57 protein-coding genes (2 of these 57 only partly in view) are annotated in these 57671 nt (G+C 66.4%); 38 read left to right on the top strand and 19 right to left on the bottom strand.

Features of this window, described 5'->3' with window-relative positions; all coding sequences use genetic code 11:
* From AC4ELS_RS22130 to AC4ELS_RS22140, 3 genes are all read left to right on the top strand, one after another.
* Positions 1–218, top strand: the end of a protein-coding gene (locus AC4ELS_RS22130; RefSeq protein WP_448445873.1) for a GAF domain-containing protein. 1048 nt of this gene lie to the left of the window's left edge; 218 of the gene's 1266 nt are visible here — the last part of the coding sequence; its start codon lies off the left edge, out of view; it ends in the stop codon at positions 216–218.
* A gap of 133 nt (positions 219–351) precedes the next feature.
* Positions 352–1875 carry an aldehyde dehydrogenase gene (gene adh, locus AC4ELS_RS22135; protein ID WP_448445871.1) on the top strand — a complete coding sequence of 508 codons (1524 nt, stop codon included), beginning with the start codon at positions 352–354 and terminating at the stop codon, positions 1873–1875.
* Between the two features lie 87 nt (positions 1876–1962).
* Entirely contained in the window at positions 1963–2361 is a 399-nt protein-coding gene (locus AC4ELS_RS22140) for a GlcG/HbpS family heme-binding protein (protein WP_448445869.1), read from the top strand.
* Positions 2362–2414: 53 nt separating this feature from the next.
* On the opposite strand, the gene AC4ELS_RS22145 is transcribed toward AC4ELS_RS22140, so the two are convergent.
* Positions 2415–3125 carry a (2Fe-2S)-binding protein gene (locus AC4ELS_RS22145; RefSeq protein WP_448445867.1) on the bottom strand — a complete coding sequence of 237 codons (711 nt, stop codon included), beginning with the start codon at positions 3123–3125 and terminating at the stop codon, positions 2415–2417.
* Positions 3126–3250: 125 nt separating this feature from the next.
* On the opposite strand from AC4ELS_RS22145, the gene AC4ELS_RS22150 reads away from it, so the two are divergent.
* The 16 genes from AC4ELS_RS22150 (at position 3251) to AC4ELS_RS22225 (ending at position 19801) form a co-directional block, all read left to right on the top strand.
* Positions 3251–3679, top strand: coding sequence for a diol dehydratase small subunit (locus tag AC4ELS_RS22150; RefSeq protein ID WP_064888016.1), 429 nt, complete (start codon positions 3251–3253; stop codon positions 3677–3679).
* Positions 3680–3689: 10 nt separating this feature from the next.
* Positions 3690–5408 carry a propanediol/glycerol family dehydratase large subunit gene (locus tag AC4ELS_RS22155; protein ID WP_448445865.1) on the top strand — a complete coding sequence of 573 codons (1719 nt, stop codon included), beginning with the start codon at positions 3690–3692 and terminating at the stop codon, positions 5406–5408.
* A 1-nt stretch (position 5409) separates the two neighbouring features.
* Positions 5410–6006, top strand: a complete 597-nt coding sequence (locus AC4ELS_RS22160; RefSeq protein WP_448445863.1) for a propanediol/glycerol family dehydratase medium subunit — start codon at positions 5410–5412, stop codon at positions 6004–6006.
* On the top strand, positions 6006–7865 hold the full coding sequence (locus tag AC4ELS_RS22165) for a diol dehydratase reactivase subunit alpha (protein WP_448445861.1): 1860 nt from the start codon (positions 6006–6008) through the stop codon (positions 7863–7865). Before AC4ELS_RS22160 ends, AC4ELS_RS22165 begins: the two co-directional genes overlap by 1 nt.
* Positions 7866–7893: 28 nt before the next feature.
* On the top strand, positions 7894–8214 hold the full coding sequence (locus AC4ELS_RS22170; protein WP_498885415.1) for a glycerol dehydratase reactivase beta/small subunit family protein: 321 nt from the start codon (positions 7894–7896) through the stop codon (positions 8212–8214).
* 221 nt (positions 8215–8435) lie between these two features.
* On the top strand, positions 8436–9851 hold the full coding sequence (gene eat, locus AC4ELS_RS22175; RefSeq protein ID WP_064888085.1) for an ethanolamine permease: 1416 nt from the start codon (positions 8436–8438) through the stop codon (positions 9849–9851).
* Entirely contained in the window at positions 9848–11263 is a 1416-nt protein-coding gene (locus AC4ELS_RS22180) for an ethanolamine ammonia-lyase subunit EutB (RefSeq protein ID WP_499049323.1), read from the top strand. Before eat ends, AC4ELS_RS22180 begins: the two co-directional genes overlap by 4 nt.
* On the top strand, positions 11260–12033 hold the full coding sequence (gene eutC, locus AC4ELS_RS22185; protein WP_498885414.1) for an ethanolamine ammonia-lyase subunit EutC: 774 nt from the start codon (positions 11260–11262) through the stop codon (positions 12031–12033). The genes AC4ELS_RS22180 and eutC overlap by 4 nt, the downstream gene beginning before the upstream one ends.
* A gap of 13 nt (positions 12034–12046) precedes the next feature.
* Positions 12047–13333, top strand: coding sequence for an HAD family hydrolase (locus AC4ELS_RS22190; RefSeq protein ID WP_499049325.1), 1287 nt, complete (start codon positions 12047–12049; stop codon positions 13331–13333).
* Between the two features lie 242 nt (positions 13334–13575).
* On the top strand, positions 13576–14019 hold the full coding sequence (gene rplM, locus AC4ELS_RS22195) for a 50S ribosomal protein L13 (protein WP_055109823.1): 444 nt from the start codon (positions 13576–13578) through the stop codon (positions 14017–14019).
* Positions 14020–14051: 32 nt separating this feature from the next.
* Positions 14052–14489 (top strand): 30S ribosomal protein S9, encoded by a 438-nt coding sequence (gene rpsI, locus AC4ELS_RS22200; protein ID WP_498886184.1) that lies wholly within the window; start codon positions 14052–14054, stop codon positions 14487–14489.
* Between the two features lie 343 nt (positions 14490–14832).
* A complete protein-coding gene (locus AC4ELS_RS22205; RefSeq protein ID WP_131811732.1) occupies positions 14833–15261 on the top strand; it encodes a hypothetical protein in 429 nt (142 codons plus the stop codon).
* A 156-nt stretch (positions 15262–15417) separates the two neighbouring features.
* On the top strand, positions 15418–16758 hold the full coding sequence (gene glmM, locus AC4ELS_RS22210; protein WP_064888036.1) for a phosphoglucosamine mutase: 1341 nt from the start codon (positions 15418–15420) through the stop codon (positions 16756–16758).
* A gap of 68 nt (positions 16759–16826) precedes the next feature.
* Entirely contained in the window at positions 16827–17132 is a 306-nt protein-coding gene (locus tag AC4ELS_RS22215; protein WP_064888038.1) for a type VII secretion target, read from the top strand.
* 3 nt (positions 17133–17135) lie between these two features.
* On the top strand, positions 17136–18539 hold the full coding sequence (locus AC4ELS_RS22220; RefSeq protein WP_448445846.1) for a hypothetical protein: 1404 nt from the start codon (positions 17136–17138) through the stop codon (positions 18537–18539).
* A gap of 122 nt (positions 18540–18661) precedes the next feature.
* Positions 18662–19801, top strand: a complete 1140-nt coding sequence (locus AC4ELS_RS22225; protein ID WP_448445843.1) for a 3-ketosteroid-9-alpha-monooxygenase, oxygenase component — start codon at positions 18662–18664, stop codon at positions 19799–19801.
* A gap of 81 nt (positions 19802–19882) precedes the next feature.
* On the opposite strand, the gene AC4ELS_RS22230 is transcribed toward AC4ELS_RS22225, so the two are convergent.
* The gene (locus AC4ELS_RS22230; protein WP_448445841.1) at positions 19883–20923 is read right to left on the bottom strand and encodes an LLM class F420-dependent oxidoreductase; all 1041 of its coding nucleotides are present in this window, start codon (positions 20921–20923) and stop codon (positions 19883–19885) included.
* Positions 20924–21076: 153 nt separating this feature from the next.
* Between AC4ELS_RS22230 and AC4ELS_RS22235 the strand changes: the two genes are divergently transcribed.
* Positions 21077–21796 carry a DUF3298 domain-containing protein gene (locus AC4ELS_RS22235; RefSeq protein WP_448445839.1) on the top strand — a complete coding sequence of 240 codons (720 nt, stop codon included), beginning with the start codon at positions 21077–21079 and terminating at the stop codon, positions 21794–21796.
* Here the strand turns inward: AC4ELS_RS22235 and AC4ELS_RS22240 are convergent.
* Genes AC4ELS_RS22240 through AC4ELS_RS22295 form a run of 12 tightly spaced genes read right to left on the bottom strand, consistent with a single transcriptional unit; the run spans position 21786 to position 34620 of the window.
* Positions 21786–23243 carry a carotenoid oxygenase family protein gene (locus tag AC4ELS_RS22240; RefSeq protein ID WP_448445837.1) on the bottom strand — a complete coding sequence of 486 codons (1458 nt, stop codon included), beginning with the start codon at positions 23241–23243 and terminating at the stop codon, positions 21786–21788. The genes AC4ELS_RS22235 and AC4ELS_RS22240 overlap by 11 nt on opposite strands.
* A gap of 22 nt (positions 23244–23265) precedes the next feature.
* Positions 23266–23970: a hypothetical protein gene (locus AC4ELS_RS22245; protein WP_448445835.1), complete on the bottom strand. Its 705-nt coding sequence runs from the start codon at positions 23968–23970 to the stop codon at positions 23266–23268.
* A complete protein-coding gene (locus AC4ELS_RS22250; RefSeq protein WP_491837937.1) occupies positions 23967–24557 on the bottom strand; it encodes an Rv1363c family protein in 591 nt (196 codons plus the stop codon). The genes AC4ELS_RS22245 and AC4ELS_RS22250 overlap by 4 nt, the downstream gene beginning before the upstream one ends.
* Before the next feature lie 14 nt (positions 24558–24571).
* The gene (locus AC4ELS_RS22255) at positions 24572–25861 is read right to left on the bottom strand and encodes an MlaD family protein (protein ID WP_448445831.1); all 1290 of its coding nucleotides are present in this window, start codon (positions 25859–25861) and stop codon (positions 24572–24574) included.
* Complete coding sequence (locus AC4ELS_RS22260; protein ID WP_448445829.1) at positions 25858–26982, bottom strand: MlaD family protein; 1125 nt, start codon at positions 26980–26982, stop codon at positions 25858–25860. Before AC4ELS_RS22260 ends, AC4ELS_RS22255 begins: the two co-directional genes overlap by 4 nt.
* A complete protein-coding gene (locus tag AC4ELS_RS22265) occupies positions 26979–28085 on the bottom strand; it encodes an MlaD family protein (protein WP_448445827.1) in 1107 nt (368 codons plus the stop codon). Before AC4ELS_RS22265 ends, AC4ELS_RS22260 begins: the two co-directional genes overlap by 4 nt.
* Positions 28086–28098: 13 nt before the next feature.
* Positions 28099–29220 (bottom strand): MCE family protein, encoded by a 1122-nt coding sequence (locus tag AC4ELS_RS22270; RefSeq protein ID WP_448445825.1) that lies wholly within the window; start codon positions 29218–29220, stop codon positions 28099–28101.
* A gap of 8 nt (positions 29221–29228) precedes the next feature.
* Complete coding sequence (locus AC4ELS_RS22275; RefSeq protein WP_448445823.1) at positions 29229–30287, bottom strand: MlaD family protein; 1059 nt, start codon at positions 30285–30287, stop codon at positions 29229–29231.
* Positions 30284–31630, bottom strand: a complete 1347-nt coding sequence (locus tag AC4ELS_RS22280) for an MlaD family protein (RefSeq protein ID WP_448445821.1) — start codon at positions 31628–31630, stop codon at positions 30284–30286. The genes AC4ELS_RS22275 and AC4ELS_RS22280 overlap by 4 nt, the downstream gene beginning before the upstream one ends.
* Entirely contained in the window at positions 31630–32484 is an 855-nt protein-coding gene (locus tag AC4ELS_RS22285; protein WP_448445819.1) for an ABC transporter permease, read from the bottom strand. Before AC4ELS_RS22285 ends, AC4ELS_RS22280 begins: the two co-directional genes overlap by 1 nt.
* A gap of 1 nt (position 32485) precedes the next feature.
* Complete coding sequence (locus AC4ELS_RS22290) at positions 32486–33355, bottom strand: MlaE family ABC transporter permease (RefSeq protein ID WP_448446053.1); 870 nt, start codon at positions 33353–33355, stop codon at positions 32486–32488.
* On the bottom strand, positions 33352–34620 hold the full coding sequence (locus AC4ELS_RS22295; protein ID WP_499049328.1) for a cytochrome P450: 1269 nt from the start codon (positions 34618–34620) through the stop codon (positions 33352–33354). The genes AC4ELS_RS22290 and AC4ELS_RS22295 overlap by 4 nt, the downstream gene beginning before the upstream one ends.
* A gap of 135 nt (positions 34621–34755) precedes the next feature.
* Here AC4ELS_RS22295 and AC4ELS_RS22300 point away from each other — a divergent pair, with 135 nt between their 5' ends.
* From AC4ELS_RS22300 to AC4ELS_RS22370, 15 genes are all read left to right on the top strand, one after another.
* Complete coding sequence (locus AC4ELS_RS22300) at positions 34756–35559, top strand: SDR family NAD(P)-dependent oxidoreductase (RefSeq protein WP_499049330.1); 804 nt, start codon at positions 34756–34758, stop codon at positions 35557–35559.
* On the top strand, positions 35556–36965 hold the full coding sequence (locus AC4ELS_RS22305; protein ID WP_499049331.1) for an aromatic ring-hydroxylating oxygenase subunit alpha: 1410 nt from the start codon (positions 35556–35558) through the stop codon (positions 36963–36965). Before AC4ELS_RS22300 ends, AC4ELS_RS22305 begins: the two co-directional genes overlap by 4 nt.
* Positions 36955–37647, top strand: a complete 693-nt coding sequence (locus AC4ELS_RS22310) for a TetR/AcrR family transcriptional regulator (RefSeq protein ID WP_498885391.1) — start codon at positions 36955–36957, stop codon at positions 37645–37647. The genes AC4ELS_RS22305 and AC4ELS_RS22310 overlap by 11 nt, the downstream gene beginning before the upstream one ends.
* A 3-nt stretch (positions 37648–37650) precedes the next feature.
* Complete coding sequence (locus AC4ELS_RS22315) at positions 37651–39024, top strand: aldehyde dehydrogenase family protein (RefSeq protein ID WP_498885389.1); 1374 nt, start codon at positions 37651–37653, stop codon at positions 39022–39024.
* A gap of 34 nt (positions 39025–39058) precedes the next feature.
* The gene (locus tag AC4ELS_RS22320; RefSeq protein WP_448445806.1) at positions 39059–40513 is read left to right on the top strand and encodes a carotenoid oxygenase family protein; all 1455 of its coding nucleotides are present in this window, start codon (positions 39059–39061) and stop codon (positions 40511–40513) included.
* Positions 40514–40659: 146 nt separating this feature from the next.
* Positions 40660–41625, top strand: a complete 966-nt coding sequence (locus AC4ELS_RS22325; protein WP_498885387.1) for a thiamine pyrophosphate-dependent dehydrogenase E1 component subunit alpha — start codon at positions 40660–40662, stop codon at positions 41623–41625.
* A gap of 3 nt (positions 41626–41628) precedes the next feature.
* On the top strand, positions 41629–42675 hold the full coding sequence (locus AC4ELS_RS22330; RefSeq protein WP_448445802.1) for an alpha-ketoacid dehydrogenase subunit beta: 1047 nt from the start codon (positions 41629–41631) through the stop codon (positions 42673–42675).
* Positions 42676–42680: 5 nt separating this feature from the next.
* On the top strand, positions 42681–44201 hold the full coding sequence (locus AC4ELS_RS22335; protein WP_499049333.1) for an AMP-binding protein: 1521 nt from the start codon (positions 42681–42683) through the stop codon (positions 44199–44201).
* Positions 44201–45259 carry an acyl-CoA dehydrogenase family protein gene (locus tag AC4ELS_RS22340; protein WP_499049335.1) on the top strand — a complete coding sequence of 353 codons (1059 nt, stop codon included), beginning with the start codon at positions 44201–44203 and terminating at the stop codon, positions 45257–45259. Before AC4ELS_RS22335 ends, AC4ELS_RS22340 begins: the two co-directional genes overlap by 1 nt.
* 1 nt (position 45260) lies before the next feature.
* The gene (locus AC4ELS_RS22345) at positions 45261–46460 is read left to right on the top strand and encodes an acyl-CoA dehydrogenase family protein (protein WP_498885381.1); all 1200 of its coding nucleotides are present in this window, start codon (positions 45261–45263) and stop codon (positions 46458–46460) included.
* A gap of 1 nt (position 46461) precedes the next feature.
* Positions 46462–46818 carry a 2Fe-2S iron-sulfur cluster-binding protein gene (locus AC4ELS_RS22350; RefSeq protein WP_499049337.1) on the top strand — a complete coding sequence of 119 codons (357 nt, stop codon included), beginning with the start codon at positions 46462–46464 and terminating at the stop codon, positions 46816–46818.
* Entirely contained in the window at positions 46811–47242 is a 432-nt protein-coding gene (locus tag AC4ELS_RS22355; RefSeq protein ID WP_463793150.1) for a Zn-ribbon domain-containing OB-fold protein, read from the top strand. The genes AC4ELS_RS22350 and AC4ELS_RS22355 overlap by 8 nt, the downstream gene beginning before the upstream one ends.
* Positions 47239–48384: a thiolase family protein gene (locus tag AC4ELS_RS22360; RefSeq protein WP_448445789.1), complete on the top strand. Its 1146-nt coding sequence runs from the start codon at positions 47239–47241 to the stop codon at positions 48382–48384. Before AC4ELS_RS22355 ends, AC4ELS_RS22360 begins: the two co-directional genes overlap by 4 nt.
* A gap of 10 nt (positions 48385–48394) precedes the next feature.
* Positions 48395–48595, top strand: a complete 201-nt coding sequence (locus tag AC4ELS_RS22365) for a ferredoxin (protein ID WP_448445787.1) — start codon at positions 48395–48397, stop codon at positions 48593–48595.
* A gap of 14 nt (positions 48596–48609) precedes the next feature.
* Positions 48610–48840: a biotin/lipoyl-containing protein gene (locus AC4ELS_RS22370; RefSeq protein ID WP_448445785.1), complete on the top strand. Its 231-nt coding sequence runs from the start codon at positions 48610–48612 to the stop codon at positions 48838–48840.
* Positions 48841–48856: 16 nt separating this feature from the next.
* Here AC4ELS_RS22370 and AC4ELS_RS22375 read toward each other — a convergent pair whose 3' ends face one another.
* A complete protein-coding gene (locus AC4ELS_RS22375) occupies positions 48857–49468 on the bottom strand; it encodes a hypothetical protein (protein WP_448445783.1) in 612 nt (203 codons plus the stop codon).
* Positions 49468–50349: a LysR family transcriptional regulator gene (locus AC4ELS_RS22380; RefSeq protein WP_498885372.1), complete on the bottom strand. Its 882-nt coding sequence runs from the start codon at positions 50347–50349 to the stop codon at positions 49468–49470. Before AC4ELS_RS22380 ends, AC4ELS_RS22375 begins: the two co-directional genes overlap by 1 nt.
* Positions 50350–50420: 71 nt before the next feature.
* Here AC4ELS_RS22380 and AC4ELS_RS22385 point away from each other — a divergent pair, with 71 nt between their 5' ends.
* The gene (locus AC4ELS_RS22385) at positions 50421–51137 is read left to right on the top strand and encodes an SDR family oxidoreductase (RefSeq protein WP_498885370.1); all 717 of its coding nucleotides are present in this window, start codon (positions 50421–50423) and stop codon (positions 51135–51137) included.
* Positions 51138–51144: 7 nt separating this feature from the next.
* Here the strand turns inward: AC4ELS_RS22385 and AC4ELS_RS22390 are convergent, their stop codons facing one another.
* Positions 51145–51996 (bottom strand): dienelactone hydrolase family protein, encoded by an 852-nt coding sequence (locus tag AC4ELS_RS22390; RefSeq protein ID WP_064960060.1) that lies wholly within the window; start codon positions 51994–51996, stop codon positions 51145–51147.
* 141 nt (positions 51997–52137) lie between these two features.
* Here AC4ELS_RS22390 and glmS point away from each other — a divergent pair, with 141 nt between their 5' ends.
* Both glmS and AC4ELS_RS22400 read left to right on the top strand, forming a co-directional pair.
* Positions 52138–54015 (top strand): glutamine--fructose-6-phosphate transaminase (isomerizing), encoded by a 1878-nt coding sequence (glmS, locus tag AC4ELS_RS22395; protein WP_448445777.1) that lies wholly within the window; start codon positions 52138–52140, stop codon positions 54013–54015.
* 30 nt (positions 54016–54045) lie between these two features.
* Positions 54046–54966 (top strand): alpha/beta fold hydrolase, encoded by a 921-nt coding sequence (locus AC4ELS_RS22400; protein ID WP_499049340.1) that lies wholly within the window; start codon positions 54046–54048, stop codon positions 54964–54966.
* Between the two features lie 14 nt (positions 54967–54980).
* On the opposite strand, the gene AC4ELS_RS22405 is transcribed toward AC4ELS_RS22400, so the two are convergent.
* On the bottom strand, positions 54981–55739 hold the full coding sequence (locus tag AC4ELS_RS22405) for a DeoR/GlpR family DNA-binding transcription regulator (RefSeq protein ID WP_498885365.1): 759 nt from the start codon (positions 55737–55739) through the stop codon (positions 54981–54983).
* 35 nt (positions 55740–55774) lie between these two features.
* Positions 55775–57671: the 3' portion of a PTS mannitol transporter subunit IICBA gene (locus AC4ELS_RS22410; RefSeq protein ID WP_499049342.1), read on the bottom strand. 68 nt of this gene lie beyond the right edge of the window; only the last 1897 of its 1965 coding nucleotides appear in the window; its start codon lies beyond the right edge, outside the window — the gene reads right to left on this strand; it ends in the stop codon at positions 55775–55777.

A 57671-nucleotide genomic window follows, 5' to 3' on the forward strand; every position in this document is an offset into this window, starting at 1 on the left:
CGGCGATCGCGCGGCTGCGCACCGAGCTGAGCGCCGGCCTGCGCGAAGCGGTGCTGACCGGGAGCGATCTGGGCCTGCTGCGGCGGTGGTTGGCACTGCCCGACGGCCGTGACGATCGACAGGGCTGGCGGGTGTTGCACGACCATGCCGACGCCGACCCCTTGGCCAGGGCGCAGGCCCGCGGTCACCTGGCCGGTATCGACTCCGACCTGGGCTAGTTTGGTCGGCTCGCCGACGTGCTAACCCCCGGCCCTCGAACGCCCTGCAACGTGTGCAACTGTGCTGCAACCTACTGCTGACTACCTTTAGTGACTACCGACACATTTCGGTGTCCGAATGCAGGAGATTGCCATGACTGTTTATGCACGTCCGGGTGCCGACGGCGCCGTGATGTCGTTCGAATCCCGCTACGACAACTTCATCGGCGGACAGTGGGTCGCGCCGGCCGAGGGCCGCTACTTCGAGAATCCGACACCGGTCACGGGCCAGGTGTTCTGCGAGGTGGCCCGCTCCACCGAGGCCGACGTCGAGAAGGCCCTCGATGCCGCGCACGCGGCCGCGCCGGCGTGGGGCAAGACCTCGCCCGCCGAGCGCGCCGTGATCCTCAACAAGATCGCCGACCGCATCGAGGAGAACCTCGAGGCCGTCGCGCTGGCCGAGTCGTGGGACAACGGCAAGCCCATCCGCGAGACGCTGAATGCCGACATCCCGCTGGCGATCGACCATTTCCGGTACTTCGCCGGTGCGCTTCGCGCCCAGGAGGGCTCGCTCTCCCAGATCGACGAGGACACCGTCGCCTACCACTTCCACGAGCCGCTCGGCGTGGTCGGCCAGATCATCCCGTGGAACTTCCCGATCCTGATGGCGGTGTGGAAGCTGGCCCCGGCACTGGCCGCGGGCAACGCTGTGGTGCTCAAACCTGCTGAGCAGACCCCGGTTTCGGTGCTGTTCCTGATGTCGCTGATCGGTGACCTGCTGCCTGCCGGTGTGATCAACGTGGTCAACGGGTTCGGTGTGGAGGCCGGCAAGCCGCTGGCCTCGAGCAACCGGATCGCCAAGATCGCGTTCACCGGCGAGACCACCACCGGCCGGCTGATCATGCAGTACGCCAGCCAGAACCTGATCCCCGTGACGCTCGAGCTGGGTGGCAAGAGCCCGAACATCTTCTTCTCCGATGTACTGGCCGCCGCCGACGACTTCCAGGACAAGGCCCTGGAAGGGTTCACCATGTTCGCGCTGAACCAGGGCGAGGTGTGCACCTGCCCGTCGCGGTCGCTGATCCAGACCGACATCTACGACGAGTTCCTCGAATTGGCTGCCATCCGCACCAAGGCGGTACGCCAGGGCGACCCGCTGGACACCGAGACCATGATCGGTGCGCAGGCCTCCAACGATCAGCTGGAGAAGATCCTGTCCTACATCGAGATCGGGAAATCCGAAGGGGCCCAACTGATCACCGGTGGTGAGCGGGCCGATCTGGGTGGCGACCTCAACGGCGGGTTCTACGTGGCGCCCACGATCTTCACCGGCAACAACAAGATGCGGCTGTTCCAGGAGGAGATCTTCGGTCCGGTCGTGGCGGTCACGTCGTTCACCGATTACGACGACGCGATCTCGATCGCCAACGACACCCTCTACGGTCTGGGCGCGGGCGTGTGGAGCCGTAACGGCAACACCGCCTACCGCGCCGGCCGGGACATCAAGGCCGGCCGGGTGTGGACCAACTGCTACCACGCCTATCCCGCCCACGCGGCGTTCGGCGGCTACAAGCAGTCCGGCATCGGCAGGGAGAACCACAAGATGATGCTCGACCACTACCAGCAGACCAAGAACCTGTTGGTGAGTTACGGCACCAAGGCCCAGGGCTTCTTCTGATCCACCGCCGAACGTGAGCTTGTGTGCGAAGAAACCCGCAAATCTCGCACACAAGCTCACGTTCGCGGTCTACCTGATGGGACACACATGACATCGCTGCCGCTGCCGACCGCACAGAAGGTGATCGACGCCGCCGTCGTGAAGGCGGAAGAGATCGGCCAGCCGATGAACATCGCCGTGGTCGACGACGGAGGTCATCTGGTGGCTTTCGTGCGGATGGACGGTGCGATCAAGGCCAGCATCGACATCTCGATCCGCAAGGCCCGCACCGCGGTCATGATGAACCTGCCCACCAGCGCGCTGATGGACATCTGTCAGCCCGGCGGTGAGTTGTACGGCCTGGAGCAGACCGCCGGCGGGCTGGTCGTGTTCGGCGGCGGGGTTCTGCTGGAAGCCGACGGACTGGTGACCGGCGCGGTCGGTGTCAGTGCGGGCAGTGTCGAGCAGGATGTGGCGGTGGCGACCGCTGCGGCAGCGGCAATGTAGCCACCGCCGCGGCAGCGGCAATGTTGCCGGAGCAGGGGCAGCGCCCTAGGAATCTAGCCCGGCCCGCCGGTCAGAACACAGTCACCGCAGTAGCCGCCCCCGGGCACCTGGTAGAACAGGCAGCAGTTACGCCGCCGGAATTGTTCTCCCACAACGTCTGCGGTACCGCGAAGCGGTTCGATCGCGATCAGTTCGGCGACCAGCTCACGGCCGCGGCGCTCCGCGTCGGGGCGGGACATGGCCAGTACGGTGACCGCGCCGTTGGCCGCCGATGCGATGTTGCCCCACATCACCTGTGGCGAAAGAGATTCCGCCGGCCCCATGGTGTCGTTCAGCAGGCGCAACACGGTTTCGATCAGCGATTCGGTGATGGTGACGGCGACCCGCCGCAGGTCGGTTTCGGTCACCCATTCGACACCGGCTTTTCCGAGGGCTGGTCGGTGGGATGAATCCTGTTGCCAGAACAGCGAATCCATCGTGAGTAGTGGGACGCTGCCAAAGCACACCGCGGCGCCGATCGCGGGGGACAACAGGCGTGCGGCGATCGACAGGTGCACCGAGGAGGCCGCGGCCTTCACCGGCACGTCGGCTTCGTCGATCCCGAAGCCGGCGGCCGTCGCCGCCCGGGTGCGCATCGTGTACTTGTGCAGGACGGCCGGATCGCCACACAGGGACGCGATCGACCTCCAGCCGGCGGGATCGGCCGCCGGGAGGGCAAAGAACTCGCCCAGCGCGGCGATCGGGTCAGATTCTCCGGCGTCCATCGTCGGGTCAGGTTAGCCGCACTGACCTGCGGCGCAACCCTGATGCAACGTGATGCAGCGCACAATTGGCTCGCGTTGTGTCGCACGTCGGTGGGAGATCCGCCCCGAGTCAGTTGGAGTAGTGAATGACGGAACCGATTCTCGACCCTTCGGCCGATTACCCGCTGAGCATCCACCGCGAGGATCTGCTGTTCACCCCCAACGGCACGCCGATCGGCGGTATCACCATGGACGCGGTGATGTCAGGTGAGATCGCCGCCTCCGATCTGCGCATCACCCCGCAGACCCTGAGGCTGCAGGCCCAGATCGCGGAAAAGGTGGGACGCCGCCAGCTCGGCTCGAACCTGCGCCGCGCCGCGGAGATGACCGCGATCAGCGACGAGCGGGTATTGCAGATCTACAACGCGCTGCGGCCCAACGCCTCCACCAAGGCCGAACTCGACGCCATCGCCGACGAGCTGGACACCAAATACGGGGCGGCGTTGCTGGCGGGGCTCGTCCGTGAGGCCGCCGACGTGTACGAGCGCCGCGACATCCTGGCCACCAGCGAATAGGAGAACACCGGTGACGGCAGTATCGCCACAACATTCCACGGCCGGCCGGCGCAGGCAGTCCGAGCGCACCAAGGTCCTTGAGGACCGGCCGGTCAACCTCGACGGCTTCGTCGAGGAATGGCCCGAGGTGGGCATGGTCGCGCTGGACAGCGCATTCGATCCTGCGCCGAGCGTGCGCGTCGTCGACGGGGTGATCGTCGAGATGGACGGCCGGGACCGCGCCGATTTCGATTTCATCGACCAGTTCATCGCCGATCACGCCATCGACACCGCGACCACCGAGCAGGCGATGGCGATCCCGGCGGCCGACATCGCTCGGATGCTTGTCGACCCACATGTGTCCCGCGACGAGGTGATCGCGGTGACCACGGCACTGACCCCGGCCAAGCTGCTCGAAGTGGCAAAGACGCTGAACATCGTCGAGATCATGATGGGGATGCAGAAGATGCGGGCCCGTCGCACCCCGGCGAACCAGGCGCACTGCACCAGCGCTCGGGACAACCCGCTCCAGGTCGCGTGTGAAGCCGCCGAGGCTTCGCTGCGCGGATTCTCGGAAGTGGAAACCACTTTGGGTGTGGTGCGCTACGCGCCGCTGGTGGCGATGGCGCAGCAGATCGGCAGCCAGGTCGGCTGTGGTGGACGCCTGACCCAGTGCGCCCTCGAGGAGGCCACCGAGCTCGAACTCGGCATGCGCGGCATCACTGCCTATGCCGAGACCATCTCGGTCTACGGCACCGAGTCGGTGTTCGTCGACGGCGATGACACCCCGTGGTCGAAGGCCTTCCTGGCCGCGGCTTATGCCTCGCGGGGCATCAAGATGCGATTCACCTCGGGCACCGGTTCCGAGGTGCAGATGGGCAACGCCGAGGGCCGCTCCATGCTGTACCTGGAGATCCGGTGCATCCTGGTCGCGAAAGGCGCAGGCGTGCAGGGCTTGCAGAACGGTTCGATTTCCTGCATCGGCGTGCCGGGTGCGGTACCGGCGGGGATCCGGGCGGTGGCGGCGGAGAATCTGATTGCCTCGGCGGTGGACCTGGAATGCGCTTCGGGCAACGACCAGTCGTTCTCCCACTCGCCGATGCGCCGGGTGGCGCGGTTGTTGCCGCAGCTGATGCCGGGCACCGATTTCATCTGCTCGGGTTACTCGGCGCCACCCAACTACGACGACATGTTCGCCGGATCCAACCTCGACGCCGAGGATTACGACGACTTCAACACCATCCAGCGGGACCTGCAGATCGACGGCGGGTTGCGCCACGTCAACGAGGCCGAGATTCTCGCTGTCCGGCATCGTGCGGCCAAGGCTCTGCAGGCGGTGTTCGCATACCTCGATCTGCCCGCCATCTCCGACGCCGAGGTCGAGACGGCCGTGTATGCCCACGGCAGCCGCGAGTTGATCCCGCGTGATGTCCTGGAAGACCTCAAGGGCGCTCAGCAGGTGATGGACCGCAACATCACGGGGCTGGACCTGGTGAAGGCGCTGGAATCGACCGGTTTCTCCGATGTCGCCGAGAACCTGTTGGCCGTTCTGCGACAACGGGTCTCGGGTGATCTGCTGCAGACGTCGGCGATCATGACGCGTGAGCTCCAGCCGTTGTCTGCGGTCAACGACCGCAACGACTATGCAGGCCCGGGCACCGGCTACCGCCCCACGGGCGCACGCTGGGAGGAGATGAAGCGGCTACGTCACGTGACCAGCGCCGAGAACCCTGAACTGGAGGTCGAGTGACATGTCGGCAGTGACCGGGCAGCGGACACTGAGCTTCACCGGCGAGCGGCCGGCAGAATCCGGGAAGCGCTCTGATGAAGTGGTGTTGGCGATTTCGCCGGCGTTCGCCGACTTCTTCAGCCAGACCATCGTCGGGCTGTCCCATGCCGACGTGATCCGCCAGATCCTGGCCGGTATCGAGGAGCAGGAGGTGACCGCCCGGTGTATCCGGATCCGGCACAGCAGTGACCTCGCCGTGGTCGCACACGCGGCGGCCAGGCTCAGCGGGTCGGGCATCGGTATCGGCATCCTGTCTCGCGGCACATCGATGATCCATCAGCGTGACCTGCCCAGGTTGTCCAGCCTCGAACTGTTCCCCCAGAGTCCGCTGATGACGTTGGAGACCTACCGCCGCATCGGGTCGAACGCCGCCCAGTACGCCAAAGGTGAGTCACCCGAACCGGTTCCGACGCTCAATGATCAGATGGCGCGGCCGCGTTGGCAGGCGAAGGCGGCGCTGCTGCACCTGAAGGAGACCGAGCAGATCCGCAAGCAGGATCGCCCGGTAGAAGTGACGCCGGAGTTCGGCGAGCTGACCCCCGAGGCACTGGGTACCTGATGGCGTTGACTGTTGTCGGTGTCGACATCGGCAACTCGACGACCGAGGCCAGTGCCGCGGTCGTCGCGACTGACGGCTCGACCAGGTTCCGTGGCGCGGCCCTGACCGCGACGACGGGCGTCAAGGGCACGCCTCGAAATGTGGACGGCGTGGCCCAGGCGGTGGTTCGAGCGCTGGAGGCGAGCGCGGTGCGGCTGGCCGACCTGGACCTCGTCCTGCTGAACGAGGCCACGCCGGTGATCAGTGGCATGGCGATGGAAACCATCACCGAAACCATCATCACCGAGTCGACCATGATCGGCCATGACCCGCGCACCCCGGGCGGACGCGGCCTCGGTGTCGGTGTCACCGTGGCGTTCGACGCCCTCGCCCAAACGCCGTCCGGCACCGAAGTGATCGTGGTGGTGCCCAGGGACGTGGACTTCGAGGACGCGGCACGTGGGATCAATGCGGCAGCGGCACAAGGGCTGACGGTGTGCGGGGTGATCCTGGGCAACGACGATGCGGTGCTGGTGGCCAACCGGCTCGACTCCGTGGTCCCGGTGATCGACGAGGTATCGCGCATCGATGCGGTGCCGCTGGGCATGCTGGCCGCAGTCGAGGTGGCCGCACCCGGTAACTCGATCCGTACCCTGTCCAACGCCTACGGGCTGGCGACGATCTTCGACCTGGACGCGGCTGCCACCAAGGTGATCTCGCCGGTGGCCCGGGCGTTGACCGGCAACCGCTCGGCGGTGGTGGTGCGCACTCCCGCAGGCGATGTCGCCGATCGCAGTATCCCGGCTGGATCGCTGGAGCTGTCCGGTGTACACAAGCGGGTCACCGTCGATGTGTCCCGCGGTGCACCGGAGATTATGAGCGCGGTCGAGCGGGTCGCTCCGCTGGCGGATGTGGCGGGGGAGGCCGGCACCAACACCGGCGGCATGATCGCCAATGTGCGGCACAGCATGGCCGAGCTGTCCGGACATGTGCTGGCCGACGTATGCATCCAGGATCTGCTCGCGGTGGATACCTTTGTGCCGCAGGAGGTTCGTGGCGGGGTGGCCGGTGAGGTCGCCCTGGAGAACGCGGTTGCGCTGGCGGCCATGGTCCGGACGCGTGAAAGCGGAATGCGAGCGGTCGCCGACGAGGTTCGGGCCCGGTTGCGGGCCGCCGGGGCTGACCGTGTCGAGGTGATGGTCGGTGGTGTCGAGGCCGAGATGGCGGCGCTGGGTGCGCTGACCACGCCGGGCACCGACAAGCCGCTCGTGGTGCTCGATCTAGGTGGCGGCTCGACCGATGCCGCATCGCTGGCGGTGGACGGCGGGATCGGTACCGTGCACCTGGCCGGTGCAGGCGATCTGGTCACCAAGCTGATCGACGCCGAGCTCGGTCTCGACAACCTGGAACTGGCCGAGGACATCAAACGATCACCGTTGGGCAAGGCGGAGAGCTTCTTTCATGTCCGGCTGGAGAACGGCACCGTGATGTTCTTCGAGAAGCCGCTGCCCGCTGCATCGTTCGCGCGAGTGGTCACGCTGGCTGAATACGGCATGAATGCGATCCCCACCAGGCATTCCATGGACCGGGTCAGGCTGGTGCGCCGCGCGGCCAAGGAACGGGTCTTCGTGGTCAATGCGTTGCGCGCACTGCGGGCTGTCGCGCCCGGCGGTGACCTGCGTCAGATCGGGTTTGTGGTGCTGCTCGGTGGATGCGCCCTCGACTTCGAGATCCCCGAACTCATCGCGGATGCCCTTGCTCCGTTCGGAATCGTCTGCGGCACAGGAAACGTGCGTGGGTCGGAAGGCCCGCGGAACGCCGTGGCCACCGGTCTGGTGGCGTCGCACGCTCGGTTGGTCGGAGCGGGTCTCAGTGCATAGCGGTGGTCAACCTGATCGTCCGGCGATCGTGGTGTTGAGTTCGGGCAGCGGGGATGTCGAACGCGACGTGCTCGCGGGCATCGAGGAAGAAGGTGTTCCGTACCTGTTGGTTCCGGGCGACGCCGGGGTGCCTGCGACGGAACTTGCGCGCCGCGCGGCGCTCAGGTCGCCGCTGCATGTCGGGGTGGGTGTCGGCCCCGGAGGTGAAGTGTGCGTGCAACATGCCAAGCTGTCAGATCCGTTGCCCGAGTTGATGTCTGGTGCAGTCCCGAGCACTTCCGTTGTCCGGGTACTAGGGCACAACGCGGCCCGGATCGTGGTTGGTGTTCCGCTCAAACCCGACGATTGACAACGAAACTGGCCGTTGGGGTAGACACCGCCGCTGGGTGGGGTAATAATCTTCAATTAAAGGTTGATTTTCATACCTTTGGAAGGTGAACTCGCCGGAGATCCGGCGTCGGACCGGCGGTGTTGCCGGGGTAGAGGTGGGCCACCGCCTGCGAAGACCGTCATCAGCTGACGGCATCACATACGAGACATACGAAAACGTTGTAAATGAAGGAGTTTGACATGGCGGGTGTGGAAGAACACCTGGAGAGCGCTGACTATCTACAGAAACGTCAGCTCAAATCCGGAAGCGCGGGCTGGCTGCTGTTGGCCGGCCTGGGCGTCAGTTATGTGGTGTCCGGCGACTTCTCGGGCTGGAACTTCGGCCTCGAGCAGGGGGGCTTCGGTGGTCTGCTGATCGCCGTGGTGGTCATCGCCGCGATGTACTTCTGCATGGTGCTCGGCCTGGCCGAGCTGTCCTCGGCACTGCCCGCGGCCGGCGGCGGCTACACCTTCGCCCGTCGTGCGCTCGGGCCGTGGGGCGGCTTCGCCACCGGCACCGCGATCCTGATCGAGTACTCGATCGCGCCGGCGGCGATCGCCACCTTCATCGGCGGCTACGTCGAATCGCTCGGCCTGTTCGGTATTCACAAGGGCTGGTGGGTGTACCTGGCGGCCTTCGTCATCTTCATCGGCATCCACCTCGCGGGTGTCGGTGAGGCACTGCGGCTGATGTTCGTCATCACCGCGATCGCGCTGCTGGGTCTGGTCATCTTCGCCGTGAGCGCCATCGGCCACTTCGACGTCGCCAACCTGACCGACATCGCCCCCGACGCCGCGGCGGCAGGTGCGTCGAGCTTCCTGCCGCACGGTTACCTCGGCATCTGGGCGGCCATCCCGTTCGCCATCTGGTTCTTCCTCGCCGTCGAGGGCGTCCCGCTGGCCGCCGAGGAGACCGCCAACCCCGAGCGCAACGTGCCGCGCGGCATCATCGCCGCGATGACGGTGCTCATCATCACCTGCGTCACCGTGCTGTTCCTGACGGCCGGCGCCGGCGGTGCCGACGCGATGTCGACGGTGGACGATCCGCTGGTGCAGGCCCTCGGTGGCACCGGGTTCGCCGCCAAGGCGGTCAACTACATCGGCCTGTTCGGGCTGATCGCGAGCTTCTTCTCGATCATCTACGCCTACTCGCGGCAGACCTTCGCGCTGTCGCGGGCCGGCTACCTCCCCACGAGGCTGTCGGTGACCAACAAGCGCAAGGCCCCGACCCTCGCGCTGATCGTCCCCGGCATCGTCGGCTTCCTGTTGTCGCTGACCGGTCACGGTGATCTGATCCTGAACATGGCGGTGTTCGGCGCGGCGCTGAGCTACGTGCTGATGATGATCAGCCACATCGTGCTGCGGGTGCGTGAGCCGGAGATGAAGCGGCCGTACCGCACCCCGGGCGGCATCGTCACCACGGGCTTCGCCCTGGTCATCGCGGTCGTGGCGCTCATCGCGACCTTCGTGGTCAGCCCCGTGGCCGCGGGTCTGTGCCTGGCTGTGTTCTGCGCGTTCATGCTCTACTTCGCGCTCTACAGCCGCCACCGTCTGGTCGCCAACTCGCCTGACGAGGAGTTCGCGATGCTCGCGGAAGCGGAGAGTGCCCTGAAATGAAGTACCACCAGCAGGTTTCGGGGGTGACCTACAGCTTCGACGGTCTGGTCGAGGTGATGGCCAAGGCCACCCCGCTGCGCTCCGGCGATCAACTCGCCGGTTGCGCGGCCGAGCACGACGGTGAACGCGCCGCGGCCGCCTGGGTGCTCGCGGACCTGCCGCTGGACATCTTCCTCAACGAGGAGCTGGTGCCGTACGACACCGACGAGGTGACCCGGCTGATCATGGACAGCCATGACCGCCAGGCCTTTTCGGAGATCTCACACCTGACCGTGGGCGGGCTGCGGGACTGGCTGATGGACGTCACGGCCCATGACCGCAGCGCCGAGCGGCTGGCTGCCGTCGCCCCGGGGCTCACCCCGGAGATGGTGGCCGCGGTCAGCAAGATCATGCGCAACCAGGATCTGATCGCGGTGTCGGCCGCCGCCGAGGTGACCGCCGCGTTCCGCACCACCGTCGGCGGCCGCGGCACCCTGGCCACCCGGCTGCAGCCCAACCATCCGACCGACGACCCCCGTGGCATCGCCGCGGCGGTGCTCGACGGGCTGCTGCTGGGCTGCGGCGACGCGGTGATCGGGATCAATCCGGCGACCGACTCGCCACAGGCCACCGCGGATCTTCTGTATCTGCTCGACTCGATCCGCACGCGCTACGACATTCCGGCCCAGTCCTGTGTGCTCTCGCATGTCACCACCACGATCGGCCTGATCGAGGCCGGTGCGCCGGTGGACCTGATGTTCCAGTCGATCGCCGGCACCGAGGGCGCCAACTCCGCGTTCGGGGTGAACCTGCAGCTGTTGCGGGAAGGCAACGAAGCGGCGCGCAGCCTGCACCGGGGCACCGTCGGCGACAACGTCATGTACCTGGAGACCGGGCAGGGCTCGGTACTGAGCTCGGGCACGCACCTGGGCGTCGGCGGCAAGCCCGTCGACCAGCAGACCCTGGAGGCCCGCGCCTACGCGGTGGCTCGCGACCTGCAGCCGCTGCTGGTCAACACGGTCGTCGGCTTCATCGGGCCGGAGTACCTGTACGACGGCAAGCAGATCATCCGGGCCGGCCTGGAAGACCACTTCTGCGGCAAGCTGCTCGGCCTGCCGATGGGGGTGGACGTCTGCTACACCAACCACGCCGAGGCCGACCAGAACGACATGGACACCCTGCTGACGTTGCTGGCTGCCGCGGGAGTGGCGTTCGTCATCACCGTGCCGGGCGCCGACGACGTCATGCTGGGGTATCAGAGCTTGTCGTTCCACGACGTGCTGACCACTCGGCGCACCCTGGGACTGAGACCGGCTCCGGAGTTCGAGGCGTGGCTGCGCAGCGTCGGCATGGTCGACGACTCCGGGAAGCTGACCCCGTTCGACCTGGAGCGCTCGGCGCTGCGGTCGTTGACTTCGGGGGAGGTGCGATGAGCCCGAACGAGGTTGCAGTTCAAGAGTTCTGGGATGAGCTGCGCAAAACCACGCAGGCCAGGATCGGGCTGGGCCGGGCCGGCAACGCGTTGCCGACGCGCCGGGTGCTCGAACTGGCCGCTGCCCACGCCGCGGCGCGCGACGCCGTGCACGTGCCGCTGGACTTGGATCGGCTCAGGCAAGCTGTCCTCGAGGTGGGTATCGGTGAGCCGACCGTGGTGACCAGTCAAGCCACCTCGCGCGACGAGTACCTTCGCCGTCCCGATCTGGGCCGGGCCCCCGCAACCGGCATGCCGGTGCCCGAAACCCCGGCCGACATCGGCTTCGTGCTGGCCGACGGTTTGTCGCCGACGGCACTGGATCGTCATGGCGCTGAGCTACTGGCAGCTCTGGTGGCTCAATTGAAGGACCGCTACACCCTGGCCCCGCCGGTGATCGCGACGCAGGCCCGCGTCGCACTCGGCGACCACATCGCAGCTCAGGCCCGCATGCGGACCGTGCTCGTCATCGTCGGAGAACGGCCGGGCTTGAGTGTCGCCGACAGCCTCGGCATCTACCTGACCCACCTGCCGATGCCCGGCCGCACCGACGCCGACCGCAACTGCATCTCCAACATCCACCCGCCCGATGGCCTGGGATACACCGAGGCCGCGCGGGTGGCGGCAGGCCTGGTCGACGGCGCGTTGGCGCTGGGCCGCTCCGGCGTCGACCTGAAGGACACCTCGCGAACCTCCACGCTCGACCCGTCCAGCATGACCCAGCTCAACTGAATCAGGAGTCTCAATGACCGTGCGTGCCGTCCTGTCCCTGCTCGCCGCGACGACCGTTGCTGTCGCGGGCTGCGGTGCAAGCAACGATTCGGCGGAGCCGTCGGCCGGTACGCAAACTGGCACCGAGACACCGGCCGCCAACTGCCGCACCCTGGCGGACAACCCGGGTTGGTACGGCGACAACCGGGACCGGATTGACGCGATGCTCGCCGAACGCGGCAGGTGCGGGGCGGACGGCTCGGTGGCCGACGGCGCTCCGCTGGCGTTGTTCGACTGGGACAACACTGTGGTCAAGAACGACATCGGGGATGCGACGTTCTTCTGGATGGTGCGCAACGGCAAGCTGCGGGCACCCGCAGGCGGCGACTGGTCGACGACGAGCCCGTACCTCACCCCGCAGGCCACGGCTGCGCTCGGCAAGGCCTGCGCCGCAACAACTCCGGGCCAACCGATGCCGACGAACACCGATCTGGGCTGCGCCGACGAACTGCTGTCGGTCTACACCGACGGTGAGACACGTGCCGACGAGCCGGCGTTCGCCGGGTTCAACGCCCGCCGGTTCGAGCCCTCGTATGCCTGGGCCGCGCAGATGCTGGCCGGCTGGCCCGAATCCGAGCTGACCGGTTTCGCCGAGGCGGCACGCAAGGAGAACCTCGACGCGCCCGAGGGCACGGAGCAGAAGGTCGGCAGCGGTGACGAGACCGGTTGGGTTCGCTACTACCCGCAGATGCGCGATCTGGTGGAAACCTTGCGCGCCAACGGTTTCGACGTCCGCATCATCTCCGCGTCGGCGGAGCCGGTGGTGCGGGTGTGGGCGGCCGATCTCGGTTTCACCCCGGACAAGGTGATGGGGGTGCGGACCGAGCGCGACGGTGATGTCCTGACGTCGAGGCTGGTGCCGTGTGGCGGCGAGACGGCCATCCCGTACATCGAGGGCAAGCGGTGCCGGGTCAACGAGGACGTCTTCGGCATCAAGGGGCCCGCCGCGTTCGAGCAGCAGCCAGAGGACAAACGCGCGGCCTTCGGCGCCGGGGACTCCGACACCGACGTCACGTTCCTCACCGACGCCACGGCGCTGCGCCTGGTGCTCAACCGCAACAAGACCGAGTTGATGTGCACCGCCTACGACAACTCCGACGGTCGGTGGGTGGTCAATCCGATGTTCATCGATCCGAAGAAGAAGCAGGCCGACCCGTACGAGTGCACGACGGAGGGCTACATCGAGCCCTGCGGCAAGGACGCCCCGCTGCACCGCCCGGATGGCAGCGTGGTGCCCGACCAGCAGGACTCGGTCTCCTAGGCCCGAGCGTTGGCTTGGGTGCGAGATTTTGCAGAGAACTCGCACACGAGCCCACGCTCGAGCTGGGAAGCTGCGTTTTGACCTGCGCGGACACCCACCGGTAAGCTGCTCCGTTGGTGTGTGCTGCCCTGATGGGCAAGCGGGTCCCGGGTCACTGTCGGTCGCCGGGAAAGCCGAGTACACACGCCGCGACCGGCACCCGGATTATCCGGGGTCCAACCCGAGAAGAAGAGGTAAGCGCTGTGCCTACGTACACGCCGAAGGCGGGTGACACCACGCGTCAGTGGTATGTCATCGACGCCCAAGACGTGGTGCTCGGCCGGCTCGCCGTCGAAGCAGCCAAGCTGCTCCGCGGCAAGCACAAGCCGACATTCACGCCGAATGTCGATGGTGGCGACTTCGTCATCGTCATCAACGCCGAGAAGATTGCCGTCAGCGGCAACAAGCTCACCAACAAGTTCGCTTACAGCCACTCGGGTTACCCGGGCGGTCTGCGCAAGCGCACCATCGGTGACCTGCTGCAGAAGCACCCGACCCGCGTCGTCGAGAACGCGATCATCGGCATGCTGCCGCACACCAAGCTCGGTCGGCAGATCCAGAAGAAGCTCAAGGTCTATGCCGGCCCGGATCATCCGCACGCCGCGCAGCAGCCGGTTCCGTACGAGATCAAGCAGGTGGCCCAGTGACCGAAGCGACTGAAGTGACTGAGACCGAGGTCGTGACCGAGGCCGTCGAGGTGGAGCAGGAGCACCGCGAGCCGGTCATCATCGACCGTCCGATCCAGACCGTCGGCCGCCGCAAGGAGGCCGTGGTGCGGGTGCGCCTGGTGCCCGGCACCGGTCAGTTCAACCTGGACGGCCGCACCCTGGAGAACTACTTCCCGAACAAGGTGCACCAGCAGCTGATCAAGGCCCCGCTGGTGACCGTCGACCGCCTCGAGCAGTTCGACATCTTCGCCCACCTCGATGGTGGTGGCCCCTCGGGTCAGGCCGGCGCTCTGCGTCTGGCGATCGCCCGTGCGCTGATTCTGGTGCAGCCGGAGGACCGGCCCGCACTGAAGAAGGCGGGCTTCCTGACCCGTGACCCGCGTGCCATCGAGCGCAAGAAGTACGGCCTCAAGAAGGCCCGCAAGGCGCCTCAGTACAGCAAGCGCTGATCTGTCGCCATTGCGGCCGAACGAACCCGCCGGGTGTGTCCTGTACACACCCGGCGGGTTTGTTTTTGCCTGCTGAGCTGGGCCCGAACCTCGCCGGGTTCTACCTCAGGGCTGTGGTTGGCCGCCCGGTTACGACCCTGGCGTCGAAATCTGCGCGGCCCCGCCTCTCAACTTTTTCCGGGATTCGGGTTTGAAGGTGGATCCTGCGTGGAAGCCCACGGTGTGGAGAGCAGGGGGCTGCTTTGTGTCAGCAGGGTTGTGCCCGCAGGACCTTCCTGCCGCCGGTGGACGTCGTTCTGACGTCGGGGGACCGGGTGCCGCTGTCCCATCGGAAGGAGTAATTGTGGGGAACTTCGTGAAGACAGCTACTGCGGGCGCGATGCTCGGCGGGTCGTTGCTGTTCACCGTGGGTCTGGGTATCGCGCAGGCGGCGCCCGAGACTGCCGGAGACGGCAAGGTCAACCTGACCCTCGGCAACATCTCGGTCCTGGAGAACGTCGACGACGCCGCGGCCGCCCAGATCGCGGCAGGCGTGTGCGAGAACACCGACACGGCATCGTTGACCACTGCCGTTCAGGGGGTTGACGCGAACAGCACCGACCACGTGGTCTGCACCAACAACCTCGGCACCATCTCGTTCAGCCAGAACGGGACCACTGAGCGCCCGGGTGGGATGGCCGAGGGCACGGCGCCGCACAGCGTTGCGCCGACGACGGCACCTCCGATGGCGCCGGGTGGCAGCCATTCGTCGTCTGACACCGGCTCCAGCTAACTGCTTGCCGCCGACGATCACCGCCCGCACCCGACCCGCGGGCGGTGATCCGGTGAGCGTCACCGGCCATCACGACGGGGTTTCAATTCGGCTCCGACATGGTCGCTGACCTCGTCGGTTGTGTTTACGGCAGCCAATTATGAGAAGTTTAAGGGCATGGGTCGACTGTTCGGCACCGATGGGGTGCGCGGGGTCGCCAATCGCGATCTGACTGCCGAACTGGCAGTTGCGCTCGGTTCGGCGGCTGCGCGGCGTCTCGGCAATTCCACAGGTCCCGGTCGTCGGGTGGCCGTCGTGGGCCGAGATCCGCGGGCCAGCGGCGAGATGCTTGAAGCCGCTGTGATCGCCGGCATCACCAGCGAGGGTGTCGACGCCTTGCGGGTCGGCGTCTTGCCGACGCCTGCGGTGGCGTACCTGACCAGTGCCTACGACGCGGATTTCGGCGTGATGATCTCCGCATCGCACAATCCGATGCCGGACAACGGCATCAAGATCTTCGGTCCCGGCGGGCACAAGCTTGACGACGCCGCCGAGGACCGCATCGAGGACCTCGTGCAGGCGGGCCCGGGGCTGCGCCCGACGGGTGCCGGTATCGGCCGCGTCCTCGAAGCCGAGGACGCGCTGGACCGCTATCTGCGGCATGCGGGCAAGGCCATGACGACGCGGCTTGACGGGCTGACCGTCGTAGTCGATTGCGCGCACGGCGCGGCGTGGGCGGCCGCTCCCCGGGCCTACCGGGCCGCGGGGGCCAACGTCATCGCGATCAACGCCGAACCCAACGGTCTCAACATCAACGACGGCTGCGGATCCACCCACATGGAGGTGCTGCAGGCCGCAGTCCTCGAGCACGGCGCCGATCTGGGTCTGGCCCACGACGGGGATGCCGACCGGTGCCTGGCGGTGGACGCCACGGGCGCCGTCATCGACGGTGACGCGATCATGGTGGTGCTGGCGCTGGCCATGCAGGAGGCCGGCGAGCTGTCCTCGGACACGCTGGTGGCCACGGTGATGAGCAATCTGGGCTTGCATCTGGCCATGCGGGCCGCCGGTATCGAGGTCCGTACCACCGGCGTCGGAGACCGCTACGTCCTGGAGGAACTGCGGGCCGGTGAGTTCTCGCTCGGTGGCGAGCAGTCCGGTCACATCGTGTTGCCCGGCTTCGGCACGACCGGAGACGGCATCGTCACCGGGCTGCGGCTGATGTCTCGGATGGCCCAGACCCGCGCCACGTTGGCCGCGTTGGCCGCGCCGATGCGGACCTTGCCGCAGGTTCTGATCAACGTGGCGGTTGACGACAAGGCCGCGGTGGCCAAGGCGCCGTCGGTGCAGTCCGCCGTGGCCCAGGCCGAGGCCGAGCTGGGTGACACCGGCCGAATCCTGTTGCGGCCCTCGGGTACCGAACAGGTGGTTCGGGTGATGGTCGAGGCCGCCGACGAGAACACGGCCCGGATGGTCGCGGTTCGGGTGGCCGATTCGGTCAGCGGCCAGTCGGCCTGACGAGCGCTCGCGCGAGGAACATTCAGCCCTGACGGAACCGGATGGTGCCCGGCTGCGTCTAACCGGGAATGGGAGATGTAACAGCCGTCCGTCTCGACAGGGCGGGCCTGTCCGCGGTAGCGGCCGGATACGACGCCGTTGCCGCCGATCTCGATTCGCTGGTGCGCGACCGGTTGCGTGGCCCGGTTTTCGACGGGGCCGCCGCCGGGCACGCCCACGCGGCCGACGGCGACGCCGTGCGGACCGCCGTGGACGAGGTGACGGATGGGTTGCGGCAATGGTCACGGGCCAGTGCCGAGATCGCGGCCGTGCTGCGCGGCTCGATCGATCGGTACGCGGTTGCCGACGCGCGTGCCGCGGCCAGGGTGGGTTGAGCCGTGGTGGCAAGCCTGGACGTCGCGTCCCGGCTGGATGAGGGGCAGGCCGCTGTCGACACCGTCGCCGAGTACGTCTGGGCCTGCCACCTGCTGGGCTTCGATCACCCCGATCTGACGCGATATCGCTATCAGGTACGCGACTGGTATGCCGCCGAGGACGGCCTGGACCTGCGGGCGCTGGATACCGAATGCACCGCGCTGGCGGCCGCTGCGACCGCGGCCGAGCAGGTATTACAGCTGCAGGACAATCAGTTTCAGAATCTGACGCAGGCCTGGCACGGCACCGGGGGTCGGGCGTCGACGGATTTCCTGGGCCGGCATGCGACGTCCGCGGCGCAAGTCGCCGCCGGGATCCGCGGAGCTGCAGCCACATTGGCCCGGTTGCGTGACAATCTGCGGGAGGCGGTCGACGCCAAGGTCTCCGCCGCGCTGCAGATCGAGCAGCGTCGGGCCGGTCAGCGGGGCATCTGGCTCGCGGCTGCGCGAACCGTGAGCAGCGGTGTGGGGGACCGCTCGGCGGCCAGCGAGCTCATCGACACCCAAGTAAAACCCTTTGTGGCCAACGATATCGGCGGGGACTGGTTGACGGCGATGCGCAGCACGACGCGAGCGGTGGCCGACGCGTACTCACAGGCCGTCGCTGCGCTGCGAGCCGAGGCCCACCCGGCATTCGGCATCCCCGGGGAGCTGGGGCCGGTCTGGCTTCCCACCGGCGCATCCCCGGGCCCCGCCCCGGCCTTCGCCGCTGGTGCAGCTGACCGGTCCTCGGCAGCCGGTGCGATCGGGGGATCCACCGCGGCTCCGGCGAGCGTGCCATCGTTCCCGGTTCCCGCGACTGTGCTGCCCGCCGGGACTGCGTCCGGAGCGGCGGCGGGTCCTGAGCCAATCCTCCCGGCGGCAGCACCCGTTGAGCCGGCGGCGCCCGCCTTGGCCGCACCGGCAGGACCGGGCCAGGGCCTCGGTGGCGGTGGCCTGCCCGGTCTGGGTGGCTTACCTGACATCGGTTCCGGCTTGGCCGGTACCGGGCCGCAACTGGCCGATCTGCTGGGCGGGCTGATCGGGTCGTCGGCCGATGATCTGCCCGGGGATATCGGTGACCTGTCGGACGAGGACGTCGATCCGGTGCCAGACGATGACGAACACGATGAGGCCGAGAACGGCACCGACGAGGACGGCACCGACGAGGACGAGATCGACGCGGCCGCCGACGGCGAACCTGTCGGGCTGGAGGATCCGCCTGTGGAAGTGACCGAATCGCAGCCGGATCCACCGCCCGAGGCGACGGAGGTGCCCGAGGCCCTCACCCCGCCGCCGGCGGTGCCCGCTGCCGCACCGCTTGCTGCACCCATGGGTGGTACGCCGTGTGAGATCGCCGCGGATGAGCTTCCGCAGGTCGGCGGCTAGCTTCGCGCTGAACCGGATTTCGATCCCTGCCAGTGGGACTTCGGGCACAGGAGCAGCGCCTGAGTGTTAGACCTGGATGTGATGTGAACCACAGTCGTCGCGAGCTTTCGGAGGGGTCTTTGATGGAAATGGAATCCGAGTGCGAGGTACGGGAGATCGCAGCCGACCCGCCACCGCCGCGTTTTGCTCGTGGCTGGCACTGCCTTGGGTTGACTCGCGACCTCGGTGACGGGGAACCGCACGCGATCAACGTCTTCGGCCAGAAGCTTGTCGTATTCCGCAGCGGGGACGGCAAGATCAACGTCCTGGACGGGTACTGCCGACATATGGGCGGTGATCTGTCCCAAGGCCAGGTCAAGGGAAATGAGATCGCCTGCCCCTTCCATGACTGGCGCTGGGGTGGCGACGGACGCTGCAAGACCGTGCCGTACGGCAAGCGCGCCCCACGCCTGGCCCGGACCGCCACCTGGCCGACCCTTGAGCAGGACGGGATGCTGTTCGTCTGGAACGATCCCGAGGGCAAGCCCCCGCCCACCGATGTGACGATTCCCCGCATCGAAGGTGCCACCAGCGGCGAGTGGACCGACTGGCATTGGTACACAACGGTCGTCAACGCCAACTGCCGAGAGTTGGTGGACAACGTGGTGGACATGGCGCACTTCTTTTACGTGCACGGATCGATGCCCACGTACTTCAAGAACATCTTCGACGGCCACATCGCGACCCAATACATGAACGCCGACACCCGCGCCGACCGCGACGATGTCGGCGGCTCGACGATGCTCGGCACCACCTCGGTGGCGTCGTACTACGGGCCGGCCTTCATGATCGATGACCTGACCTACCACTATCCCGACACCGACCATTACAGCGTGCTGATCAACTGCCACTATCCGATCGACGCGAATTCGTTTGTCCTGCAATACGGCATCATCGTCAAGAAGGTCGCGGGCCTGTCCGGGGAGCTGGCGATGCAGAACGCCATCGCACTGGGTGACTGGGTGAAGATCGGCTTCGAGCAGGATGTGGCGATCTGGAAAACCAAGGCCCGCATCGACAACCCGTTGTTGTGCGAGGAGGACGGGCCGGTGTATCAGCTGCGCCGTTGGTACGAACAGTTCTACGTCGACGCCGACGATGTCGCGGCCGACATGGTCGACCGGTTCGAGTGCGAGATCGACACCACGAGCGCCCAGCATGCGTGGGCACAGGAGATCGAGGACAACATCGCTGCCCGCGCCACCGCGCAGTCAGCCCCATGACCGGCAGCTGCCTCGACCTCGTCTCGAGCAATGGCCGATGATGCCCATGTCGTGCCGAAGTCGCGGAGCGGCTGTATTGGCCTAGCCGGTGAGGGAGACGAGCTCCTCGCAGAACTTCATGGTCTCTGCGGTGTCGGTGGCCATCGGATGCACCAGCATCGTGGTCACCCCGGCTTCGGCGTAGGCGGCGAGGCGCTCTTTGACGAATCCCTTCGGCCCGACCAGTGACACGTTGCGCACCAGGTCGTCGGGGACGGCAGCGATGGCCTCGGCTTTCTTGCCGGCCAGGAACAGGTCCTGGATGGTGTCGGCGACCTCGCCGTAGCCGTACCGGGTGGCCAGCTTGTGGTAGAAGTTCTGTCCGCGTGCGCCCATGCCGCCGATGTACAGCGCCAGTTGGGGTTTCGCCCAGGCCAGCCGGTCGTCGACATCATCGCCGATGGCCAGGCTGGCGCTGACCATGACGTCCAGCGGTCCCAGCTCTGGATCGCGCTTGGCGGTCCCGGCCCGCAGCGCGTCGCCCCACACGTCGTCGGCCTTCTCGGGCAGGTAGAACACCGGCTGCCAGCCCTCGGCGATCTCGGCGGTCAGCTCGACGTTCTTGGGTCCCAGCGCCGCGATGGTGATCGGAATGCGCTCACGCACAGGGTGATTGATCAGGTGCAGCGACTTACCCAGCCCGGTGCCACGGTCGGCGGGCAGCGGCAGCTGGTAGTACTTGCCGTCGTAGTCGAGGTTTTCGCGCCGCCACACCTTGCGGCAGATCTCGACCACCTCGCGGGTTCGGCCGAGCGGCGCGTCGAACGGTACGCCGTGGAAACCTTCCATCACCTGCGGCCCGGAGGTGCCGATACCCAGGCGGAACCGGCCGTCGGATACATAGTCGACACCGGCCGCGGTCATGGCCATCAGAGCCGGCGTGCGGGTGTAGATCGGCACCACGCCGGTGCCGAGCTCCATGGTGGAGGTCTTGGCGGCCAGGTACCCGAGCTGGCTGATCGCGTCGTAGGAGTACGCCTCGGCGACCAGGGCGATGTCGACGCCCACCTTCTCCAGTTCGACGACCTGGTCGGCGGCTTCCTTGAAGCCGCCGGCGTAACTCAGAAAGATTCCTGTCCGCATGGCGAGAGACTACACCAACCAGTTGGTTGGGTAAAATCCGGGATCTCGGGAATTATGTGGAACGCCAACAATTCGCTCCGGCAGGTCAATTATGGCGTGGCATAATCGGCGGCAACCGGAAATGGAAAAACCGATGCGCGCGCGGGGGTTGAAATGCTGGCGAGAATTCTTTGCGTCGTCACAGTCGGCGTGGGCATGGTGGCAACCGGAGCGGGTGTCGGTAGGGCCGCGTCGGAATCTCCATGCGCTCCGTACGTACCTGTCGTCGACACCATTGCCGGAGAGAGTCCAGATCGGTTGGGCGGCTGGAGTGTTCGTTACGAGCGGATCGGTGGTGGCGATGGTGCGATCGCCGACGAGATCAATCGGGTGATCGATGCCGAGGCGCGTGGTCAGGTGGCGACTTACGAGCCGAGCGCGACGAAGACGAATTCGTGGACACTGAATATCGATGGGCATGTCGTCAAACGGCCGGTGACAATTTCTGCGCTCTTCACGGGCGAATACAATACCGATCAGCCTAATATGCCGTTCCATGCCGTGGCGACTCGAGTTTTCGACTGTCGTAGCGGAATTATGATCGATTGGGACAATCTTTTCACGGATAAAAAGGCGGGCCTTTCGCGGCTGTCCGACCAGACGAAGCGGATCCTCCCGACGGTCTACGCGCCGCCCAGTCGCCCGGGTGTGTGGCAGTTCGGCAGCGAGGTGGCCCCGGTCGACGACAACTTCCGGTATTGGATCCCCACCGACGCGGGCATCGAACTGCATTTCCCGGACTGGCAGTTCGGCCGCGGGTTGCCGGTGATCACCGTCGGGTGGGCGGAACTCCGGGACCTGATCGCCCCGGAGTTCCAGGTGATCACCGAGTAACCGACGGTGAATGCGGCTGGGCGATTCGTGGGGTGTAGCAGCCGTGGAAGCTCAGCGGCAGATGGTGTCGCAACCGGCCGACGTATACGGGTCCCGCTTCGATGTCCTTGGCGTCGAACACCGACAGGTTGGCAGTGTTGTTGATTCCGTCCAGCACCGGTTCGATCAGCCAGCCGTCGTCCTCCTCGATCGCGTCGGGCCTGGCGGCGAAGATCGCCTCGTGCGGCAGGTGGCCGTCGGGGAACTTGAAGATGGTCTCCTTGCCGGTTTTGTTGTCGATCTTGGACAGTGCGTTCGGGAACAAGTTGCCGTCGGTGGCCGCCGACATATAAAAGTAGCGATTCGGCTTGGCCATGTTGAGCACGTTGATCATCGGGAATTCACCGTGGACTCCGGAGAACTCGTCGATCGTGACGTGTCCCGATCGGGGGATTCGGACCCGGGTGGGTAGGCCACCGAAGGGCATCGTGGAGGTTTCCATCAGGGTCTCGACGCCGGCGAGCTGGCCATTGAGTTGTTCCCACGTGGCGTGGTAATTCAGCACGTCCACCACGACGTCGCCGTTGTCGTCGTCGTAGGCGTTGGCGAAATGCAGATGCAGCATCGGGTCGGTGTGGAAGATCCGCGGCTTGCCGCCGTCGCGGGGCACCAAGGCGATCGTGGTGCCCAGTGAGGCGTCGTATTCGATGGCGTCGATGTAGTTGAGCAAACCGAAAGCCGCGCCGAAGAACTTCTTGAGCGGGAATACGAGCGGCGGGATCACGAAGACCAGGTACCGCTTGGTCAGGCCCATGTCGTGATTGAACATGGGTCCGGGCAGGCGGACGTGACCGAGTTTGCGCATCTTGCCGCTGCGGTCGACCCGGTAGCAGATCAGCTTCGGGACCGGCGCCATGGCCATCCCGAAGTTGTACATCTCGCCGGTATCCCAGTCCCACTTGGGATGTGCCGAGAACGCGCCCAGCCACTTGAGCTCACCGTCGTAGTCGTACTCACCTTTGGTCCGCAGGGTGTCGGGATCGAGTTCGGTGGGCCGGCCACCTTCCCACAGGGCGAGGAGTTTTCCGGCGTTCATGACGACGGCGGTGTTGGCGACATTGGCGGGAAACCGCAGAGCGTTGGCAAGCAGGCCACCGTCGCGCATGGTGCCCAAGGCGCGAAACGGCGCTCCGTCGGAAATGATCGAACGTTGATAGTGCTTGGTCTGGATGAACCGGTTGCGGAAGTGGACCACACCGTCGGACATCGAATACATGGTCAGCATTCCGTCGCCGTCGAAGATGTGGCCGAGCGGCGCTCCGCCGGCCTCCATCTTGCCGGGACCGTTGCGATACAACGTCCCTCGGAGGGCGGCGGGCAACTCGCCTGTGACGTCGTCGATCGTGTAGTCGTACTCCTCGTACAGCGGGGCATAGGTCTGGATGGGGTCGTTGTCGACGCTGGTCATGTCGGGATTCCTTCGTGTCGGGTCAGTGGGCAGTGCGGACGCGCAGGGTGCAGCCCAGGCCCGGGAGATGGGGATCGAATTCGAGCGGCATGGGCCCACCGGGATGAAAGACCTTTTCGCAGGCGGCCTTACAGCCCATCTGGCAGGAGTTCTGCTGAGCGGTGTTGGTCCCGACAACGACATGCATTGCGCATTCCGGGATCTCGTAGACCAGCGTCCCGTCCGGTTCCTCGCCGGTGCGGTGGATCGGCCCCACCAGGAAGGTGGACAGGCCGACGCCCATGTCCATCACCGGTGCGTACCAGGCTTTCGGTACGACCTTGACTGCGTGGAACATCGGCAGCAGGAACCGAAGCCAATGCCGCAGCCTGCGCGCGACGGCGTCGGAGACCAGCTCCTCCACTGCTTCGAACGGCAGGTCTCGTAGCAGCTCGGCGGTCACCCACTCGAGCTCAGCGACGAACTGGCCGTACTGGCGCCGCCAGGAGTGCTGAGGGCTCGCGAACAGTCCACGTCGACGTTTACGCCGCTCCACCATTGTGGCCCAACTTCTTTCGACCGCCGGTCGGTTGTCGGCGACGATCCGCAACATCGGCAGGAACACCGTCTCGGGCAGGTCGCCGACGCGCTTGATCATGGAATGGATCAGCCACTCGTCGCGCAGTGCGGCGATCGGACCGGGTTTGATGCCGGCAGTGGTCACGGTTGCCTCCTGGGGCGCGGTCATGGGAGTTCCACCTTGGCGGCCTTCCAGCGGCCGTCGATGTTCTGCATGGTCATGACCATGCGGCTGCGATCAACCCGCGGGTCCGGAACCTCGGTGTTGGTCACCGTCTGGTCGACGAACAGCAGCACCACCACCTCGTCGGCGGTGGCCGACTTGACCGCAGAGTTCACGACCACACCATGGCCGGTCGCTTTGTGGTCAATCAGCAACGTGCGCAGTTCGCTGCTGGATTTGGCGTACATGTCGTGGAATTCGCCGGTGGACCCGTCGAGTACCGCCGCGAAGTTCGCATCCAGATTGCCGGTATCCACCGAAGTCAGCGTCACCGCGTAGGAGTTCGCGGTATTCAACGCTGCGGCACCGGCATTCGCGATCTGTCGCTCGCCGACGTATTGCCAGCCGAAGAATCCGCCGACACCGCCGAGCGCCAGCACCAGCACAGCGATCGCGGCGGCAATCAGACGTCGTCGCCACGTGCTGTGGTTGACGACGGGCTCCGGCTCCTCCGCGGCAGAGCCCGGCGTCTCGGTGTCATCGGGCTCGTCGGTGTCCTCGCTGTCGACGCGTTCAGCCAGTTCCGTGCTCATGATGCTCCTCTCTCCTACCACTGCCCACCCTGGCGATGTGGCTGAGACTCCGGGGGGAGAGCCGGTCCGCCATAGGGCAATTGGATGCTGTGTTCGGTTATCGGTGTCGGGTCGGCGCGGCGCAGTGGGTCCAGGCCGGGCGGAGGGGTGGCGGTGTCGTCGCCGGGCGGGCGTGGGGCGTTGCGGGCGCCACGGACCAGGAGATTGGGGTCCTGGTTCTGGCAGTAGGTGTACAGGTACGGTTCGGGATAGTTCGGGATGAACGGCACGTCCCGCGGGTGCGGGTAGTCGCATACCGGCCGGGGATAGATATCGGCGATCGCCCAGATCGCCCCGTCGTGCATCAGTGAGCGGATGCCGTCGAGCAGCGGTGGTCGCTCGTCGTTGAACATCCGGTCCAGCGCGGGAACCCGAACCTGGGACAACTGCGCCACCGTTGTCAGGTCGCCGAGTAACTGCACCATGGTGGGGGAGTTGTTCTCGATCACGGAATCCACGGTCTTCAGCAGGTCCGGGGTCCTGTCGAGCAACGTCCTTATGCCTGCGTCTTTTTCGCCGATGCCGTCGAAGGTTCCGGCCAGGTTGTGCGAGATGGCATCCAGGCCGCCCGAGGAATCGTCGATGATCGTGAACACCGTGCGGCTGCTGCGTAGCAACGTCATGGTCTGCGGAAGCACACCGTCGAGGGTGTTGAGCAACACCTGGGCACCGTTGAACAGTTCACGCAGTTTCTCCGGCCCCTGTTCGCTGACGCCGAGTTCGTCGATGACCGATCGGATCTGATCGGCGTCGGCCTGGGCGAGGACGCCGTCGACATTGGTCAGCAGACGCCACAGCGGGACCGGGGTCTCGGTCTGGCTGCGGTCGATCACCGTTCCGTCGGACAGGAACGGGCCATCGGTGCGTTGCGGGGCGAAGTCCAGATACTGCTCTCCGGCGGGGGATAGCCCCGAAACCCGGACACCGGTGTCGAGCACAGGAATACGGGCACTGTGGTCGATCGTCGCTGTGGCGACCACCCCGTTGCCCGTCACGTCCACCGACTTGACCCGGCCGATCGGGATCCCCCGGACGGTGACATCCTGGCCGGCGAGCAGTCCGCCGGATTCGGCCAGGTCCACCTTGACGGTGATCTGGCGATCGAACGGGTTCACCCGCAGGGCGCCGAATGTCAGGTACGCGACCCCTACCACCACGAGGAGCAGCTGACCGACGACCGACAGCACCAGCTTTCGCGCGGAGATGAACTGAACGCAGCGAATGGCCAAGGCCGACAGGGGGTTCAGTGCGGTGCGCAGGCTCATTTCGGCGGCCCCCAGATCTGTCCGCGGCCGGGGCCCCACACCCGGTCGCCGAGCTGGGTCAAGACGAAGCGGATCGAGCCGACCATGTTGTCCCAGTTGGCCATCTTGGGGCCGGTGAATCCCGGGTCGGCGTAGTGGTTCATGTCCGGCATGTGGCCGATCGCGATCTGCTGAAGGTCGACATCGGCGGCGGCCGCGTTGCTGCCGAACAACTTCAGCGCGGCAGGAAGAAACCGTAGGAAGTTGGCCATCGTCACCCGGGGGTCGGTGGAGGCATCGTTGAAGGCGGCCGACAGGGTGTTCAGGTCGTGGATCCAGCTGCGGGCGTCGGTGCCCTGGATGGCCGGGAACTTCTGCAACTGCGCGGTCACCGCACCGATCTCGTTGGCCAGGTCCACGATCGCGGAGGTGTTGTCCGCCAGGGTCAACAGTGCCGGCGTGGCAGTGTCCAGGACCTCGTTGATGGTGTCGCGACGGGCGTTGAGTTCGTCGGCCAGCTTGGCGGTCTGATCCAGCATGCTCCGGATCTCCTCGGAGCGGTCTGCCATCGTTGAGACCAGTGCACGGGACTCGTGGATCAGGCTGGTGAGCCCCTCGCCGTCCTTACCGAGCGCCCCGCCGACACCGTTGAGCACTCGCGTCAGGTTCCGGATCACGCCGCCGTTCACTATCAGCGACGTGGTGGCCAGCACCTGTTCGACGGTCGCGGCGGCGGTGGTGGACTGCTGGCCGATCCGGTCCCCGTCCGTCAGGAGCGCCGTGACGGTTGACTCTGGTGCGGGCGGCGTGAGAGCGACGAACACGTCGCCCAGTGGTGTGGCCGAACGCAATTCGGCCGTGGTTCCCTTGGGAAGATGTATTCCGTCCAGAATGCGCATCTGGACCACGGCGGTGTAGTCCTTGGCGCTCATGCCGACCACCTCGCCGACGTCGGCGCCACCGACACGTACCTTCGCGCGATCGGGGAGATTGAGCGCGTTGGAGAATTCCGCGTCGATCTGATAGGTCGGGCCGCTGAGGCCGGGGGCGGGGAGAGGCAGTTGCTCCACTCCGGCGGAACATCCGACCGTCGCAGCGGCCACCAGGGTGGTGGCGAGGCCGATCTGGAGGGCAGGCTTCATCGATCCTCCAGCTTGGTCATCGCTTCGAGCATGGTGGTCATCCCGAAGTCGGGGCCCAGATCCGTGATGGATCCGGTGCGGCAGCCCAGTTGGCGGAGACCCAGGATGTTGCAGACTTCCTTGGTCATCGAGCTGTCGAAGAACACGTTGTCGAAATGGGCACCGACGCGCAGCATTCCGTTCTGCATGTCGATGGCAGCGGCCGCGTTGTCGATCGCCAACGGTGCCACGTCGAACACCTCGGCGAGTTCTCGGCGGTAGTCCACGAGGGCCCGACTGAGCCTGGCGCTGCTGGCGATGCTGTTCCTCAGGTTGTCGCCGTTGTTGCCCAGGAGTTCGTTCAGCTCGTTGAGCAGACCGTTGAGTCGTCGGCCGGTGTCGCCGCGACCGACGTTCTCGGCCGCCAGCAGGTCGGTGAGTTGGCGGACGTACGTGCCGAATTCACGGACCTGTCCCTCGTTGCGTGCCGCGGAGTCGGTGAGCTTGCTGAGGTTGGTGACGATGGCTTCGAGGTTCTGCTTGGTCGCGGCGCCGCCGTCGGCGCCGGTGCGCAGTGCATCCGACATCCCGGCGAGGGCGTTCTTGATCTCGGGTCCGCTGGTGGAGGTGATCGCGGAGGTGGCCGACATCAGGTCGGTCAACGGCCCGCCGCCCTTGCCGTCGCCACCCATCGCACCACCGAGCTTGTCCACCATCTTCAGGACCCGGTCGAATTCGACTGGAGTTCTGGTCGATTGCGGTCCCAGAACAGCTTCTTCGGCCAGGAGCTGGCCGCCGGAGTAGGCGGGTGTGAGTTCGATGTGCCGGTCGGTGAGGATCGAGGTTCCGACGGTGACGGCCGACACGTCCACCGGGATGCTGGTGCCGGGATCGACCTCGATGCCGATGTCGACGTGGTTTCCCCGGTTGTCGATCGAGGTCACCCGCCCGACGGGCATGCCCAGCACCGACACGTCGTTCCCGACGTAGAGGCCGATGGCGTTGTCGAACTGGGCGGTGAAGCGCAGCGGTGCGGTGGGGCCCGGACGTAGCAGGTAGGCGCCGGTGACGGCGAGCGCCACCACGGTGATCAGTACCGTCACGATTGCGGTCTTGCGTGTCATGGCAATCCGGGCCTCACTCGCAGTCTTTGAAGTATTGGTAACGCTCCGGCCATTTCCACTGCTCGGCGCGGCCACTGATGGCACACATCCAGGAATCCACCATCAGCCCGCCGGGCAACATGAAATCCAGGAACGGCCCCGATCCGGTGGCGTTGGCGGCGTTGCGCATGGCCACCGGCATGATCTGGAACAGGTTGCGCAGCAAGGCGTCATGGTCACCCAGCATCGACGTGAACTGCCGCAGATCGGCCAGCATCTTGTCGATGTGCGCGCTGTCGGTTCCGACGATGTCGTCGGCGGTGGTGATCAGGGTGGTGGCGGCTTGCAGCAGTCGCTCGACGCTCGCTCGGCGACGGATGATCTCGCCGGTGAGCTCGCGGCCCTGGACGACCAGTGCGGCCAGATCGTCCTGTTGTCCACCGAGGACGTCGGCGACGGTGGCGGTGTTCCGCAGCAGATCGGCGATCTGGCCGCGTCGCTCGGAGATGATCGCTGAGAGGTTCTCGACGTTGGCCAACGCTTCCGGGAGTACCGCGGGCACCCCGGTGAGCTGTTGCGACAGCGTCTGCATCGACGTGGCGAACTTGACGGCGTCGACGTCCTCGAATGTCGTGGTCGAATCAGACAGCAACTTTTGCAGGTCGTAGGGGACCGTGGTGTTCTTCAAGGGAATTCGATCGTCGACCAATGTGCCGCCGCCCTTGGGCTGCAACTCGACGTAGCGCGAACCCAGCACCGTGGTGAGCTTGATCGAGGCCTTGCTGTCGGAGCCCAGGCGGATGTTCTTGTCCAGCTTCATGGTTACGACGACACGGTTGACGGCCAGCTTGGTGGTCGCGACCACGCCCACGGGGACACCGGCGATGTTGACCTGGTCGCCGGCGCGCAGGCTGGCCGCCTGCAGGAAATCCGCGGTGTAGGTACGTTTGCCCAGGTGCATCGAGCTCAGGGCCGTGCTTGCCACGATCACCACGGTCAGGGCCAACAGCGCGAAAGTGCCGATCACCGCCGTGTTGCGGTCTTCCAGTGTGCGGGGCCGCCGACGGGCGGTCTGCTCGGCCGGACTGTCGAGAGAGGTACTGGGCCACTTGACGTTTCGTCGCCACCAGGACCGGTTCTGGGTGGGTCCGCTCATCTGACTCATCACCTGCACTTCGCTGTGTACTTGCGTTGCCCACCTGGCGTGGCCGCGTTGACGATGCTCGGCACGATCGGCTTGAGGAAGTTGAACAGGGTGAAGTTGAAGTCGCACGGCATCGCGCTCATCGCGGTGGAGTCGCCGGTGATCCGCGACAATCCCTTCAACACCGCAGGAAGATTCGAGCCCAGTGTGGCCCAGCCGTCACGGTTGGCCAACATCGTCGACAGCATCCCGGGTTCGCGGCTCAGCAGATCGTGTAGGTCGGGTTGCGCCGCGGTCGTGATCGCCGAGAGCCGCGATACCACCGTCGCGATCGAGCCGGTCGAGTTGACCAGTTCGTCGCGGTGCGCGTTGAGTCCGGCGATCACCGAGCGCATCTGGATAAGAGTGGTCTGCAGTTGGGTGCCACGGGAGGCAAGGTTCTCGGTGACGGCGTTGAGGCTGTCGATTACCCGGCCGAGGACCTGGTCCGGACCGGCCATCGATTGCGCCAACTGCGAGGTCTGCGCCACCAGTACCACGACCGAGTCGGAATCACCCTGGAGCGCGTTGATCAACGCGTTGGAGAGATTTCCGCGGTTCGTCGGATCGAGGAGGGTGAACATGGGCTCGAATCCGTTGAGGAGATTGGTGACGTCGAACGACGGCTCGGTGTGCTCGACGGGGATCGTGGCGCCGTCGGTCAGCTGCTCGGGCCGACCGAAGTCGGCCAGGGTCAGGCCGATATAGCGCTGGCCGATGATGTTCTGGTAGACCACCGAGGCCTTGGTGTTTCCGTACAGCGGCTGGTCGCGCTGCACCCGGAACCGGACGGTGGCCAGTGTGCCCTCGCCCGAGCCGGGATCCTCGAGCGCGATCGAGTCGACGCGGCCGACCCGCACGCCTGCCACCCGCACGTCCGACCCTGCCCGGAGCCCGGTGACATCAGTGAATTGCGCGGTATAGGTGAATGTTTCGCCTTGGACACCCCGACGCAGCGTCACCAGGATGGTCCAGGTGAGCGCCAGGCAGACCGTCATGAAGAGGGCGAGCCAGATCAACATGCGGGCGCGTGCGTTCATGGTGTTCCCGTGGGCTGCTCGGCAGGAAGCGGAGGCGTGGCTGTGCTCTTGGGAGCGGGGTCCTGGGCAGCGGGGTCCTGGGCAGCGGGGTCCGCCGGAGCTGGTACGAATTCCTCTGGGGCAGGAGGCATTTGCAGTGGGCTCTGAAGCACCTCGGCGGCGGAGTTGGCCGGGTCGGGCAAGATGATCCCGGGCGGCGGGACATAGGCGCGCGGATCGGGCAGGCCGTGGGTGTCGACGATCGGGATGCCCTCGGGTGCGGTTTGGCAGCTCGGGCCCCGCAGCTCTCCGTACACGGGACAGTCCGCACGGCTGTAGAGCCGCAGCGGTGCGAGCGCGACGACGAGTTTGAACGTGAACGTCACCTTCTGATTGGTGCGCGTCCACATTTCGTCGAAGAAGCCGTTGACCACGTTGTGCAGGCCGACGGCGACGGCGGGGAACTTCCCCGAGCGGTCGGCGAGCACCCCGATCACCGGGGTGAGGTTGGTGGTGATTCCCGCCAGTTCGTCGGCGTGGTTGTCCATGGCGGTGCGTACGGTTCCGACGGTGTGGCCGGCGCCGGTGAGCAGATCGGTCAGGGCTGCGCGTTGTTCGGCGACGGTCCGCATCGGCTTGACCGCGTGCTGCAGTGAGTCCAGCAGATCGGGTGCGGTGTCCCCGAGGGCGCTCAGTGCGGAGTTCCAGGTCTGTAAGGTCGGCGGCCCGGTATCGTCGGCGCGCAGCTCGTTCATCTCGGTCACGATCCGGTTGAGACCCTGTGCAGCCGAGGTTAATTCAGGGCCCTTACCCGCGGTGGCATCTGCGATCGCACGCATCACGCCCAGCGTGTGGTCGGTGCCGGGGCGGCCCACGGCGTCGACCAACTCACGTACCTTGGCCAGCGTCGTCTGGAACAGCTGGGTCGGGAGGGTGGTGTCTTGCCCGATGATGTCCCCGGCCCGGATCGGCCGGCCACCGGTGCCCTGGTCCACGAGTTGGACTGTGGACACCGCGAAGGCATTGCCGGGAACGATACGGGCGGTCACGGTATTGGCGATGTTGGCAACGTGATCGGGGCGCAGGTCGATGTTGACGATGTTGTCGCCGCCGCCCAGCGCGGGCGTGACAGACCGCACCGCGCCGACGAGAACACCGCGGTACTTGACGTCGGACTTGGGCGGCAGCCCGTCACCGACGCTGGGCAGGCGCGCAATGATCTCGACATGGCGATCCAGTGATCCGGTGGATTTGGCGAACATCAGGGTGCCGGCGATGGCGCAGACCACCAGGAACACCAGGCAGGTGACGAGCAGGGCCCGCTCGGAGGGGCCGCGGCCGTCCATCTCGAACTGGTTGGGCATCAGCCACCCAACCTTCCGCCGGCGTCGACGCCCCAGAACGCCATGGTGAGCATCATGTTGGTGACGACCATCAGCGTGATCGACAACCGCATGGCGCGTCCGGCGGCGATGCCGACACCCTGGGGGCCGCCGGCTGCGTAGAACCCGTAGTAGCACTGCACCGTCGACATGATCGCCACGAACACCGCGACCTTGATCACCGCGAAGAACATGTCGCGGCCCGAGAGCATCAGCGCGAAGTAGTGCAGATATGTCCCCGAGGCCTGGCCGCTGGCCAGGTACACCACGAGCTGGCACACCACGAAATTCAGCGCCAGGCACACGACGAACAGCGGGATGACAGCCATTGCCGAGGCCAGGACCCGGGTGGTCACCAGATACGGGATCGGTCGGATGGCAACGGATTCCAACGCGTCGATCTCTTCGGAGATGCGCATCGAGCCCAGCTGCGCGGTGAATCGGCACCCGGCCTGGATCGCGAAGGCCAGCGCGGCCATCATGGGCGCCAGCTCGCGCACGGTCGCCAGTGCGGTCAACAGCCCGGTCGCGGGGCCCAGACCGAGCAGGTTCAGTGCGTTGTAGCCCTCGATCGCCACCACGGCGCCGGCGGCCGCACCGACCACCAACACCACACCCGCGGTACCTCCGCCGACCACGATCGAGCCGTTGCCCCACGTGACATCGGAAGACAACCGCAGGAATTCGCGGGGGTATTTCTTGATGACGATGGGGATGCCGGCCAGCGTGCGGAAGAAGAACGCCACGATGTGCCCATTGCGGGCCATCTGGAATTCGGTGGCGCGGACGACGGCGATGACGGGTCGGGCGCCGGTTGGCAGGTACGTGGCGGCCATGTCAGAAACTCGTCTTCGGGAAGAGTACGAGGTACATCTGACTGATCAGGGTGTTCGCCAATAACAACAACAGGATCGATTGCACGACAGCGGCGTTCACCGAGTTCGCGACGCCGGCCGGCCCACCTCGGGTGTCCAGTCCCTTGTAACAGGCGATGACAGCGACGATGACACCGAACACCACGGCCTTGATCATGGTGAGGACGAGGTCGTCGACCGTGGCGAACGACGAGAACGTCGTGGTGTAGCTGCCCGGGGTGCCGCCCTGCAGCATGACCGTGAAGGCGTAGCCGGCCAAAAACCCGATGAAGCAGGTGAATCCGGTGAGTGCCACCGACACGATCACGGCCGCGGCCAGGCGGGGGACCACCAACCGCTGGATCACCGAAATGCCCATGACCTCCATCGCGTCCGTCTCGTCGCGGATGGTCCGGGCGCCGAGATCGGCGCTCATGGCGGAACCGACGGCGGCAGCCATCAGGATCGCGGCGACCAGTGGTGCTCCCTGCTTGATCACGGCAAGCCCGTTGGCCGCACCGGCCAATGCCGTGGCACCGAGTTGCCCTGCCAGCAGGCTGAATTGGACCGCCAGGGTGACGCTGATGGGTATCGCGATGAACAGCGTCGGCACCACGGCGGTGCGGGCCATAAAGACCGCCTGTTCGACGAACTCCCAGAACGGGAAGCGGCCCCGCAGCACATCGCTGAACAGGTACTGGACTGCGCGCACCGCCAGGACGCACTGTCCACCCACAGTGCGCAGCGAAGCGAGGGGGTGCCGATCCAGGTAGCCCCGCCCCCACCGCAGGACCCGATCGGTCGCTGCGGTGTCAGCGGCGTCTGCGCCCGACGGCGTGTGCGGCACGGTCAGCGGGCCCGGAATGTCAGGTTGAGACGCTTGAGGCCGCGGAGCATGAAGCTGGGCTCGTACTCGTAGTCGTTGTCGGGTGCCAGCTCGACGGAACCATACCGACGGGCGATGGCCTCCAGCGCGATCCGCGCCTGCAGACGCGCCAGCGAGGCACCCAGACAGGCATGGATGCCCTGGCTGAAGGCCAAGTGCGTCTTGGCATTCGGGCGTTGCGGGTTGAACTCCTCGCCGTCGTCGAACTGGGCTTCGTCGCGGTTGGCCGATCCGAACACCAGCACCACCAGCGAGCCGGCCGGGATGGTGTACTCGCCGAGCTGTGCCTCGGCCTTGGTGATCCGGAACATCGACTGGACCGGAGTGAGGAAGCGTAGTGCTTCCTCCACCAGCAGCTCCGCATGGGCGGCGGGATCCTCCTGCAACCAGCACCACCACTTCGGGTTCAGGCCGAGTTGGTGCAACGTGCCCGTCATCAGCTTGCGCGAGGTTTCGTTACCCGCGATCAGGATCTGCTGGATGATGCTCAACGCCGCCCCGGTGGTGAGTGGTTCGTCGTCGTTGGCGTTGGACGCCTGGACCAAACCGGTGATCAGGTCGTCCTGCGGGTTGGTGCGGCGGTCATCGAGTTCGGCGGCGAAGTACCGCTGGTACTCCAGTAGGCTGCGCGCCTGCTCGAGGGCACCGGCATCGTCGATCTCGGCGCCGATGGTCAACGCGAATTGATCGGACCAGCGCCGGAAGTCATCGATGCGATCGTCGGGGACATTGAGCGCGGCAGCGATGATCCGCAACGGCAACGGCGCGGCGAATTGCTCGACGATCTCCACCGGCTTGTCGGTCGGCAGCGTGTCGAGCAGTTCATCGACGATCGCGCGGATCCCGGGTTCGCGCTGAGCGACGAAGCGCGGGGTGAATGCTCGGGCGACCATGCGTCGGTAGTAGTGGTGGTCGGGCGGGTCGGCGGTCAACAGCGTGGGGATCATGTCCCATCCCTGTGCCTTGAGCGCTTCGACCTCGTTGGCCACCGACTCCGGTGGCGGCATCTGCGGCAGGCCAAAAGCCGAGGAGAACACCTCGTGGTTGGTCAACGCCGCGGAAACCAGTTCCCGTGAGGTCACGAACCACATTCCCCGGTCGGCGACGAATTGAACCGGCGCCTGGCTCCGCAGCGCCTGGTACCACGGGTGCGGCTCCTGCATCGTCTGCGGATCCAGCGGATCGAACGATGCGATCGGGCAGATGGTGGGCGGGCTGCTGATATCGGTCAAGGCCGTCTCCAGAGTTGGTGGGCAAGGGCTGCTCGGGGCTTTTGAATGTCCACTTGACTAATTGGTGGACCAATATAATAGTGAGGTGGATCATAATCAAGGCTCGGAAATCAGCCGGGAGAGCGAGGCGAATCGGTGCCAACAGCAGTCGTGACAGGAGCCGGCAGAGGGATCGGTCGAGCGATCTCGGAACGCCTCTCGGCCGACGGCGCGGACGTGGTCGTGGTGGATATCGATGCGGCCGCCGCCGACGAAGTGGCTCGGTCGATCGGCGGTCGAGCCGTCCACTGCGATGTCGCCGTGGAGGGGTCGGTGGCGGCGTTGGCCGACTACGTCAGCCAGATCGGCCCGATCGACGTGCTGGTCAACAACGCCGGTATCTGGCGCTCGAGCACTCTGGCCGAGAGCACTGTCGATGAGGTCGACACCGTGCTGCGGGTCAACGTGCTCGGCAGCTGGCTGGTCACCCGCGCGCTACTCGACACGTTCGGGGCCGGCGGCGCGATCGTGAACCTGACATCGGTACTGGCCGAACTCGGTGGCGCGGGCCGCGGGATCTATCCGGCATCGAAAGCCGCGCTCGTCGCGCTGACCAAGCAGATGGCAACCGAGTACGCGCCGCGCGGTATCCGCGTCAACGCCGTCGGCCCGGGCCTGGTCCTCACCGACGGCACCGCGGGTGAGTTCGCCGATCCGGGGTTGCGGTCGGCCATCGGTGAGTCGATGCCGTTGGGGCGCATCGGTGAACCCGACGACGTCGCCGCGGCAGTGGCCTTCCTGGCCTCGGCCCAGGCCGGCTACATCACCGGCCAGGTGCTCTACGTCGACGGCGGATGGGGAATCAACGGATCCGCATTCATCGGGACCGCCGTGCAGCAGTACATCGCGGGACTGCCCGCAACGCCCCAGAAGGCGGCTTTGACAGAGGAGGCGGTGTGACGCGGGCAACCGACAGAACGGACAACGAGGTGACCAGGCCGGGTGAGGCGCGGTCCTCGGGGCCGACGGTGCAGAGTCTGCTCGCCGAGGACACCCGGGAAGTCCCGTCGCCACTCCTGGAGGAGTCCTACGAGTTCCTCGGGTCGGCCGACATCGACAAGGAGCGTTACTTCACCACCGAGTTCCACCGGCTGGAGGTGGATCGAATGTGGAAGAAGGTCTGGCAGTTCGCCTGCCGCGAGGAGGACATCCCCGAACCCGGCGATTACCACGTCTACGACGTCGCGGACATGTCGTTGATCGTGCTTCGCACCGCTGCCGGTGCGATCAGGGCGTTCCACAATTCCTGCCTGCACCGCGGCACGCGGTTGTGCGATGACGCCGGCCGGGTCAACCAGTTGCGCTGTCCGTTCCACGGCTTCACCTGGAGTCTGGAGGGCAAGCTCACCGATGTGCCCGGACGGTGGGATTTCCCGCATGTCGACGACATGGCGTTTGCCCTGCCGGAAGCCCAGACCGGGACCTGGGCCGGATTCGTCTTCGTCAACGCCGACCTGGAAGCGGCCCCGCTGTCGGACTACCTGGGTGATCTGGAGAAACACTTCGCGCCGTTCCATCTGCAGGACCGTTTCAAGGCGATCCACGTCGCCAAGGTTGTCGACTGCAATTGGAAGGTGGGAATGGAGGCGTTCCTGGAGTCCTACCACGTCATCGCCACGCACCCCCAACTGCTGGAGTATCTCGGGGACGCCAACACCCAGTACGACATCTACACCCGGACCGACGACCAGCCCGGCTTCAACCGGATGATCACTCCGCAAGCGACAAGCAGCCCGCACCTGGAGCCGTTGGAACCCCAGGACGTACTCGATGCCATGTTCCGTGACTTCTTCCCCGAGGGGGTCGGCACATTCGAGGTTCCCGACGGTCAGTCGGCCCGCCCGATCGTGGCGGCGGCCATGCGTGACAATCTCGCGCAGACCACCGGCGCCGACCTCTCCGGCACCAGTGATTCGGAGATCGTCGATGCGATCCAGTACTTCGTGTTTCCGAACATGGTGCCCTGGGCGGGCGTTGGTGCACCGTTGACGTACCGGTTCCGGCCGTACGGCAACGACCCCGATCGGTGCATCTTTGACATCATGATGCTGATCCCGCTACCGACAGGAGTGCCCAAACCCAAGACTGCGCCGCCGCATTGGCTCGAAGCCGATGAGGACTACAGTGCCGCGCCCGAGCTCGGTGGATTGTGCGCGGTGTTCAACCAGGACCTGGCGAATCTGCCACGGGTGCAGCGCGGTCTGCAATCGATGACCAAACCCGGTGTGACGCTGGCGAATTACCAGGAAGTCCGGATACGTCAGTTCCACCAGGACCTGGATCGGTGCCTCGCAAGTGACAACTGAACTGTCAGTGAACGCCCCGTCGGGCATCGCGCTGCGCAATGATGTCGGCATGAGCGAGGTCACCAGCAACCGATCGGGTCCGGGCCGGCCGGCGGGCACCGACAGTGTGGACACCCGTCAGCGAGTGCTCGACGCGGCCTGCCAATGTTTCGCGCAGTACGGCTACGGACCGGCCACCAACAACCTGATCGCGGAGATGGCCGGGGTCACCGCGGGCTCGTTGCACTACCACTTCGGGTCCAAGAGCAATCTCTTCGAGGCAGTCTGCGATTACGTGTACGGCAAGATCGTCGCGCGCTCGGTCGAGGCGCTGGCCGGCCCGCACTCGGTGCGCGGCCTGTTACGGGCGGTGCTCGCCGAATCGATGCGGATCAACCACGAATCGCCGGAGCTGGCCGGATTCGTGGCCACCGCACCCATCGATGCCCGGCGCCATCCCGAGCTGTCCGAGGCGTTCCGCAAGCAGGCGGAGGCCATGACAACGACGCTGGCGCAGGCGGTGACCGCAGGCCAACAGGCTGCCCTGATCCCGGATGAGCTGGACCCGGTCGCCGTCGCAGGCATGATCAGTGCGATCGTCGACGGCTTCGCGCACGCCGCGGCCAATACCGACGTCGCGGTCATGGATTCGATGAACCAGTTGTTCGGGAGGCTGCTCCTCGAATCGGACAGCGCTTCGTAATCGATGCCCGCCCCCGACCTCCCGGCGACTGTCGCTCGGCTACGCGAGACCTTCGACACCGGGCGGACTCTCGATCTCGACTGGCGCCGCGCCCAACTGCGGGCACTCATCGCGATGCTGACCGACAACGGCGATGCCATCGTGGAGGCGGTGTCGGCGGACCTTCGCCGCCCACCGTTCGAGACCTGGCTGGCCGAGATCGTCGCGACGGTGAACGAGGCTCGCTACGCAGCGCGCAATGTCGGCCGCTGGACGCGGCGCAGGCACCGGTTACTGGAGTGGACGCAATTGCCGGGGCGGGCCTGGATCCAGTACGAGCCGTACGGCACCGTGTTGATCATCGGTCCGTGGAACGTCCCGTTCCAACTCACCCTGACCCCCGCGATCGGGGCGATCGCCGCCGGAAACACCGTGGTGCTCAAGCCATCCGAACTCGCACCGGCATCGTCGAAGTTGATGTCCGAGCTGATACCGCGCTACCTCGACCCCGAGGCGGTCACCGTTGTCGAGGGCGACGGAGTCACTACCCAACAATTGATCGCGCAGGGGCTGGACCGGGTGCTGTTCACCGGCGGCACCGCGATCGGTCACAAGATCATGGCGACCGCAGCCGATCATCTGACCCCGGTCACGTTGGAGTTGGGTGGTAAGAGCCCGGTGATCATCGCCGCCGACGCCGACGTGAAGACTGCTGCGCGGCGGATCGCCTGGATCAAGGTGATGAATTCCGGCCAGATCTGCATCGCTCCCGATTACGTCCTGGTGCACGCGGCCGTGCGGGATCGGTTCCTGGAGGAGATCCGCGCGGCCATCGAGGAGTTCCGGGCCGGAATGCCGACCGGGTTGCCGATCGTCAACGACCGTCACTTCGCCCGCCTGACCGCCGCGCTGACCGCCACCGCCGGTGACGTCGTGGTCGGCGGCGGCAGCGATGCCGGGCGTTTGGAGCTCCAGCCCACGGTCGTCGTCGACCCCAGTGCAGACGAACCGCTGATGACCGACGAGATCTTCGGCCCGGTCCTGCCGGTACTGACTGTCGAATCGGTCGAGAGCGCGATCGAATTCGTCCGACGGCGGCCCAAACCCCTTGCCGTGTATCTGTTCACCGCTTCCAAGCAGACCCGAGAACAGGTGGTTCGTCGGGTGCCGGCAGGCGGCATGGTGATCAACCAGCTGCTGCTTCAGGTGGCGACGGCGAAGATGCCATTCGGCGGTGTCGGGCCATCGGGGATGGGTGCCTATCACGGCAGGTTCGGATTCGAGGAGTTCAGTCACCGTAAATCGGTGCTCACCAAGCGGACTCGCCCGGATCTGACGGCCATGTTCTATCCGCCGTACACCGACAAGAGATTACGGCTGCTGCGCCGGTTGGCGTGACGCCTGCCAGTACACACGAACTTCGGAGAAACCCATGGATGCCAGCCTTGTTCGGGACAGCCCCTTCCTGACCGGTCATCACCAGCCCAACCGGATGGAGGTCGATGCACCCGACCTGGTGGTCCGAGGGCGACTGCCGGACGATTTGGCCGGGGTGTTCTACCGCAATGGCGCCGAGCCGCTGTACCCGCCGTCCGACGAGGACTACCACTGGTTCGACGGCGACGGCATGGTCTATGCGTTCTTCATCGAGAACGGCAGGGTGTCGATGCGCAACCGTTGGGTGCGCACCGACAAGTTCCTGCTCGAACGGGGGCAGGGCCGCCGGATGTTCGGTGTGCTCGGAAACCCGATGACAACTGACCCGGGGGCGGTGGGCACCCGCTACAACACCGCCAACACCAACGTCATCATCCACGGCGGCAAGCTGCTCGCCCTGATGGAGGGCGCACCGCCGGTGGCGTTGGACCCGCGAACTCTGGACACCCTCGGCGAGGAGACTTACGACGGCCTCATCTCCACCACCTTCTCGGCTCATCCCAAGGTGGACTACGCCACCGGCGAGCTGATCAACATCGGCAACGCGGTGCACGGGCTGGGCGGGGATGCGGTGATTCGTTATGACGTCATCGATTTCGACGGCGTACCCGTGGTGACGGAGCTGATCCCGGTACCGCATATGACGATGCTGCACACCTTCTTCGTCACCGAGAACTGGGTGGTGTTCCCGGTGATGCCGTTGGAGCTGAGCTTGCAGCGAGCCATGAGTGGCGGGCCGATGACGGCCTGGGTGCCCGACCGGCCCTCCAAGCTGGGCCTGATGCCACGCCGGGGGACCGCCGCCGACGTGCGCTGGATCGAGGTGGAGGCCCGGCACATGCTGCACGAGGCCAACGTGTGGGAGCAGGACGGCAAGATCGTCGCCGATGTCGCCGCCGCGGAGGGCACCGCACTGTTCCCCGACATCCACGGAAATCGGGCCGACCATGCCGAAACCCGACAGAGCCTGCGGCGCTGGACGATTGATCCGCTGGCGCCGTCGGACACCCTCAACGAGGAGATCGTCAACGACCGCGACATCCAGTTCCCACGGCCCGACGACCGCTTGATGGCGCAGCGCAGCCGGCACGCGTTTGCGAACAGCAATCTGCAGTCGTGCGACGGGCGGGTGGAGGGCATGGATTCGGCCCTGCGGGTGGACACCGTGACCGGGGTCGAGGATCTCTACCACTTCGGCGCGGGCACCGCGGTAGGGGAGCTGATCTTCGCGCCGCGGGTCGGCAGCACGCACGAACTCGACGGCTATGCCGTGACATTGGTGCATCGCGCCGGCGCCGCAGAAAGTGAGCTGGTGGTCTTCGATGCCGCCGATATCGCCGCCGGGCCGATCGCCAGCGCGGTCATCCCGTTCCGGATCCCGAGCGGCTTCCACTGCAGCTACTACAGCGTGGACAGCCCGCTGTACCGGCAGGCTTTCGTTCCGCGCTGACTCCGCGCTGAGGGTGCGGGCCTCTCGTACTTTTGCGCCCTACCCGCAGGGTGAACCGGGCCGGATGCCCAAGAAACCGTCGTTGACACTGAGAAGTGATCTCTGTTACTAATTAATTATCTGACCGACCAATAGATGGGAAGCTGATGACGCCTGGAACCGCAGAGCTGACGCAGATCTTCACCACCGCCACGCGCATCAAGATCTGCGATGAGAAGTTCCGGTCGCTGATCCTCACCGGCCAGGTCAGCGCCCAGTACTACTCGCCGCGTGGGCAGGAGATCGTGTCCGCATCGATCGGCGCGCTGCTGCGACCGGACGACTATCTGGTCACCACCTATCGCGGTCTGCATGATCAGCTCGCCAAAGGTGTGCCGATGCGGGAACTGTGGGCCGAGTTCTTCGGCAAGGCCACCGGCACCTGCAAGGGCAAGGGCGGCCCGATGCACATCACCCACCCCGAATCCGGGCTGATGGTCACCACCGGGATCGTGGGCAGCGGGCTGCCCATCGCCAACGGCCTGGCCCTGGCGTCCCAGCTGCAAGGCGGTGACCGGGTCACCATCGTCAACTTCGGTGACGGCGCGACCAACATCGGCGCGTTCCACGAGGCCTGCAACCTGGCATCGCTGTGGAAACTGCCGGTGGTGTTCTGTTGCCACAACAACCGCTACGCCGAACACACGTCCTTCGAGGACGGCACCAGCGTGGACCGGGTGGCCGACCGTGCGGTGTCCTACAAGATGCCCGGCGTACGGGTCGACGGCAACGACGCGGTGGCGATGTACAGCGCGGCACGCACCGCGATCGATCGGGCTCGTACGGGTGACGGGCCAACCCTTTTGGAAGCCATGACCTTCCGGTTCTACGGCCATCAGATGTCAGATCAGAACGAATACATGAAACCAGGCGAACTCGACGCCGAGCGTGCTGCCGACCCGGTGCTTCGGTTGCGAGCCAAGCTGATCGAGGAGCAGGTGCTCACCGAAGACGGCGCCGCGGCCATCGAGGCGCAGGCCAAGGCCGAGGTGAACGACGCCTTCGAATTCGCCGAATCCAGCCCGGTTCCCGACCTTTCCGAGCTGTTGACCGATGTCTACGAAGGGGTGTGAGGTATGACCGCCGCGACAGCGACCACTGAAACCGTAGAGACCGTCCCGATGCTCGGCTTCCAGGCTCTCGGCAGCGCGCTCGACGACGCACTGTCCCGGGACCCGTCGGTGATCCTGCTGGGCGAGGACATCGCCGACCCCAGTGGCGGGGTGTTCAAGGTGTCTGCCGGGCTGTCGACCAAGTACGGCGCCGACCGGGTGCGCGCGACCCCGATCAGCGAGCAGGCCATCGTCGGCGCGGCGGTGGGCGCCGCGATCGCCGGCATGAAGCCGGTTGCCGAGATCATGCTGATGGATTTCCTGGCCGTGTGCCTGGACCAGGTGTCCAATCACGCCGCCAAGCTGCGCTACATGTCGGGCGGGCAGACCACCGTGCCGCTGACCATCCGTTGCGCGGCCGGCGCCGGGATGCAGTTCGGGGCACAACATTCGGAGATGCTCGAGGCCTGGCTCACCCACGTTCCAGGTCTCAAGGTCGTCGTGCCCAGCAATCCCGCCGACGCCAAAGGGCTGCTCACCGCGGCGATCTTCGACCCCGACCCGGTGGTGATCGTCGAGCAGAGCCTGCTGTACTTCGCCCCGCCACAGCCGGTTCCCGTCGGCCACCACGTGGTGCCGCTGGGTTCGGCGGCAACGGTGCGCCCGGGCCGCGACGTCACCCTGATCAGCTATGGCAGGCAGGTGCACACCGCCTTGGCCGCTGCCGAGCAGTTGGCACAGGAATCGATCGACGCCGAGGTGATCGACCTGCGATCGCTCGTGCCGCTGGACGAGCGCACGGTGCTGGAATCCGTGGCCCGCACGAGGCACGCAGTGGTGATCCACGAGGCCGTGCGCCGCGGCGGATACGGAGCCGAGCTCGCCGCGCTGATCACCGAGAACCTGTTCGACGAACTCGGCGCTCCGGTGGCTCGGGTGGCCGGTCCGGACACCCCGGTCCCGTTCGCCAAAGTGCTCGAGGACGCATTCGTCCCGGGCGAGGACGCCATCGTGGCAGCCGCCAAGCAGGCAGTCTTGCGGTCGCGGGCCGCCGCCGGATCGAACGGCTAATCTTCGTGGTCCATGCGATCGAGCACTACGCTCGTCGGGACGCGCAAGCCCTCGCCCTCTCCGATGGCGCCACCTCGTTGACCTGGACGCAGCTCAACGAGCGGCTGAACCGCACCGTCAATTGGCTGCTTTCCCAGGAGATTCCGTCGGGCCGGCGGGTGGCGGTGCTTGGTGTCAACAGTGTGCACGTGGTGCTGGCGCACCTGGCCGTCACGTACGCGGGATTGTCGGCGGTGCCGGTGAACTATCACCTGACCGCCGACGAGATCGGCTACATCCTGCGTGACGGGGCGGTGCACACGGTGCTGTGCAGCACCGAAACCGCCGCCACCGTGCGCGCCGCGGACGCCGATGTTCAAGTGGTCTCCTGGGATGACCTGGACTCCGCGCTGGCGCAGTATCCGGCTTCCGAACCGTCCGCAGACATCGCACCGGCCAAGCCGCTCTACTACACCTCCGGGACCACCGGATATCCCAAAGGGGTGGAGCTGCCGGACCAGATGTTTCCCGGTGGCGCCTCGATGGTCGAATATGTTGCGCGAGTAATCGATTCACCGATTCGAACCCCGGGCAGGCAACTTGTCGTCGCCCCTATGCACCACACCGGTCCGATGGCCGGGGTGCGCGGGATCCTGGCCGCCCAGCCGTTGGTGATCCTCCCGCGCTTCGACGCCGAGCAGGTGCTGGCCACCATCGCTCGGGAGCGCGTCGAGGCCACCATGATGGTGCCCACGCACTTCTCCCGACTGCTGCGAGTGCCCGACGAGGCGCGCGACCGCTACGACGTCTCCAGCCTGCGCAGCATCGTGCACACCGGCGCGGCCTGCCCGGTCGAGGTCAAACGCGCCATGATCGAGTGGTTCGGCCCGATCCTGATCGAGGCCTACGGCTCCACCGAAGCCGGCACGGTCACCCTGATCACCTCGCCCGAGTGGCTTGAGCACCCGGGATCGGTGGGGCGCGCCATGCCCGGCTACAACCTGACCGTCCGCACCGAGGACGGCGAGATTGTGCCCACCGGCACAACGGGTTTGGTGTGTGTGCAGTCCACGGTCGGACATCATCCGGCCTATCACGGCGATCCGGAGAAGACACGGCGCAGCTACGTGGCCGACGGGGTGTTCGCGCTCGGAGAGATCGGTTACCTCGATGCTGACGGCTATCTGTACCTCACCGATCGTGCCTCCGACATGGTGGTCAGCGGCGGGGTCAACGTGTACCCGGCCGAGTCCGAGGCCGTGCTGCGCCGGCACCCCGCCGTCGCCGACGTGGCCGTGATCGGCGTTCCCCACGACGATCTCGGGGAACAGCTGTGTGCCCTCGTGGTGAGCACCGAAACCGAGGTGACACCGGGGGAATTGGTCGATTGGACGCGAGAACGACTGGCGCACTACAAATGTCCGAATCTGATCGAGATCGTGGACTTCGATCTGCGTTCGGTGATGGGGAAACTGAACAAGCGGCAGCTGCGGGCCCGGTACCTGGCCCGAACGGGCGCTGCTCCGACGCCGGCCGGGAGGCCCTGATGGAGACCGCCGAACTTGCGCGCGAAGCCGCTTCTGCGGAGTTCGCATTCACCGCGGAGCACACCGCCCTGCGCGACGTGCTCGGGGAGTTCTTCGAGGACCCCGGCGATGACGGTTGGCGCAAACTGTTGTCCGACGTCGGTGCCGACGAGATCGTCTTCGACAGCGGACTGCCGGACTCCTCGGCGACAGCCGTGGACTTGGCGATCCTCGCCGAGTGTGCCGGCGCAGCCCTGTTCGGCGGCCCGCTGCTGCCCAGCGTCTCGGCGGGCGTGCTGGCAGCGGGGGTCGGGAACGCCGCGCTGCTGGCACCGCTCCGCGACGGGACGCGAACCGTCGCGGCCGCCAGGGGCGCACAACTGAGCACGAATCTGTCCGGTGGCATCGACGTGACCGCGGTTCCGGTGTGGAATGCCACCGGAGCCGACGTCGTGGTGGTCACCGGAACACTCGACGGCAGGCCTGCGGTGGCTCTCCTCGACAGTGCGGCGGGGCTTGCCGAAGAACTGTCCGGGCTCGATCTGTCCCGCTCTCTGGGGCGGTGGACCGCCCGTGCGGTGCAACCGGCCGTCCTGCTGCACGGCGCGGAGGCCGAAGCAGTACGTACCGCCCTGGCCCGCCGGGCCGACCTGGTCATCTCGGCTGAACTGCTCGGTGTGGCACAGCACGTGCTGGACGCGACGGTGCAGTACGTCGACAAGCGAGTCCAATTCGGTCGGACAATCGGTTCCTTCCAATCGGTCAAGCACCGCCTGGTGAATCTGCTGGCCGCCGTCGAACTCACCCGCTCGGCCGTCTACGGGGCGGCCTGGCGGGTCGGCAGCGAACCTCAGGCATTGGGCACCGACATCGACCTGGAGGTGGCGGCACTGCTGTCGCGGCAAACCGCGCTCGCGGTCACCAAGGCTGCCGTCCAGTTGCACGGGGGTATCGCGATCACCTGGGAGCATTGGGCGCACCGTTACCTGCGAAGGGCCAACTCTGTTGTCGCGCTGACCGGTTCGCCGAGCAAGTGTCGAAGCCGCCTGGCCGGCCTCATCGATCGACGGGAGGCGTGAAGTGGCTGAACACGACGATGAACTCCGCAGAGAAGTCGACCGCTGGGTCGCCGAGCACTTTCCCGAGAAGTTCCGTGGTGCAGTGACATCCGGTAGACGCGTGCTGCTTTCCGACATAGACCGCGACGCGGCCGAAGCGTGGTACGCGGCACTCGGCGAACGCGGCTACACCGTGCCGCACTGGCCACGCGAGCATGGGGGCCTGGGCTACACCGAACAGCAGGCCGCCGTGGTGCGATCGGTGCTGATCGAACGCGGAGCCGGCCTGCCGGACCACTACTTCGTGCCGCTGATGCTGATCGGCCCGGCCATCATGGACTGGGGCACACCGGAACAGAAACACCGGTATCTGCCCGGGATCGTGGCCGGTGCCGACATGTGGTGTCAGCTGTTCAGCGAGCCGGGCGCCGGATCCGACCTGGCGAGCCTGGCCACCCGAGCCGTGCCCGAAGGTGCGTCGTGGCGGATCAACGGGCAGAAGGTGTGGAGTTCGTTCGCCGCGGGTTCCCGCTACGGGATGTTGCTGGCTCGGACCGATCCGGACCGGCCGAAGAACGCCGGGATCACCTGCTTCCTGGTCGATATGGCCTCACCGGGGGTGACCGTGCGGCCGCTGCGCCAACTCACCGGCGACGAACACTTCTGCGAGGTGTTCCTCGAGGACCTGGTGTTGGGGCCGGAGACGGTGCTCGGTGAGGTCAACGACGGTTGGCGCGTGGCCATGACGACGTTGAACGCCGAACGGTCCGGGCTCTCGGAAACCTCCGGTGCCAGCGGTGTGCCGCTCGCGCCCGTGCTCGAGCTCGCGCGTCGGAACGGCCGCTGGAATGACCCTGTGATCCGGGATCGGCTGGTAGACCTGTTCGCCGTCGAGCATGCCCTGGCGCTGACCAATCTGCGTTCGATCGCCGAGTCCCGTACGCCCGGCGGATCTCCCACGGGTTCGATCACCAAGCTGGTGCTGTCCGAATTGTCCCAGGAGATCAGCGAACTCGGCTTCGAGGTGGGCGGTGCCGAAGCCGCCTACTGGGACGACACGATGCCTCCCGAGACGCACAACCTGCTGGACAGCCGCCGCTTCACCATCGCCGGCGGCACGTCCGAGGTGCAGCGCAACATCGTGGGTGAGCGGGTGCTGGGCCTGGAACGCGAGATCGACCCCGGCCGTGGCAAGCCGTGGCGTGAACTGCGGCGCAGCTGACATGCCGACCGTCACCGTCCGGCCCTCCGGGATCACTTTCGAGGCGGCACACGGGCAGACGGTGATGGCCGCCGCGCGGGCGGCGGATGTTCGGTGGCCGACGGTGTGCGGGGGAAACGGGGACTGCCTGGTCTGCCACATCGGCGTGCTCGAGGGATCGGAGAACCTGTCGGAGCCGTCGGCGTCTGAAGCCCAGGCAGTTCGCAACCTCAGCGGCGATCAGGGTGGGCGCGGCGAGCATGTGCGGTTGGCCTGCCAGGCAGGCGTGCTGGGAGACGTGACGGTGGAGAAACGCGGAGTGCGCAAACTGCGTGCCCGACCAGAACAACAAGCAGGACAGGGGGAGTCGGGTGGCTGAGGTCATCGATCCGGGCATCATGAAGGTCAACGACGGACGGCTCAACCTGGTCGGCGGCCGCTGCGACGCCTGCGGTGAGATCGAGTTCCCGCACAAGCAGTCGTGTCGGGACTGCGGCGCTGCCGACATCACGACGGTGCCGCTGGCAGCTTCGGGTGTCCTCTGGAGTTGGACCGTGCAGCGGTTCCCGCCACCGAGCCCGCCGTACTTCGGCGGCGCCGACGACTTCGCGCCGTTCGGCGTGGGCTACGTGGAACTGCCCGGCGAGGTCATCGTGGAGGCGCGCCTGACCGAGTCGGACCCGGAGCGGCTGCGGATCGGTATGCCGATGACCCTGGTGAGCGTCGAAGTCGTCACCGAAACCGGGGAAACCCGACAGACTTTCGCTTTCGCGCCGGTTGCGCAAGGAGGGAATCCGTCATGAATTCGGTGGCGATCATCGGGGTCGGATGCCGACCGTTCGGGCGCTATCAAGACACCTCGGTTCGGCACGAGGCCGTGGCGGCCGTGCGACAGGCACTGGCCGATGCGTCGGTGACCTGGCCGCAGATCGAGTACGCCGTGGGCGGCAGCATGTCAGCGGGGTCGGCCGACACGCTGGTGTCCGATCTCGGTTTGACCGGTGTTCCTTTCGTCAACGTGTTCAACGGCTGTGCCACCGGCAGCAGTTCGCTGATCTCGGCGGTGCACACCATCGAGGCCGGGGCGGCTGACCTGGCACTGGTAGTGGGTTTCGACTCGCATCCGCGCGGAGCATTCGCGATCGACCCCGCCGCGATGGGTCTCGGCGAGTGGTACGGCCCATCCGGCCTCGCCCTCACGTCCCAGTTCTTCGCACTGAAGATCAAGCGGTACCTGCACGAGTTCGGCCTGCCGGAGCGGCTGCTGACCAAGGTGGCGGCCAAGGCGTTCCGCAACGGCTCGCTCAATCCCAACGCCTGGCGCCGTAAACCCTTGTCGGAAGCTGACATCGAAGCCTCGATGATGCTGTCGGATCCGTTGCGCCAGTACATGCTGTGCTCGCCGGGTGACGGAGCCACCGCGGTGGTGCTGTGCAATGCGGACAAGGCCAAGCAGTACAGTCCGCATCCGGTGTACGTCGCCTCCTCGGCGGTACGGACGCGCCGGCCCGGCTCGTTCGAGGTACTCAGTCCGTCGCTGTCGGTGCGTCGTGGGGCCAGCCCGACCGTCGGGGCCGCGGCTGCGGCGTTCGAGCTGGCGGGCATCGGTCCCGCCGACGTGGACCTGGCCCAGCTGCAGGACACCGATGCCGGCGCGGAGATCATCCACCTGGCCGAGACCGGACTGTGCGCCGACGGTGAACAGGCCGAGCTGATCGATTCCGGCGCAACCGAACTCTCCGGACGACTGCCGATCAACACCGATGGCGGATGCCTGGCCAACGGCGAACCGATCGGGGCCTCAGGGCTGCGGCAGATCCACGAGAACGTTCTGCAACTGCGCGGTACCGCGGGCGAACGCCAGGTCCCGGGAGAACCCAGAGTCGCACTGTCGCACGTCTACGGTGCCCCTGGCCTCAGCGGCTGCACGATCCTCACCAGATAGGGGTGCAGCGATGAAGGTGACTGTCGATCCGGATCGGTGTGTCGGGAACGGGATCTGTGAGGCCGTGGCTCCCGATCTGTTCGAGGTCGGCGCCAGCGGTCAGGTTGAGCTGGTGGTCGACGAAATCCCGCCGGAAAAAGGGCAATTGGCGCAGAAGGCGGTGGAGTCGTGCCCCGCGCTGGCCCTGAGCATCGCCCGCCGACCAAACTGAAAGGCTGACCCACGATGGAAATCAAGATGCCGAAACTCGACGTGACGATGACCGAGGGCACCTTTCTCGGCTGGCTGGTACCCGACGGGACGGTCGTGGAGGAGGGTGAGGACCTCTACACCGTCGGTACCGACAAGGTGTCGGCCGATATTCCGGCGCCCAGCGCCGGGGTGCTGCGCCACGGTTCGGCCGAGGAGGACGAAACGTACCCGGTCGGAGCGAGTTTGGGGATCCTGGAAACGTAGCCGCCGAGCCGCGGCTTCATTCCCAGTACTGACCCGCGAGCAGGAACAGGCCCCAGCTGAAGCCGGCGCCGTACCGCCTGCCGTTCCACTCGAAGTCGTACACCTCGTGCGCGGGAAGAACATCGTCGGTGAGGGGATGCCGGTTTGTGAGGGTGGCGGGGCCGAAATACTCGATGAATTCGGCGGTGTCCATGCTCCACGTGGGCTGCTCGCCGGGCGAATCGGCGGGCAGCGGATAGCCCCCGGCGCGGCAGTACTGCGCTGCCTCAATTGTTCCGGCCGGCCCGGTGTGTGCGGTGAACTCGAAACCCGGCCACAACACGCTGCTGAACGACAACGACGTCGAGTCCTGTTTCGCCACGCCGACAACCTGTTTCAGGTTCTCGAAGCGGGAGGATTCGTCTTCCAGTAGCCCGGCGACACGCTGGTGGATACGTTGCGCGTCCTCGGTGGAGATCCCGTATTCCGTCAGGGTCCAATCGATCATGGCCCGCCTGGGAAGCATTCCCCACTTCATCGTCAGCAACTGATAGATCTCGAAATCCGGTACCCCGACCGTCTTCTGGACTGCCAGCGCCGGAGGGATGATGGGCTCTGCTGCTCGTACCCAGGTGGGCTGGTCGGACATCAGATCGTCTCCGCTCGGCACGCCAGCGCAGCTGCCACGAATTCGTCCCGCGCCGGGTTGTCCGTGTTGGCGTTCCAGATCAGTGTCACGCGGGAGGGCCCCAGGTCTTCGATCGGCACGGCTTTCACATCGGGTCGGCGGTAGTAGGCGGTGGTGGATCGGGGCAGGATGACGAAACCCTCGTGCGCGGCAACGTGTTCGAGTTTGTCCTCCACGCTGCGGAACTCGTCGCGCGGCGGTGCCCACCGCTGATCGGGTGCGGCCGCGCACACCCAGTCCGGCACCATTGCAGGGTCCGGCAGTAGCAACAGCCTGGATGCGAGATCGGCGAGGCGCACCGCGGCGCGCGTCACCAAGGCGTCGTCTGCCGGCAGCACCGCGTCCATGGGTTCTTCCAGCAGGGCTGCGCTGCCCAGTCCGCGGTGGTCGACCGGCTCCCGGGCATAGACCACGTCGACCTCGCCCGACCGGACCAACTCCGCCTGCTCGGGCCACGGGACCTGCCGCACGACTGCCCGACGCCGCGGGCCGCCCGCCTCGAACGCCGCGGCCGCCGCTGTTGCCCGCAACCCGGCGATCACTCCGACCGTCACAATCACCGGGTGTCCGGCGGCGCGGGACAGGCGCTGTCGCAGCGCGTGCGCGTCGTCGAGCAGAACCTTGGCGTCCCGCAGCAGCTGCGCGCCGACGGCGGTCAGCTGGGTACCGGTCGAGCCGCGGATGAACAACTGAGCACCGAGCTCGCTCTCGAACGCCCGAATCTGCCGCGACAGCACGGGTTGTGCGATATGGAGACGCTGGGCCGCCCGACCGAAATTCAGCTCCTCGGCGACCGCGACGAAGTACCGCAGCTTGCGCAGGTCGAGGTCCGCGGTGCTCATACCCCGAGGGTATCGCCGAACGACGAAAAGAGTCTTGGACGACGAAGTCGCCGCGAATTCACAGTGGACTCATGAACCTCAAGAACGCACGTGTCCTGATCATCGGCGGCACCTCCGGCATCGGCCTGGGGGTGGCGGCTGTGGTGGCGGACCGAGGTGGCATCCCGATCGTGGTGTCGCGCAACCAGTCCAACGTCGATCGAGCTGTCGCCGAACTGGGTGAGAACGCCCGGGGGATGACCGTCGACCTCGCCGACCCCGCCTCGCTCGGTCGTCTCGTCGATGAGGTCGGGCAGATCGAGCACCTGGTATTCAGCGCGGGGGAGTCGCTCACGATGGTCGGCCTGACCGATCTGACCGCTGCGACCATCACCGAGTTCATCAGCACTCGACTCATCGGCCAGCTGCAGACGGTGCGGGAGTTCGCGCCCCGGATCACGCCGGGCGGGTCGATCACCCTCACCAGCGGCACTGCCGCCGAAAAACCGGGACTCGGCGTGCTGCCCACCGCGGTATGCGGCGCAATCGACGCGATGACCAGGGCGCTGGCCGTCGAACTGGCGCCGTTGCGCGTAAACGCCGTCGCCCCCGGTCCGATCCGGACGCCGCTGTGGTCGGCACTCGGTGAGGAGGATCGGGAGGCCATCTACGAGCAGTTCGCGAGCAATCTCCCCGTCGGCCGGATTGGCGAACCATCCGACACCGCGCTGGCGTACGCGTACCTGATGGAGCAGGAGTTCGGCACCGGGGTCGTGCTGACAGTGGACGGCGGTACGACCTTGGTGTGACTCCCGATCACGGCTTGAGTAGCGCGACGACCTTGTCTTCAAGGGCGACCGGATCGGCGTTCGGGTCGGCCGGTTCGGTATGGGGCAGTGTGGCGTCGGGATCGGCGAAGTCACGGTAGGTCTTGTCGCCGGCCAGCGTGGCCAGCAGGTACCCGGTGAGCAGGCCGCGGATGATCTTCTGGGTGTCCTTGTCGGCGCCGGGCAGGCCGATGAACCGAGCCAGGCGGCGTCCCTCGACCAGGCCGCCGGCCTGCGCCTTGCTGACGGTCCGCAACGTCGCACCCTCCCAGGTGCGAGCCAGTTCCACGGCATTGGACCGCAGCGTCATCGGATCCCCGGGCGCGGTCAGGACCAGGCCGGGGACCTGCAGCGTCGACGCCGGTTGTTCGGCGGGCGGCTTGGTCACCGTCGGGAACAGCGAGACCACGGCCTTCGGGCGGTGCGGATCACCTCCCATACCTGCGGCAGCGAACACCGCGGCCGACCCACCGAAACCGTGCCCCACCACACCCCGCTTGCCCGGGTGCACGCTGATCTTGCCGGTGCCCAGCCGCACGCCGGTGATGATTTCCAGGGCCGCGCCCAGGTCAAACGCGAAATTGAGCACCGACGGAGCCACGCTGGTCTCGGTATCGGGTGCCGCCGCCACGATGCCCCAGGACGCCAGGTGCTCGAGCGTGCCCGTGTAGTTCTCCGCCCGTGTCATCCACTCGTGGCCGAACACCACACCGGGCAGATTCAGGCCGGCCTCGGGCGTGTAGACCACTCCCGGCATGCCGGCGAACGCCAGGTCACCGCGCAGGACTCGATGCGGTCCGCGGCGGGTCAACCCTGCGAAGAGCTTCTTTGTGCTGGCCACGCGTTGACCGTAGCGCAGGGCGACTGGCGCGTGACCGCCGATTGAACCTGAGTCGCGCCCATGTGCCAACACGGTGATTTGTGTCAAACCCCGCCGCCGCAGAATCGGGTCAGGCGGCCGACTGCACTACCCTGGGACCCTATGTGTGGAATCGTCGGCTACGTCGGGGCGCGCCCGGCCCGCGGCATCGTGGTCGACGCGCTGCGGCGGATGGAATACCGGGGCTACGACTCCGCGGGAATCGCGTTGATCGACGGCAACGGCGGGTTGACGGTGCGTCGCCGCGCCGGCCGGCTGGCCAACCTGGAGACCGCCCTCGCCGAGACCGACGATGGCATCCTGACCGGCAGTACCGGCCTCGGCCACACCCGCTGGGCCACCCACGGCCGTCCCACCGACCGCAACGCCCACCCACACCGTGACGCAGCGGCCAAGATCGCCGTCGTCCACAACGGCATCATCGAGAACTTCGCGGTTCTGCGCGCCGAGCTCGAAGCCGACGGGGTCGAATTCTCCAGCGACACCGACTCCGAGGTGGCGGTGCACCTCGTGGCCCGTCAGTACGCACAGGGCGCCACCGCCGGCGATTTCCCGGCCTCCGTGCTGGCCGTGCTGCAGCGCCTCGAAGGCCACTTCACCCTGGTATTCGCCAACGCCGACGATCCGGGAACGATCGTGGCCGCGCGCCGGTCCACCCCACTGGTGGTCGGTATCGGTGACGGCGAGATGTTCGTCGGCTCCGATGTGGCGGCGTTCATCGAGCACACCCGGCACGCCGTGGAGCTGGGCCAGGACCAGGCCGTGGTGCTGACCGCCGACGGCTACCGGATCACCGACTTCTTCGGCCGCGATGACCTGCAGGCCGGCCGGGACTACCGCGAGTTCCACATCGACTGGGATCTCGATGCCGCCGAAAAGGGTGGCTACGACTACTTCATGCTCAAGGAGATCGCCGAGCAGCCCGCCGCGGTCGCCGACACCCTGCTGGGGCATTTCGTCGACGGCAGCATCGTGCTCGACGAGCAGCGCCTGAGCGATCAGGAACTCCGCGAGATCGACAAGGTCTTCATCGTCGCCTGCGGCACCGCCTACCACTCGGGTCTGCTGGCCAAGTACGCCATCGAGCACTGGACCCGGCTGCCCGTCGAGGTCGAACTCGCCAGCGAGTTTCGGTACCGGGACCCGGTGCTGGACCGCAGCACCCTGGTGATCGCCATCTCGCAGTCCGGCGAGACCGCCGACACCCTGGAAGCGGTGCGGCACGCCAAGACTCAGAAGGCCAAGGTGCTGGCCATCTGCAACACCAACGGCAGCCAGATCCCGCGCGAGGCCGACGCAGTGCTCTACACCAGGGCCGGGCCCGAGATCGGTGTGGCCGCCACCAAGACGTTCCTGGCCCAGATCGCCGCGAATTACCTGGTGGGGCTGGCCCTGGCGCAGGCCCGCGGGACCAAGTACTCCGACGAGGTCGAGCGCGAGTACCACGACCTGGAGGCCATGCCGGACCTGATTGCCCGGGTGCTGGCCGGCATCGAGCCGGTCGGGCAGTTGGCGCAGCGGTTCGCGAAGTCGCCCACGGTGCTGTTCCTGGGCCGGCACGTCGGCTACCCGGTGGCGTTGGAGGGTGCGCTCAAGCTCAAGGAGCTGGCCTACATGCATGCCGAGGGCTTCGCCGCCGGTGAGCTCAAGCACGGTCCGATCGCATTGATCGACGACGACCTGCCTGTGATCGTGGTGATGCCGTCACCCAAGAACGCCCAGATGCTGCACGCCAAGCTGCTGTCCAACATCCGCGAGATCCAGGCCCGCGGCGCGGTGACCATCGTGATCGCTGAAGAGGGTGACGACACGGTGCGGCCGTACGCCGATCACCTGATCGAGATCCCGGCGGTGTCAACGCTTTTCCAGCCGTTGCTGTCGACCATCCCGCTGCAGGTGTTCGCGGCCGGGGTGGCGCGGGCGCGGGGTTACGACGTCGACAAGCCGCGCAACCTGGCCAAGTCCGTCACCGTCGAGTAGTCCGGTCTTCACGTTCGGCGCCGAGGTCTGATGGATCTGCAGGTTCCCAAGGTCAACATTGCCCGACGGCGGGACCGGAACGGGTTGGGGGCCTTCGTCTCGGAGTCGGCGTTCGAGCACTTCCTGGGCGCCTACCGGGCCGGCATGGCGACGTTGCCGCCGTTCGAACTGTTCGACGTGCCGACCTCGTTCGGAACGGTCCGGGCCTACCGGTTCGCCGGACCGGACTCAGGTGCGCCGGTGGTGCTGCTGCCGGGCCGCAACGCGTCGACGCCGATGTACCGGACCAACCTCGGGCCGTTGCTGCAACAGCGCACGGTGTATGCGATCGACCTGCTCGGTGAGGCCGGTCTGTCGGTGCAGGACAAGGCGATTCGCGGTGCACCGGATCAGGCACAATGGCTCGACGAGACGCTGGCCGGCCTGGGCCTGGAAGCGGCGCACCTGCTGGGAGTGTCGATGGGCGGGTGGACGGCGGCGAATTGCGCGGTGCACCGGCCCGGCCGGATAGCCTCGCTTACGCTGCTCGACCCGGTTTTCACCTTCACCGGAATCCCGGCGAAGGCCATTCTCGCCTCGGTGGCGCTGTTCGCCCCGGGCGTGCCGGAGCGCTGCCGCCGGAGGGTGCACAGCTGGATTGCCGGTGGTGCGGACCTGCAGGCCGCCGCGAGCGAATCCGCGCTGATCGATGCCGGGGCAAAGGATTTCACGCTGCGCGTACCGGCACCGAAAATGTTCACCGAGGAGCAGTTGCGGGGGCTCGACGTGCCGGTGCTTGCGTTGATCGCGGGCCGCAGCGTCATGCTCGACCCCGAGCGTGCCGTCGCGCGGGCGCGGGAGGTGCTGGCGCGCGGGGAAGTCGAACTCTGGGCCGATGCTTCTCACGCCATCAACGGTGAGTACCCCGAAGAGATCGCGCGACGTGCGGGGCGGTTCTGGAACGCGGCGTAGGCCGACGAGGATCTTCAGGCGCGAATCACCGACGGCCCCAGCGCTTCATAGTGCTGTGCTTCCTCTGCGGGTAACTCGGTGCCGGTGACGATCGACTCGAAGTCGGAGACGTTCGCGAACCGGCAGAAACTCGTCTCCCCGAACTTGGAATGTGCGGCCACCAGTACGCGCCGTTGCGCGACGTTCACCGCAGTCTGCTTCACCGCCGCCACGGCGGGATCCGGTGTGGTGAGGCCATGCTCGGTAGTGATCCCGTTGGTGCCCAGAAATGCGATGTCGATGACGAGGCTGTTCAGGCGCTCCACCGCCCAGTGGTCGACGGTGGCCAGGGTGCGTCCACGCATTCGCCCACCGATCATCAGGACGGTGACGGTCTCGCTGTGTGCCAGCGCCTCGGCGGCCAGCAGCGATGACGTCACCACGGTCAGTTCCTGATCGGCGAGCTGTTCGGCGATCAGGCGTGGCGTGAAACCCTCGTCCAGGTAGACGGTTTCGGCGCCATGCAACTGATGTGCCGCCGCGGCAGCGATGCGGTGCTTCTGGGCCAGGTCCACCTGGCTGCGGTATTCGACGGTGGATTCGAACGCTGCGGTCTCCAGCGGGATCGCGCCCCCGTGCACACGTTTGAGCAGTCGTCTCCCGGCCAGCGCCTTGAGGTCGCGACGGATGGTCTCGGCTGCGACGTCGAGTTCGGAGGCCAACGTCAGCACATCGACGCGGCCCCGGCTGCGCGCGAACTCGACGATGCGGCTCTGGCGGGTATCTGAATCCACGCTTGCCATTCTGGGGCACCCGGGTGCGGCGTCGCTTATTTGCTGTCGGAGAGCACTGCACGCACCTCGTCGGCGCTGGTGGCAGCCCGCAGTCGGGCGACCTCGTCCTTGTCGAGGAAGACATGGGCGATCTTGGTCAGCAGTGCCATATGGTCGTTGCCCAGCCCGGCGATGCCGACGACGAACTCGGCGGGTTTGCCGTTCCAGTCGATGGGTTCGGGGTAGCGCACGAAGGAGATCCCGGTACGGCGGATCGCGGTCTTGGCCTCGTTGGTGCCGTGCGGGATGGCCAGACCATTACCCATGTACGTCGACACCGACTTCTCGCGTTCGTGCATGGCATCCACGTAGGCCGGCTCGACGGAGTCAGCTGCCACCAAGAGTGCACCGGCCTCGTCGATCGCGGCGTCCGCCGAGGTGGCCGAGCCGGCCAGCACGATCGATTCGAGGGGCAGAACCTCGGCGCCGGCTGTCTGGTCTTCGGGCGAGCGCGCAGCCTCGGTTGTCTGCTCATCCGAAGCCGCGTTCGTGTTCTGCAACATCTCGACGATCTCGTCGTAGCGAGGGGAACTCATGAAGTCCTCGACCGAGACATGAACGGCCGAGGCGGTTTTCAGGCGGGCGCGGTCGGTCAGATCGCGGTGGGTGACCACCAGGTCGTAGGTATCGGTCAGGTTCGCGATCGATTGGTTGGTCACGGTGATGTCGCCGAATCCCGCGGACCGGATCTTCTTGCGCAGCACCGACGCCCCCATCGCCGAGGACCCCATGCCGGCGTCACAGGCGAACACGATGCTGTTCACCGGTCCGCGGTGCGCGCCGACCAGGGCGGAGGCCACGCTGGACCTCTTGCCCTTCAGTGCCTCCATCTCGGCGGTGGCCGCGGCCAGATCCGGCTCGTCTTCGGCACGGTCGGTCTTGAGCAGCAGTGAGGCGACGGCAAACGAGACGGCGGTGGCGCCGAGCACCGACAACGTCACGCCGAGGAAGCTGCCGCCGGCGGTCTGCGCGTAGATGGCGATGATCGAACCGGGCGCGGCCGGCGCGCGCAGTCCGGAACCGAACAGCACGTTGATGAAGACGCCGGTCATACCGCCGAGGATGGTGGCGGCGATCAGCTTGGGCTTCATCAGCACGTACGGGAAGTAGATCTCGTGGATACCGCCGAAGAACTGGATGATCGCGGCGCCCGGTGCCGACGCGCGGGCAACACCGCGGCCGAACACCATGAACGCCAACAGGACTCCCAGTCCGGGCCCGGGGTTGGTCTCGAGCAGGAAGAGAATCGACTTGCCGGTCTCCAGCGCCTGGGTGGTGCCCAGCGGTGTCAGCACCCCGTGGTTGATGGCGTTGTTGAGGAACAGCACCTTCGCCGGCTCGATGAGCATCGAGGTCAGGGGCAGCAGGTCATTGTTGACCAGGAAATCCACCGCATTGCCGGCGGCGCGGGTGAAAGACGACACGATCGGCCCGACGCCGAAGAAGCCGAGGATGGCCAGCAGCATGCCCAGGATGCCCGCGGAGAAGTTGTCGACGAGCATCTCGAAGCCGGGCCGGATCTTGCCTTCCCAGAGCGCGTCGGCCTTCTTCATCGCCCAGCCGCCGAGCGGCCCCATGATCATCGCGCCCATGAACATCGGGACATCCGCGCCGGCGACCACCCCCATGGTGGCGATTGCGCCGACGACGGCGCCCCGGTTGCCGTGGATCATCCGGCCACCGGTGTAACCGATCAGAACGGGCAGCAGATAGGTGATCATCGGGCCGACGATTCCGGCGCCGTCGTAGCTGCCCCAGCCGCCGATCTCGGCCACCCAGCCGTCGGGGTTCCTGAGTCCGGAGAAGATGGCCTGTAGCCAGCCCTGCTCGATGAATAGAGCTGTGATCAGACCCCAGGCGATGAAGGCGCCGATATTCGGCATCACCATGTTC

Source organism: Mycobacterium shunyiense, assembly GCF_058270035.1.

Bases quoted from the DNA above. Each gene is read 5' to 3' on its own strand.
- adh (WP_448445871.1), top strand. From the start codon at position 352: ATGACTGTTTATGCACGTCCGGGTGCCGACGGCGCCGTGATGTCGTTC.
- AC4ELS_RS22140 (WP_448445869.1), top strand. From the start codon at position 1,963: ATGACATCGCTGCCGCTGCCGACCGCACAGAAGGTGATCGACGCCGCC.
- AC4ELS_RS22145 (WP_448445867.1), bottom strand. From the start codon at position 3,125: ATGGACGCCGGAGAATCTGACCCGATCGCCGCGCTGGGCGAGTTCTTT.
- AC4ELS_RS22150 (WP_064888016.1), top strand. From the start codon at position 3,251: ATGACGGAACCGATTCTCGACCCTTCGGCCGATTACCCGCTGAGCATC.
- AC4ELS_RS22160 (WP_448445863.1), top strand. From the start codon at position 5,410: ATGTCGGCAGTGACCGGGCAGCGGACACTGAGCTTCACCGGCGAGCGG.
- AC4ELS_RS22165 (WP_448445861.1), top strand. From the start codon at position 6,006: ATGGCGTTGACTGTTGTCGGTGTCGACATCGGCAACTCGACGACCGAG.
- eat (WP_064888085.1), top strand. From the start codon at position 8,436: ATGGCGGGTGTGGAAGAACACCTGGAGAGCGCTGACTATCTACAGAAA.
- AC4ELS_RS22180 (WP_499049323.1), top strand. From the start codon at position 9,848: ATGAAGTACCACCAGCAGGTTTCGGGGGTGACCTACAGCTTCGACGGT.
- eutC (WP_498885414.1), top strand. From the start codon at position 11,260: ATGAGCCCGAACGAGGTTGCAGTTCAAGAGTTCTGGGATGAGCTGCGC.
- AC4ELS_RS22190 (WP_499049325.1), top strand. From the start codon at position 12,047: ATGACCGTGCGTGCCGTCCTGTCCCTGCTCGCCGCGACGACCGTTGCT.
- glmM (WP_064888036.1), top strand. From the start codon at position 15,418: ATGGGTCGACTGTTCGGCACCGATGGGGTGCGCGGGGTCGCCAATCGC.
- AC4ELS_RS22215 (WP_064888038.1), top strand. From the start codon at position 16,827: ATGGGAGATGTAACAGCCGTCCGTCTCGACAGGGCGGGCCTGTCCGCG.
- AC4ELS_RS22225 (WP_448445843.1), top strand. From the start codon at position 18,662: ATGGAAATGGAATCCGAGTGCGAGGTACGGGAGATCGCAGCCGACCCG.
- AC4ELS_RS22230 (WP_448445841.1), bottom strand. From the start codon at position 20,923: ATGCGGACAGGAATCTTTCTGAGTTACGCCGGCGGCTTCAAGGAAGCC.
- AC4ELS_RS22235 (WP_448445839.1), top strand. From the start codon at position 21,077: ATGCTGGCGAGAATTCTTTGCGTCGTCACAGTCGGCGTGGGCATGGTG.
- AC4ELS_RS22240 (WP_448445837.1), bottom strand. From the start codon at position 23,243: ATGACCAGCGTCGACAACGACCCCATCCAGACCTATGCCCCGCTGTAC.
- AC4ELS_RS22245 (WP_448445835.1), bottom strand. From the start codon at position 23,970: ATGACCGCGCCCCAGGAGGCAACCGTGACCACTGCCGGCATCAAACCC.
- AC4ELS_RS22250 (WP_491837937.1), bottom strand. From the start codon at position 24,557: ATGAGCACGGAACTGGCTGAACGCGTCGACAGCGAGGACACCGACGAG.
- AC4ELS_RS22255 (WP_448445831.1), bottom strand. From the start codon at position 25,861: ATGAGCCTGCGCACCGCACTGAACCCCCTGTCGGCCTTGGCCATTCGC.
- AC4ELS_RS22260 (WP_448445829.1), bottom strand. From the start codon at position 26,982: ATGAAGCCTGCCCTCCAGATCGGCCTCGCCACCACCCTGGTGGCCGCT.
- AC4ELS_RS22265 (WP_448445827.1), bottom strand. From the start codon at position 28,085: ATGACACGCAAGACCGCAATCGTGACGGTACTGATCACCGTGGTGGCG.
- AC4ELS_RS22270 (WP_448445825.1), bottom strand. From the start codon at position 29,220: ATGAGCGGACCCACCCAGAACCGGTCCTGGTGGCGACGAAACGTCAAG.
- AC4ELS_RS22275 (WP_448445823.1), bottom strand. From the start codon at position 30,287: ATGAACGCACGCGCCCGCATGTTGATCTGGCTCGCCCTCTTCATGACG.
- AC4ELS_RS22280 (WP_448445821.1), bottom strand. From the start codon at position 31,630: ATGCCCAACCAGTTCGAGATGGACGGCCGCGGCCCCTCCGAGCGGGCC.
- AC4ELS_RS22285 (WP_448445819.1), bottom strand. From the start codon at position 32,484: ATGGCCGCCACGTACCTGCCAACCGGCGCCCGACCCGTCATCGCCGTC.
- AC4ELS_RS22315 (WP_498885389.1), top strand. From the start codon at position 37,651: ATGCCCGCCCCCGACCTCCCGGCGACTGTCGCTCGGCTACGCGAGACC.
- AC4ELS_RS22320 (WP_448445806.1), top strand. From the start codon at position 39,059: ATGGATGCCAGCCTTGTTCGGGACAGCCCCTTCCTGACCGGTCATCAC.
- AC4ELS_RS22325 (WP_498885387.1), top strand. From the start codon at position 40,660: ATGACGCCTGGAACCGCAGAGCTGACGCAGATCTTCACCACCGCCACG.
- AC4ELS_RS22330 (WP_448445802.1), top strand. From the start codon at position 41,629: ATGACCGCCGCGACAGCGACCACTGAAACCGTAGAGACCGTCCCGATG.
- AC4ELS_RS22340 (WP_499049335.1), top strand. From the start codon at position 44,201: ATGGAGACCGCCGAACTTGCGCGCGAAGCCGCTTCTGCGGAGTTCGCA.
- AC4ELS_RS22350 (WP_499049337.1), top strand. From the start codon at position 46,462: ATGCCGACCGTCACCGTCCGGCCCTCCGGGATCACTTTCGAGGCGGCA.
- AC4ELS_RS22360 (WP_448445789.1), top strand. From the start codon at position 47,239: ATGAATTCGGTGGCGATCATCGGGGTCGGATGCCGACCGTTCGGGCGC.
- AC4ELS_RS22365 (WP_448445787.1), top strand. From the start codon at position 48,395: ATGAAGGTGACTGTCGATCCGGATCGGTGTGTCGGGAACGGGATCTGT.
- AC4ELS_RS22370 (WP_448445785.1), top strand. From the start codon at position 48,610: ATGGAAATCAAGATGCCGAAACTCGACGTGACGATGACCGAGGGCACC.
- AC4ELS_RS22375 (WP_448445783.1), bottom strand. From the start codon at position 49,468: ATGTCCGACCAGCCCACCTGGGTACGAGCAGCAGAGCCCATCATCCCT.
- AC4ELS_RS22380 (WP_498885372.1), bottom strand. From the start codon at position 50,349: ATGAGCACCGCGGACCTCGACCTGCGCAAGCTGCGGTACTTCGTCGCG.
- AC4ELS_RS22385 (WP_498885370.1), top strand. From the start codon at position 50,421: ATGAACCTCAAGAACGCACGTGTCCTGATCATCGGCGGCACCTCCGGC.
- glmS (WP_448445777.1), top strand. From the start codon at position 52,138: ATGTGTGGAATCGTCGGCTACGTCGGGGCGCGCCCGGCCCGCGGCATC.
- AC4ELS_RS22400 (WP_499049340.1), top strand. From the start codon at position 54,046: ATGGATCTGCAGGTTCCCAAGGTCAACATTGCCCGACGGCGGGACCGG.